At 42.3% G+C, this 57671-nt stretch carries 59 protein-coding genes and 2 tRNA genes (2 of these 61 only partly in view); 36 read left to right on the top strand and 25 right to left on the bottom strand.

Annotation, left to right across the window (positions count from 1 at the left end):
- A protein-coding gene (locus BMW98_RS00335) for an SDR family oxidoreductase (RefSeq protein WP_090256379.1) crosses the window boundary here: on the top strand, positions 1-115 show its 3' end. It extends 548 nt beyond the left edge of the window; the window shows 115 of its 663 coding nt (coding positions 549-663); the start codon falls outside the window, past its left edge; its stop codon occupies positions 113-115.
- A gap of 50 nt (positions 116-165) precedes the next feature.
- Here BMW98_RS00335 and BMW98_RS00330 read toward each other — a convergent pair whose 3' ends face one another.
- From BMW98_RS00330 to BMW98_RS00305, 6 genes are all read right to left on the bottom strand, one after another.
- Complete coding sequence (locus tag BMW98_RS00330; RefSeq protein ID WP_090256378.1) at positions 166-486, bottom strand: 2Fe-2S iron-sulfur cluster-binding protein; 321 nt, start codon at positions 484-486, stop codon at positions 166-168.
- A 12-nt stretch (positions 487-498) separates the two neighbouring features.
- Positions 499-1506: an NAD(P)/FAD-dependent oxidoreductase gene (locus tag BMW98_RS00325; protein WP_090256377.1), complete on the bottom strand. Its 1008-nt coding sequence runs from the start codon at positions 1504-1506 to the stop codon at positions 499-501.
- A gap of 369 nt (positions 1507-1875) precedes the next feature.
- Positions 1876-3384, bottom strand: coding sequence for a family 43 glycosylhydrolase (locus BMW98_RS00320; RefSeq protein ID WP_090258160.1), 1509 nt, complete (start codon positions 3382-3384; stop codon positions 1876-1878).
- Between the two features lie 91 nt (positions 3385-3475).
- Entirely contained in the window at positions 3476-4627 is a 1152-nt protein-coding gene (locus BMW98_RS00315; protein WP_090256376.1) for an alpha-hydroxy acid oxidase, read from the bottom strand.
- 155 nt (positions 4628-4782) lie between these two features.
- Complete coding sequence (locus BMW98_RS00310; RefSeq protein WP_090256375.1) at positions 4783-7773, bottom strand: glycosyltransferase family 117 protein; 2991 nt, start codon at positions 7771-7773, stop codon at positions 4783-4785.
- 88 nt (positions 7774-7861) lie between these two features.
- On the bottom strand, positions 7862-8506 hold the full coding sequence (locus BMW98_RS00305) for a hypothetical protein (protein WP_090256374.1): 645 nt from the start codon (positions 8504-8506) through the stop codon (positions 7862-7864).
- A gap of 159 nt (positions 8507-8665) precedes the next feature.
- On the opposite strand from BMW98_RS00305, the gene BMW98_RS00300 reads away from it, so the two are divergent.
- The 11 genes from BMW98_RS00300 to BMW98_RS00250 all read left to right on the top strand — a co-directional run bounded on the left by BMW98_RS00300 (position 8666) and on the right by BMW98_RS00250 (position 17408).
- Positions 8666-9844 (top strand): tetratricopeptide repeat protein, encoded by a 1179-nt coding sequence (locus BMW98_RS00300; protein ID WP_139177320.1) that lies wholly within the window; start codon positions 8666-8668, stop codon positions 9842-9844.
- Positions 9845-9923: 79 nt separating this feature from the next.
- Positions 9924-10400: an Lrp/AsnC family transcriptional regulator gene (locus tag BMW98_RS00295; protein ID WP_090256372.1), complete on the top strand. Its 477-nt coding sequence runs from the start codon at positions 9924-9926 to the stop codon at positions 10398-10400.
- A gap of 3 nt (positions 10401-10403) precedes the next feature.
- Positions 10404-10907, top strand: a complete 504-nt coding sequence (locus tag BMW98_RS00290; RefSeq protein ID WP_090256371.1) for a phosphoribosyltransferase family protein — start codon at positions 10404-10406, stop codon at positions 10905-10907.
- Between the two features lie 30 nt (positions 10908-10937).
- Positions 10938-11756 carry a mechanosensitive ion channel family protein gene (locus tag BMW98_RS00285; protein ID WP_090256370.1) on the top strand — a complete coding sequence of 273 codons (819 nt, stop codon included), beginning with the start codon at positions 10938-10940 and terminating at the stop codon, positions 11754-11756.
- A gap of 124 nt (positions 11757-11880) precedes the next feature.
- On the top strand, positions 11881-12699 hold the full coding sequence (gene panB / locus BMW98_RS00280) for a 3-methyl-2-oxobutanoate hydroxymethyltransferase (protein WP_090256369.1): 819 nt from the start codon (positions 11881-11883) through the stop codon (positions 12697-12699).
- 120 nt (positions 12700-12819) lie between these two features.
- Entirely contained in the window at positions 12820-14046 is a 1227-nt protein-coding gene (icd, locus tag BMW98_RS00275; RefSeq protein ID WP_090256368.1) for an NADP-dependent isocitrate dehydrogenase, read from the top strand.
- A gap of 45 nt (positions 14047-14091) precedes the next feature.
- A complete protein-coding gene (locus tag BMW98_RS00270; protein ID WP_162844626.1) occupies positions 14092-14724 on the top strand; it encodes an LON peptidase substrate-binding domain-containing protein in 633 nt (210 codons plus the stop codon).
- Between the two features lie 2 nt (positions 14725-14726).
- Complete coding sequence (locus BMW98_RS00265; RefSeq protein WP_090256366.1) at positions 14727-15194, top strand: NADH-quinone oxidoreductase subunit A; 468 nt, start codon at positions 14727-14729, stop codon at positions 15192-15194.
- Positions 15194-15709: an NADH-quinone oxidoreductase subunit NuoB gene (gene nuoB, locus BMW98_RS00260; RefSeq protein ID WP_090256365.1), complete on the top strand. Its 516-nt coding sequence runs from the start codon at positions 15194-15196 to the stop codon at positions 15707-15709. The genes BMW98_RS00265 and nuoB overlap by 1 nt, the downstream gene beginning before the upstream one ends.
- Positions 15706-16191 (top strand): NADH-quinone oxidoreductase subunit C, encoded by a 486-nt coding sequence (locus BMW98_RS00255; protein ID WP_090256364.1) that lies wholly within the window; start codon positions 15706-15708, stop codon positions 16189-16191. The genes nuoB and BMW98_RS00255 overlap by 4 nt, the downstream gene beginning before the upstream one ends.
- Entirely contained in the window at positions 16191-17408 is a 1218-nt protein-coding gene (locus tag BMW98_RS00250) for an NADH-quinone oxidoreductase subunit D (RefSeq protein ID WP_090256363.1), read from the top strand. Before BMW98_RS00255 ends, BMW98_RS00250 begins: the two co-directional genes overlap by 1 nt.
- 52 nt (positions 17409-17460) lie before the next feature.
- Here BMW98_RS00250 and BMW98_RS00245 read toward each other — a convergent pair whose 3' ends face one another.
- Positions 17461-18087 carry an SH3 domain-containing protein gene (locus tag BMW98_RS00245; RefSeq protein ID WP_162844625.1) on the bottom strand — a complete coding sequence of 209 codons (627 nt, stop codon included), beginning with the start codon at positions 18085-18087 and terminating at the stop codon, positions 17461-17463.
- 183 nt (positions 18088-18270) lie between these two features.
- Between BMW98_RS00245 and BMW98_RS00240 the strand changes: the two genes are divergently transcribed.
- Both BMW98_RS00240 and murI read left to right on the top strand, forming a co-directional pair.
- Positions 18271-18343, top strand: a tRNA-Lys gene (locus tag BMW98_RS00240).
- A 196-nt stretch (positions 18344-18539) separates the two neighbouring features.
- Positions 18540-19346, top strand: coding sequence for a glutamate racemase (gene murI, locus BMW98_RS00235; protein WP_090256361.1), 807 nt, complete (start codon positions 18540-18542; stop codon positions 19344-19346).
- 6 nt (positions 19347-19352) lie between these two features.
- On the opposite strand, the gene BMW98_RS00230 is transcribed toward murI, so the two are convergent.
- Entirely contained in the window at positions 19353-19829 is a 477-nt protein-coding gene (locus BMW98_RS00230) for a hypothetical protein (RefSeq protein ID WP_090256360.1), read from the bottom strand.
- A gap of 192 nt (positions 19830-20021) precedes the next feature.
- On the opposite strand from BMW98_RS00230, the gene BMW98_RS00225 reads away from it, so the two are divergent.
- The 9 genes from BMW98_RS00225 (at position 20022) to BMW98_RS00185 (ending at position 30749) form a co-directional block, all read left to right on the top strand.
- Positions 20022-21119, top strand: a complete 1098-nt coding sequence (locus tag BMW98_RS00225; RefSeq protein WP_090256359.1) for a complex I subunit 1/NuoH family protein — start codon at positions 20022-20024, stop codon at positions 21117-21119.
- Between the two features lie 67 nt (positions 21120-21186).
- Complete coding sequence (locus BMW98_RS00220) at positions 21187-21540, top strand: four helix bundle protein (protein WP_090256358.1); 354 nt, start codon at positions 21187-21189, stop codon at positions 21538-21540.
- A gap of 52 nt (positions 21541-21592) precedes the next feature.
- Positions 21593-22684: a 4Fe-4S dicluster domain-containing protein gene (locus tag BMW98_RS00215; protein WP_090256357.1), complete on the top strand. Its 1092-nt coding sequence runs from the start codon at positions 21593-21595 to the stop codon at positions 22682-22684.
- Positions 22681-23208, top strand: a complete 528-nt coding sequence (locus tag BMW98_RS00210; RefSeq protein WP_090256356.1) for an NADH-quinone oxidoreductase subunit J family protein — start codon at positions 22681-22683, stop codon at positions 23206-23208. The genes BMW98_RS00215 and BMW98_RS00210 overlap by 4 nt, the downstream gene beginning before the upstream one ends.
- Positions 23198-23500, top strand: coding sequence for an NADH-quinone oxidoreductase subunit NuoK (gene nuoK, locus BMW98_RS00205; protein ID WP_090256355.1), 303 nt, complete (start codon positions 23198-23200; stop codon positions 23498-23500). Before BMW98_RS00210 ends, nuoK begins: the two co-directional genes overlap by 11 nt.
- Positions 23497-25632 (top strand): NADH-quinone oxidoreductase subunit 5 family protein, encoded by a 2136-nt coding sequence (locus BMW98_RS00200; protein WP_090256354.1) that lies wholly within the window; start codon positions 23497-23499, stop codon positions 25630-25632. The genes nuoK and BMW98_RS00200 overlap by 4 nt, the downstream gene beginning before the upstream one ends.
- A 3-nt stretch (positions 25633-25635) precedes the next feature.
- The gene (locus tag BMW98_RS00195; protein ID WP_090256353.1) at positions 25636-27345 is read left to right on the top strand and encodes a complex I subunit 4 family protein; all 1710 of its coding nucleotides are present in this window, start codon (positions 25636-25638) and stop codon (positions 27343-27345) included.
- Complete coding sequence (locus BMW98_RS00190; RefSeq protein ID WP_090256352.1) at positions 27345-28853, top strand: NADH-quinone oxidoreductase subunit N; 1509 nt, start codon at positions 27345-27347, stop codon at positions 28851-28853. Before BMW98_RS00195 ends, BMW98_RS00190 begins: the two co-directional genes overlap by 1 nt.
- A 9-nt stretch (positions 28854-28862) precedes the next feature.
- Positions 28863-30749 (top strand): amidophosphoribosyltransferase, encoded by a 1887-nt coding sequence (locus BMW98_RS00185; RefSeq protein WP_090256351.1) that lies wholly within the window; start codon positions 28863-28865, stop codon positions 30747-30749.
- A 184-nt stretch (positions 30750-30933) separates the two neighbouring features.
- On the opposite strand, the gene BMW98_RS00180 is transcribed toward BMW98_RS00185, so the two are convergent.
- Positions 30934-31260 carry a HesB/IscA family protein gene (locus BMW98_RS00180; RefSeq protein ID WP_090256350.1) on the bottom strand — a complete coding sequence of 109 codons (327 nt, stop codon included), beginning with the start codon at positions 31258-31260 and terminating at the stop codon, positions 30934-30936.
- A complete protein-coding gene (locus BMW98_RS00175; RefSeq protein WP_245733439.1) occupies positions 31260-31676 on the bottom strand; it encodes a hypothetical protein in 417 nt (138 codons plus the stop codon). The genes BMW98_RS00180 and BMW98_RS00175 overlap by 1 nt, the downstream gene beginning before the upstream one ends.
- Positions 31677-31802: 126 nt before the next feature.
- Here BMW98_RS00175 and mce point away from each other — a divergent pair, with 126 nt between their 5' ends.
- Entirely contained in the window at positions 31803-32204 is a 402-nt protein-coding gene (gene mce, locus BMW98_RS00170) for a methylmalonyl-CoA epimerase (protein WP_090256348.1), read from the top strand.
- A 107-nt stretch (positions 32205-32311) separates the two neighbouring features.
- Positions 32312-33352, top strand: a complete 1041-nt coding sequence (gene thiL, locus BMW98_RS00165) for a thiamine-phosphate kinase (RefSeq protein ID WP_090256347.1) — start codon at positions 32312-32314, stop codon at positions 33350-33352.
- On the opposite strand, the gene BMW98_RS00160 is transcribed toward thiL, so the two are convergent.
- Positions 33338-34135 carry a J domain-containing protein gene (locus BMW98_RS00160; protein WP_090256346.1) on the bottom strand — a complete coding sequence of 266 codons (798 nt, stop codon included), beginning with the start codon at positions 34133-34135 and terminating at the stop codon, positions 33338-33340. The genes thiL and BMW98_RS00160 overlap by 15 nt on opposite strands.
- A gap of 41 nt (positions 34136-34176) precedes the next feature.
- Here BMW98_RS00160 and BMW98_RS00155 point away from each other — a divergent pair, with 41 nt between their 5' ends.
- Positions 34177-35016 (top strand): aminotransferase class IV, encoded by an 840-nt coding sequence (locus BMW98_RS00155; protein ID WP_090256345.1) that lies wholly within the window; start codon positions 34177-34179, stop codon positions 35014-35016.
- Here BMW98_RS00155 and BMW98_RS00150 read toward each other — a convergent pair.
- The 4 genes from BMW98_RS00150 to BMW98_RS00135 form a co-directional block, all read right to left on the bottom strand.
- Positions 35013-35306: a hypothetical protein gene (locus BMW98_RS00150; RefSeq protein ID WP_090256344.1), complete on the bottom strand. Its 294-nt coding sequence runs from the start codon at positions 35304-35306 to the stop codon at positions 35013-35015. The two genes, BMW98_RS00155 and BMW98_RS00150, sit on opposite strands and share 4 nt — an antisense overlap.
- 52 nt (positions 35307-35358) lie before the next feature.
- A complete protein-coding gene (locus BMW98_RS00145) occupies positions 35359-35730 on the bottom strand; it encodes a hypothetical protein (protein ID WP_090256343.1) in 372 nt (123 codons plus the stop codon).
- 198 nt (positions 35731-35928) lie between these two features.
- Positions 35929-38505 (bottom strand): ABC transporter permease, encoded by a 2577-nt coding sequence (locus BMW98_RS00140; protein WP_090256342.1) that lies wholly within the window; start codon positions 38503-38505, stop codon positions 35929-35931.
- Positions 38492-38827, bottom strand: coding sequence for a PadR family transcriptional regulator (locus BMW98_RS00135; RefSeq protein ID WP_090256341.1), 336 nt, complete (start codon positions 38825-38827; stop codon positions 38492-38494). The genes BMW98_RS00140 and BMW98_RS00135 overlap by 14 nt, the downstream gene beginning before the upstream one ends.
- A 145-nt stretch (positions 38828-38972) precedes the next feature.
- Between BMW98_RS00135 and BMW98_RS00130 the strand changes: the two genes are divergently transcribed.
- Positions 38973-39890, top strand: a complete 918-nt coding sequence (locus BMW98_RS00130; protein WP_222843587.1) for an alpha/beta hydrolase — start codon at positions 38973-38975, stop codon at positions 39888-39890.
- Between the two features lie 38 nt (positions 39891-39928).
- On the opposite strand, the gene BMW98_RS00125 is transcribed toward BMW98_RS00130, so the two are convergent.
- Positions 39929-41182 (bottom strand): cystathionine gamma-synthase family protein, encoded by a 1254-nt coding sequence (locus tag BMW98_RS00125; protein ID WP_420820071.1) that lies wholly within the window; start codon positions 41180-41182, stop codon positions 39929-39931.
- Between the two features lie 139 nt (positions 41183-41321).
- Here BMW98_RS00125 and BMW98_RS00120 point away from each other — a divergent pair, with 139 nt between their 5' ends.
- Positions 41322-41774 (top strand): Lrp/AsnC family transcriptional regulator, encoded by a 453-nt coding sequence (locus BMW98_RS00120; RefSeq protein WP_090256338.1) that lies wholly within the window; start codon positions 41322-41324, stop codon positions 41772-41774.
- 65 nt (positions 41775-41839) lie between these two features.
- Positions 41840-42535 (top strand): hypothetical protein, encoded by a 696-nt coding sequence (locus BMW98_RS00115; protein ID WP_090256337.1) that lies wholly within the window; start codon positions 41840-41842, stop codon positions 42533-42535.
- Here BMW98_RS00115 and BMW98_RS00110 read toward each other — a convergent pair.
- From BMW98_RS00110 to fabG, 4 genes are all read right to left on the bottom strand, one after another.
- Positions 42532-42942, bottom strand: coding sequence for a DoxX family protein (locus BMW98_RS00110; RefSeq protein ID WP_090256336.1), 411 nt, complete (start codon positions 42940-42942; stop codon positions 42532-42534). The genes BMW98_RS00115 and BMW98_RS00110 overlap by 4 nt on opposite strands.
- 40 nt (positions 42943-42982) lie before the next feature.
- On the bottom strand, positions 42983-43795 hold the full coding sequence (locus BMW98_RS00105; protein ID WP_090256335.1) for a tetratricopeptide repeat protein: 813 nt from the start codon (positions 43793-43795) through the stop codon (positions 42983-42985).
- 51 nt (positions 43796-43846) lie between these two features.
- Complete coding sequence (locus tag BMW98_RS00100) at positions 43847-45934, bottom strand: vWA domain-containing protein (RefSeq protein WP_090256334.1); 2088 nt, start codon at positions 45932-45934, stop codon at positions 43847-43849.
- 107 nt (positions 45935-46041) lie between these two features.
- Entirely contained in the window at positions 46042-46788 is a 747-nt protein-coding gene (gene fabG, locus BMW98_RS00095) for a 3-oxoacyl-[acyl-carrier-protein] reductase (RefSeq protein ID WP_090256333.1), read from the bottom strand.
- A gap of 165 nt (positions 46789-46953) precedes the next feature.
- On the opposite strand from fabG, the gene lpdA reads away from it, so the two are divergent.
- The 3 genes from lpdA to BMW98_RS00080 are packed head-to-tail and all read left to right on the top strand — an operon-like array spanning position 46954 to position 49715.
- Positions 46954-48348 (top strand): dihydrolipoyl dehydrogenase, encoded by a 1395-nt coding sequence (gene lpdA, locus BMW98_RS00090; RefSeq protein WP_090256332.1) that lies wholly within the window; start codon positions 46954-46956, stop codon positions 48346-48348.
- Positions 48349-48403: 55 nt separating this feature from the next.
- Positions 48404-48907, top strand: a complete 504-nt coding sequence (locus BMW98_RS00085; protein ID WP_245733437.1) for an RNA polymerase sigma factor — start codon at positions 48404-48406, stop codon at positions 48905-48907.
- A 1-nt stretch (position 48908) separates the two neighbouring features.
- The gene (locus tag BMW98_RS00080; RefSeq protein WP_090256330.1) at positions 48909-49715 is read left to right on the top strand and encodes an anti-sigma factor; all 807 of its coding nucleotides are present in this window, start codon (positions 48909-48911) and stop codon (positions 49713-49715) included.
- Between the two features lie 22 nt (positions 49716-49737).
- Here BMW98_RS00080 and rfaD read toward each other — a convergent pair whose 3' ends face one another.
- Positions 49738-50703: an ADP-glyceromanno-heptose 6-epimerase gene (gene rfaD / locus BMW98_RS00075; protein ID WP_090256329.1), complete on the bottom strand. Its 966-nt coding sequence runs from the start codon at positions 50701-50703 to the stop codon at positions 49738-49740.
- 69 nt (positions 50704-50772) lie between these two features.
- On the opposite strand from rfaD, the gene BMW98_RS00070 reads away from it, so the two are divergent.
- A complete protein-coding gene (locus BMW98_RS00070) occupies positions 50773-51189 on the top strand; it encodes a 6-pyruvoyl trahydropterin synthase family protein (RefSeq protein ID WP_090256328.1) in 417 nt (138 codons plus the stop codon).
- Positions 51190-51249: 60 nt separating this feature from the next.
- Here BMW98_RS00070 and clpX read toward each other — a convergent pair whose 3' ends face one another.
- The 4 genes from clpX to BMW98_RS00050 form a co-directional block, all read right to left on the bottom strand.
- Positions 51250-52476 (bottom strand): ATP-dependent Clp protease ATP-binding subunit ClpX, encoded by a 1227-nt coding sequence (gene clpX / locus BMW98_RS00065; RefSeq protein ID WP_090256327.1) that lies wholly within the window; start codon positions 52474-52476, stop codon positions 51250-51252.
- 4 nt (positions 52477-52480) lie between these two features.
- Positions 52481-53149, bottom strand: coding sequence for a ClpP family protease (locus BMW98_RS00060; protein WP_090256326.1), 669 nt, complete (start codon positions 53147-53149; stop codon positions 52481-52483).
- Between the two features lie 84 nt (positions 53150-53233).
- A complete protein-coding gene (tig, locus tag BMW98_RS00055) occupies positions 53234-54559 on the bottom strand; it encodes a trigger factor (protein ID WP_090256325.1) in 1326 nt (441 codons plus the stop codon).
- Between the two features lie 65 nt (positions 54560-54624).
- Positions 54625-54706, bottom strand: a tRNA-Leu gene (locus BMW98_RS00050).
- 108 nt (positions 54707-54814) lie between these two features.
- On the opposite strand from BMW98_RS00050, the gene BMW98_RS00045 reads away from it, so the two are divergent.
- The 3 genes in view from BMW98_RS00045 to BMW98_RS00035 are tightly spaced (at most 40 nt apart) and all read left to right on the top strand, a layout consistent with a single transcriptional unit that may run on beyond the window.
- The gene (locus BMW98_RS00045; RefSeq protein WP_090256324.1) at positions 54815-57034 is read left to right on the top strand and encodes a RelA/SpoT family protein; all 2220 of its coding nucleotides are present in this window, start codon (positions 54815-54817) and stop codon (positions 57032-57034) included.
- 40 nt (positions 57035-57074) lie between these two features.
- Entirely contained in the window at positions 57075-57527 is a 453-nt protein-coding gene (locus BMW98_RS00040) for a Fur family transcriptional regulator (RefSeq protein WP_090256323.1), read from the top strand.
- 5 nt (positions 57528-57532) lie between these two features.
- Positions 57533-57671: the start of an STAS domain-containing protein gene (locus BMW98_RS00035; protein ID WP_090256322.1), read on the top strand. Its footprint extends 206 nt past the window's final position; 139 of the gene's 345 nt are visible here — the first part of the coding sequence; it begins with the start codon at positions 57533-57535; the stop codon falls past the right edge of the window.

Below are 57671 nucleotides of genomic sequence, written 5' to 3'. Positions count from 1 at the left end.
GGCAGAAACCATATTAGAAGTTTTGCGAGACCGAAATACTCATGGCAGAGTAATGGAAATGAGCGAAGGCGACCTAAGTGTTAGAGAGGCGATACATGCTTTTTTACGCGCTTAATTAATAAAGGCTTACTTGCTGCTGACTGCAGCAAGTAAACCTGTTTTATATCAATCTTCTTCGGCCATAAGCCTTACTACCATACCTTCCATTTCATCGGAAATGCGCAACTGACAAGCCAATCGGCTATCTGGCGTTGCATCAGGTAAAGTATCTAACATATCGTATTCCGGGTCGTTTAGTTCAGGCAGTTTGTCAGCGCCCTCGAGCACTTCTACATGACAGGTAGCGCATAGTGCCATGCCACCACAAGTGGCTAAAATATTGTACTCGCTGGCCTTTAGTACTTCCATTAGGCTCAAACCCATATCGGTTGGCAATTCCAAATCTTGCCTTGTGCCGTTTTTGTCTTCTACAGTAATATTTACCATTGTTTTAACTGGTTAGAAAGCCTGAACTCCGTTTACTGTAGTGTATTTGAAGCTTAGCTTTTGCTCCGGATACACATACTTAAAGGCACTTTGCGCCATTAGGGCAGCCTCGTGGAATCCACATAAAATTAGCTTCAACTTACCCGGGTAAGTGTTAATGTCACCAATAGCAAAGATACCCGGCACATTGGTAGAATAGTCGAAAGTATCTACCTGAATAGCATTTTTGTCTACATTCAATCCCCAGTTGGCGATTGGTCCAAGCTTAGGGCTTAGCCCGAACAACGGAATTAGGTAGTCTGCTTTGTGAACAGTTTCCTCTTTGTTGTGGTCGGCTATGTTTACTTCTTCCAAAGTAGCATTACCACCAATCTTTACAATATTCGATTTAAGCACGAGGTTGATTTTGCCTTCATTGGCCATGTTAAATACCTGCTCAGCAGAGTCTGGTGCTCCTCTAAAGGTTTCGTTTCGGTGAACCAAGGTAAGCGACTTGGCAATTTCAGCTAGGTGAATGGTCCAGTCCAATGCAGAGTCTCCACCACCGGCAAGAATGATGTCTTTGTCTCTGAACATTTCAGGGTCTTTTACCATGTAAGTAACCCCTTTACCATTTTCGAAATCTTCAAGGTTTTGAATGGCCGGTTTTCTCGGTTCAAAAGATCCAAGGCCACCTGCAATAACTACTACTTTTGATGCTACTTTGGTGCCTTCGTTGGTGGTTGTAATAAAGCTGCCATCTTCCAATTTTTCTACAGCCTCTACTCTTTCGCCCAAAGAATAGGTAGGTGAAAAAGGCTCGATCTGAGTCAATAAGTTGTTTACATGGTCTTGCGCCAATACGCCTGGAGAACCGGGAATATCATAAATAGGTTTTTGTGGGTAAATCTCGGAAAGCTGACCGCCAACCTGTGGCAAAGCATCAATTAAATGACATCTCATTTTGAGAAGTCCAGCTTCGAATACTGCGAATAAACCTACGGGACCAGCCCCAATGATACATATATCAGTTTCTTTCATCGTTTAGTTTTTGAATTAATGGGACATGCAATTGCAGCGTCCATTAGAGATAATGTTCTTAAAAAGTGATGTTGATTTCGCTTTTCAGGTGCGTTAATGAGCGCCTATTAGAAAAGCCGATAGATTAGCGGCATTTTAAACTGCTACAGATAATATGGTTATTTGGCAGGGGGAGGGATTGTTGAAATTGTCATGTGGAGCAAAGTATCTTTGGTGTTTAAACACCCTGCTATTGGTGTTTTGTTCCTCAATAGTCAGCATATTTCAGTTAGGTGCAGATTATTGAGGAACAACGGCTTGAGCAAGCTTTTGAAGGTGAAGAATGATCTCTTTCACGCTTCATAATGAGCATACTACAACGCCCTAACTTTATAGTGGCTTGTATTCAAAATTGCTAAATTTCACTTGCCCATCTCCAATTGAAGTAAGGCCAATTCTGAGGCTCATAAAACCGCTAAGAATATTGTGATGATAAGCTGAAGACTCAAACGAGTTTTCAATTTTGATCCAATCTTGCCCGTCCAAACTATAGTACATATCTACCGTGCTATTCTCATTTTTTAGCTTGAGGTAAACATGCCTGTTGATAACGTTTTCCTCCGTTACAAACTGCCAACCTCGTAGGTTGGCTAGTACATTCGATTTATCAGCTAGTATTCCAGAAAAAGCCACATTATTATAAAAGAGTATTAGTCCTCCTGTTGCGTTTCCTTCAATTTCTAGTTTCACCTCGGCAATGTAATCATGGTCAGAAGGAATGTATAGCATAGGTGAGGAGCCAGCAACAGAGTTACCCTTACCGCTGATGGTAATGCCATCAGTTGTGAGGGTTACTCTATTGGTATCATATCCTCCGAAGAACTTCCATTGTGGATTGAGTTCATCTTTATCAAAAGGGTCTGAAAAAGTCGTATTTCTTCGCTGAGTAGCATTATTTGGCAAGCCTATCGGCTTATCGATGGCTACCCCTTCGGGTATTTTATACCACCCATTTTCCGTCCATTCTATCGGTGTTAGCATGGTTTGTCTACCCATATTGTAGTGATCTTTTTCATAACCATGAAACATCATCCACCAATTGCCTTCGCTATCGTCAAACACGGTTCCGTGGCCTACGGACCACCATTGTTCATCGCTTGACTCAGCTCTTAACAACGGATTATATGGTGAGTTTTCCCATGGGCCGAAGGGAGTTTTAGATCTGGCTGATATTACCATGTGGCCGGTAGCTGGCCCAGCAGTTCCTCCTTCCGCCACAGTGAGGTAATAGTAGTCGCCACGTTTAAAAAGTTTAGGTCCTTCCATACAAAAGCACTCAATGGACCATTCTCTAGGAATCGGCCATCCATCGTAGCTGTGTTGCACTTCTCCAGTAATTAAAAGTCCATCCTTCGATAGCGGCACATAACTTCCACTACTGAAGTAAAGAAAACGGTTACCTTCCTCGTCCACCACATGCCCCGGATCAATCATGGTTACATCAAGTTCAATTGGTTCGCTCCAGGGACCTTCAATGGAGTTAGCCCAAATAACATAGTTGGTGTTGCTAGCGGGAAAGTAGATGTAGTACTTGTTGTCGTACTTCACTAATTCCGGAGCCCAAACTGAGCCTACATACTTGGTGAGTGCATTGGTTACTGGCTTCCAGTTAAGCAAGTCTTTCGAGTGCCAAATCAATAGTCCTGGGTAATATTCAAAAGAAGAATGAACCACATAATAGTCATCTCCATCTCTTAAAATACTCGGGTCGGGGTAGTCGCCAGCAAAAACTGGGTTTGCAAAGGTTGCCGATGATTGAGTGTTTTTTTCTTCAGCCCCGCAGGCGAAAAGTATCAGCACTACGGCCAATGCCCCTATAATTAATTTTGCCTTTTTCATTACCATAAGTTGATGGTAATTTAAAGCAAAAAGCCCCTTTTGAAGGGGCTCAATTGTTGCAATTATAATGCTATAATGTCTAATAAGTAAGTTAGGGCTTTAGCAGATGATTGGGCAGGTCTCTGGTATTGGAACAGCAAACTTGCTGCATAACCTGCAGCAGTTGTTTTTTGAGTATTCCTATGGTATGGCGGCCTCCTTTTTTGCCTAAAGCGCCTACGCCATACATAAACGATCGACCCAGAAATGAAAAGTGTGCTCCCGAAGCCATGGTGTTGGCAATGTCTGGTCCGGTTCGGATTCCACTGTCCATCATTATTGTGGTTTGATCGCCATACTTGGCGGCTATTCGACTCATTGGATGAATTGTTGATTCGCCACAGTCCAACTGTCGGCCACCATGGTTCGAAATAATCATGCCGTCAAATCCATGGGTAATGGCCTTCTCAGCGTCTTCTTCGGTGGCCACTCCTTTTAACACTAAGTTGCCCTGCCATTTATCTCTGAGGATCTTAATGCGTTCTTCGTTCAAACGGCCATTAAAAGTTTTGTTCATAAAAAGCCCTAGGTGCCTTAAACTCATGCCTTCAGGAATGTAGGGCTTTAGTGTTTTGAACTCGGGTTGCCCGTGCATTAGCGTACTCAGCGCCCAATTTGGACGGCTCATAATTTGCGCAATGTTGCTTAAAGACATGCGTGGAGGTATGGCCAAACCGTTTTTAATCTCTTTGGAACGGTAACCAAAAGAAGGAACATCGGCAAGTATAACTAGCGTTTTGATTCCAGCATCTGCAGCGCGTTTTAACAGGTCATCTCTTAAAGACCCTTCTACGGGATGATACAGCTGAAACCAAGCGTTCCCTTCCGTAATTTCGGCTATGCGTTCAATACTGGCGGTTGCTACTGTACTTAGTATAAATGGAATGTTCTCTTCGAAGGCGGCCTGAGCCAATATTTCGGAAGCACCGGGCCAAATCATGCCTTGTAATCCAATAGGAGAAATGCCAAATGGTGCCGAATAAGTTTTGCCAAACAGTTCAGTCTCCAAACTGATTTCAGGGTAGTCTCTTAAGTAGTAGGGTGAGAGTTTTACTTCCCTAATTTCGTCAGTGTTGCGCTTCAGGTTTATCTCGGCATTGCAGCCACCATCTAAATACTCGAATGCAAACCGCGGAATTCTCTTTTTTGCTTTGTCCCTTAGGTAGGGGATGTCAGGGTAGTTTGGGTTAATGTATTCGCTCATTTACAGTCTGGCAATGGATTACGTTTCCCAAGTTTAAATAATTATGGTGTAAGTAGAGGTAGCTGATTGTCTGTAAGGTGTGTACTAAATGTATTAACACAAAAAAACCACCCCAAAAATTGAGGTGGTTATCTATGTTTTAGCTTTTCCGCTTTTTAGAAATTACTTCTGTCTATGTTCAATCTTACGTTTTGTTCTTCCATCATAGAACGTACGGTTTGAGTTTCCTCGTTTTTACCATACTCACCTAAAACAAGGTGCAGGTATTGCAAGCCTCTAAGTTTCGAAGAGAAATCTCTAGAGCCAATACGCTTTTTGTTCTGTAGATAAGTCAACTCTTCGTTGAATTGCTTGGCTATTTCCATGGCAATTCTGGTTCCGGTTTCGGTCTCTCCAATTCTGAAGTAGTTTTCGGCTATTGCAACGGTAGAAACATCGTATGGTACGGCCTCCGCTGGCATTTTCTCCATGCCATAGTCCAATACTTCTTTAGCACGAGCAGTGTCTCCTTCCAAAGCCAAGGCTTCGGCTAGTGTAGCAAACATAGATCTGTGGTTTTGCACAAAGCCACGATAGTCCTCATTAAGGTTTGCCTTAGGGTTATCTAACCCACGGAACCTCATTTCTTCCATCACATTTTTATACATCAGGTCGGTGTCTACTAGCTCGCGCATGCCACCCGGATTACGAACTGGCAACAGACGATAAGCCATTCCTTCCTGAACCAAATAAGGATCTAAGTCGAAGTTTAGAGAAGCTACAGACGTGTAGTTAAAGTAGATTGGTCGCTCCCAATTATTGGTTGCAATTAAATCTAGCAACATCATTTGTCCTTTGTCCAAGATAGTGGATTGCAATTCACCATTCTGATCTTGGTTAAAGTTAAAGAACATACGAGGTGTAACGTAAGGCTTTAGCTTTTCAGGAATAATGTTCTTTTCTAAAACTGCTGCCGTGTCAATGTTAAGCATTAATGATTTAGACGGAATGATCATGTACTCATCTCCAGAAGTGAAGGTGCGCTTAAAGGCATCCACATCTCTTCTCAGAACGTCAAGGTACTGCTCCAAATCAACGGCCTGACCAGCAAACTGTGGCTGTTCACTAATGAATAGAATGTCGTTTTTACCCTGACGGTAGTTCTCTTTTCTTAAAGAGTAAGGGAATGCCTCAGAGTCGTTCATCTTCTGTGCCGTTTGGTCTACGTACCAATCTGTTTGGTAGTAGCTCAATACAACTACTCGTACATCGGTTCTAAAACCTTCTACCTCCTGAATGTACCAAAGCGGGAAGGTGTCATTATCTCCACCGGTAAATAGAATGGCATTTGGTGCACAAGAAGCCAAGAAGTTTCTAGCAGAATCTACAGAGAAGTATCTGTCAGAGCGGTCGTGGTCGTCCCAGTTTTCTGCTGCCAAAATAATTGGCGCAATCATTCCTAAAGCTACCGCGATAGGTGCCAACTGCTTACCTCTTTTTACGAGGGCAGAACCAATGGCCAACACCGAAAGGCCAATCCAAATGGCAAAAACATAATAAGAACCAGCGTAAATGTAGTCGCGCTCTCTTGGCTCAACAGGTGGTGAGTTAAGGTAGATTACTAGCGCCACACCGGTTAGAATGAAGAACATGAACGTTGCAAAGAATCGCTTAGGGTCTTTGTTGAATTGGAAGAAGAAACCAATCAATCCCAGAATCAATGGAATCATAAAGTACTGATTTCTTCCCTTGTTATTTTTAATGGTTTCTGGCAGGTCTTTATTCGATTCGAACGGGCCAATCCAGTCTGCATCTTGAATGTCACTTTCGCGCCCAGCAAAGTTGAACATGAAGTAGCGCAAGTACATATGCCCAATTTGGTGCGTGAACATAAAGTAAAGATTGTCACCAAAACTTGGCCTTTCACCTGGTCTTAAACCTGCGATTTGCATGTATCGCTGAGCGTGTGCAGGCGATGAACTCCACATTCTTGGCATCAAAGTTTGATAAGCCGGATCGTATTCTGCCTCCGTTTTGTAGTCAGCAATTTTGTACTCATCGTCCGCTTTGTAATAAATCGGAGCGCCCTTTGTAATGTCGGTTTGTGGTGCATTAAAGTACTGGCCATAAACCAGCGGACGGCTACCATATTGCTCACGTTTTAGGTAAGAAATAAAGGTCATTACGTCCTCCGGGTTGTTTTGGTCAATTGGCGGGTCGGCCCTAGAACGGATTAGTATTACCGCGTAACAGCTATAACCTAACAATACAAATGCCATTGAAAGGATAAGTGTATTTAGGTTGACCATTTCTTTTTTGGCCGTGTATTTCAAGCCAAAAACAATGGCGGCAATAACCAAAATGAAAAGGAACAACGCACCGGAGCCGAATGGCAGTCCAAAGGTGTTTACAAAGGTTACTTCCAACTTACCGGCAATGGTTGGTAAACCTGGAATAATGAATGAGTTAATGAATAGCACCAAGAAAAGGCTGAATGCCATAGCAATGGCAGCACCCTTCCAGTTTGGGTTTTCGTATTTTTTGAAGTAGTAAAGCAAGCCCAGCGCAGGCAGCGTTACTAAGCCCAATAGGTGAATACCAGTAGAAAGCCCAAGCATGTAAGCAATAAAGAGCAACCATTTGTTACCATGGCTTTCGTCTTCAACCAATTCCCACTTAAGCATTGCCCAAAAAACAATGGCTGTAAAGAAAGAAGACATGGCGTAAACCTCGCCTTCAACTGCCGAGAACCAGAACGAATCGGTAAAGGCAAAAGCTAAGGCACCTACTGCACCTCCACCGGCAAGCATTAGCTTCTGAAAAGAAGTTTCTTCGCCAACTTTGGCACTGATAAGCTTGCGGCCAAGCATTACAATAGACCAGTAAAGGAAAAGCACCGTGAATGCACTGGCAATAACACTTGACATGTTAACCCAATAGGCAACGCGGGTTACATCGCCAAACGACAGAAAGGAGAACAAGCGACCAATAAGCATAAAGAGCGGTGCCCCCGGTGGGTGCGACACCTCTAATTTGTATGCAATAGCAATGAATTCGCCACAGTCCCAAAAGCTGGCGGTGCGTTCTACAGTTAGCACGTAAGCTATCATGGATACTGCAAAAACCGCCCAACCGGTCAGGTTATTCAACTTCTTAAAATCCGTCATCTATTTGAGTATTAAGGCGTGAAAATAGTAAAAATATGGCGGTAAGCAGGTTAAAAAATATTAATCCTGAGACCCAAAGGCTTATGGCTTAGTCGTACACTGCCGCATAGAACCAAAGCCAGAAAATGAAAAGCGGAATGTAAGAGGTTAAAACGATGGCATTGGCAACCGATTTCTTCTTGCGAGCGGCAAAGTCTACCCCATAAGTTAAGGCTACCCAATAGGCTATTTCAAAAATATTTAGAGCCTGAAAAGAATACCAATACCGTTGATCTACCGCTTCATGATTGTAAAAGTTCATAATGGAAAAAGGGTAGAAGGCTTGGAAGTCCCAATAGGTTGGGTCGCCTACAAAAAACAAGAACCAAAGCGTTTTTAGAATTTTGGGCAGAAAGAATATAAGCTCGGCAAACATGGCTATTTGCCAGCTTTTGGCATAGCTAACTTTATAGCCCCACATAAAGCACCCAGTGTATAGAATAAACCCAACCACCGTAAATTTAAGTGCATACATTAGCGGAATGCCCAGTAATTTTAATTTAGCGATTACTTGGAATATCAGCATTTGAGTGCCCTCTAAAAACTGAAAGGCGGCAATTTCTGCTACAATGAAATTTTGCTGAATAAAAACTATTAGAAAGTTGAGCACGCAGATGACAATAAAGAACATGCGCTTGTCGAGGTTAAAGTAACCTCGTGCTTTTAATTCTAACTCGCTAAACTCTCTTGGCATCCTTTAGTATTCTATCAGTCAATGGCTGTTTTGCCGAATGTTTGCTCGGCAATCTTAGCATTTGCTAAACTACAATTAATTGACGCACGTTATAAGAAAAATGTGTCAGCGCATGGTAGAAGTGCTCAACGGAATTACTTTTGCCCCAAATTGAAGTCTTTGAAGAAATACCTTCTGCTTTTTTTCTGTATTACAGCCCTGAATACTGGTCAGGCACAGTCGCCAAACGACAGCACCAAATACTTGTTGCTAGATATGGCTTTGCAATTGCAGATTACCGATGCCATTGACGATATGTACAATTTCGACTTTCATAAGGCCGAGGTTGAATTCAATTGGATGCGCTACAATTATCCCGAGCATCCGCTGCCGTATTTCCTGTTTGGTATAAGCACTTGGTGGCAAATGATGCCCAATTTAGATAAGGAAACTCCGCTGGGCGATGAGTTTTTAGCGTATATGGATCAGGCCATTGAGAAAGCTGAAAATATGCTCGATGTGAATGAAGATAACATGGAGGCTGAGTTTTTTTTGGCTGGAGCTTATGGGTTTGTAGGGCGTTATCATTCCGAGAAGCACAACTGGGGTAAGGCCACTAATGCTGGACGATTGGCGCTTAAATACTTGAATGAAATTAGAGGAAATGAAGATTTCAGTCCCGAGATCCTGTTTGGGGATGGGCTGTTCAATTATTACTCGGTATACATTAAGGAAACCTACCCTTTACTTCGGCCAGTGCTGGCTTTTTTTCCGAAGGGCGATAAAGAGTTAGGAATTGAGCAGTTGGAGAAAGTAACCACCAATGCTTTTTATACCCGCATGGAGGCCATTTACTTTCTTATGCGTATCAAGGCCTTCGATATGAACGAGACTTTTGAGGCGCTGAGACTTTCAGAATACATCTATGAAAAGTACCCTAATAACCCGTATTTCCACCGGTTTTATGCACGCATGCTTTATTCTGCTGGCCAATACAAGGAGGCAGCAGCAGTTTCTCAAGAAATACTAAATAGGGTGGTTGCTAAACAAACCGGCTACGAAGAAATAAGCGGGCGCTATGCAGCCTTTTTCTTGGCGCATGACTACCGCAGTAGCAATAATTGGCCAGCGGCCGAGCGATATTACCAAATGGTAATAGATTATACCGAAAATATTAATGACTCTGAGTCGGGATACTACCTATATTCGCAGCTTTATTTGGCCGAAAGAGAAATTGAAAGAGCCGAATATGAGCCTGCATTGGAACGAATTGATATAATTCGGGACAATACCAAGCGGAAAGAATCGCTAAATGAACGCGCTCGAGAACTCAAAAAAGAGGTGAGGCGTAAAAGATAAAAGTGCAGACATTCTCGCAGAGTTTATTTAAAATATTATTTGAATATATTACCTTTACGCAAAATTATATTTTGTTGCTATGAATAGTAGTTTGAAACTGGATAAAATCGACAGGAAGATTCTAGATATTCTTCAATCGAATGCAAAGATTACAAACGCGCAGCTTTCTAAAGAAATTGGTCTTTCTCCTGCTCCAACCTTGGAGCGTGTAAAAAAGCTCGAAAACTCAGGGATTATCAAAAGTTACCATGCTAAACTCGATACCGATAAAATCGGAATGGGGGTAAGCACTTTTGTATACGTAACCCTAAAAGGACACAACAAGCAGAACATTGACATCTTTATGGATGAGATCAATAAAATCGATGAGGTGATTGAGTGTCATCACGTAACCGGTTCTGGCGATTTTGTGCTTAAGATCATCGCAAAAGATATTTCGTCTTACCAAAAGCTTATGCTCGAAAAAGTGAGCGACATTTCTGTGGTAGACAACTTGCAGTCAATGGTCATCCTTTCTACCTTCAAGGACAGCAAAGTGATGCCTATTCCTGAATAGTTTATGAGCAAGGAAAAAAAACTGATACTTGATAAGTCACAGATTCTACAAATTGTTAGAAGAATGGCTTATCAGGTTTATGAACAAAACCATACTGCTAATCAGATCTTTCTGGTTGGTATAGATTCTAATGGGCTTAAAATTTCTGAACTGATTAAGAAAGAGCTCGAACAAATTTCCGACATACCGGTTCAATTAATCAAAGTGGAAATGGACAAGGCTGCTCGTAGCCAGCCGCATGTTAACCTATCTACATTGCCCGATAAGGAGCATTTACATATTGTAGTGGTTGATGATGTGCTAAACTCTGGCCGAACAATGATTTACGCCCTTGATCCATTCTTGCAGTTGAACATCGAAAAACTTCAGACAGCCGTATTGGTAAATCGTAGTCATAAGCGTTTTCCTATAGCGGTAGACTACAAAGGCCTAGAACTGGCCACTACTATTGAAGAACATATAGAAGTTCAACTTACGGAAGATGATTATTCCGCTTTTTTATATTAAATTCCGCAGAACCTTAAATTTTTACTATTGATGGAAGAAATCAAAAAGCATTGGGATCAGCTCTCTGAGGTGATTCTTGAGTATGGATTGCAAGTTTTGGGTGCTATTGCAGTGCTCATTATTGGTCGAATTATCGTAAAGGCTATTGTAAGTCGTTTTGTTAAAACCCTCAAAAAGCGCGAAGTCGACCCAACTATCATTCCTACACTAAGGGGTGTAGCTAATGTAGCCCTAATGGCAGCATTAATTTTTGCTGTAATTGGCATTGTTGGCATCCCAACTTCTGGTTTTATTGCTGTGTTTGGTGCTGCTGGTTTGGCCATAGGTTTGGCATTGCAGGGCTCGCTATCGAACTTCGCAGGTGGAATTCTTATCCTAACATTAAAACCGTTTAAGGCAGGTGATTTTGTCGAGGTAAATGGTCAGTCGGGTACAGTACACGCAGTTACTATTATAAACACTGTATTAAGAACAGTGGACAATAAGATTATTTATTTAGCCAATGGCGCTGTTGCCGGAGCTAATATTACCAACGTAACCCATGAGCCAAAAAGACGCTGGGATAAAGTGTTTGGTATTGGTTATGAAGATGACTTTGAAAAGGCAAAGAAAATTATTGCCGACATGCTAGATGCCGACCCACGTGTACACAAAGATCCTGCACCATTTGTAAGAGTTGGAAACTTGGGCGATAGCAGTGTGGACATTACAGTTCGTGCTTGGGTAGATACAGCTGAGCTTTGGAACCTAAATTTCGATATGATCGAAAAAGTGAAGAAGGAGTTTGATGCGCAAGGTATTTCTATCCCTTTCCCACAAAGGGACGTACATATTTATAACGAGAAATAGGCGTGCCTAAAATATTAGCATTCAAAGGAGCGATTTTCGCTCCTTTTTTGTTTTAAGGCGCAAATGTGCTGTGCAATATGCATGCATTATATATTGCTTATATTTACCGCCCCAAATCAAGATTATGTCTATTCATAAGTCAGAAATAAAGAAAATTACCACACACCAGATTCAAGCAATGAAAGATCGTGGAGAGAAAATCTCCATGCTTACGGCTTACGATTATTCCATGGCGCAACTAATTGACAGTGCGGGTGTGGATATTATTCTGGTAGGTGATTCGGCATCTAATGTAATGGCTGGTCACGAAACCACTTTGCCTATTACTTTGGATCAAATGATATACCATGCCAGTTCGGTAATTAGAGCTGTAAATAGAGCGTTTGTGGTGGTAGATGTGCCGTTCGGTTCTTACCAAGGCAATTCTTCCGAAGCCTTGCGTTCTGCCATCAGAATAATGAAAGAATCTGGTGCGCACTCTGTAAAAATGGAAGGCGGTGCCGAGATCAAAGAATCTATTATACGCGTACTGAGCGCAGGAGTGCCTGTAATGGGACATTTGGGGCTTACACCGCAGTCAATTTACAAGTTTGGCACTTATTCCGTTAGGGCGAAAGAAGAAGAGGAGGCTGAAAAGCTGGTGTCTGATGCTAAAGTACTGGAAGAATGCGGCTGTTTCGGAATTGTGTTGGAGAAGATTCCGGCAGATTTGGCCAAGCGAGTGGCTGAAGAGGTGAGCATTCCTGTAATAGGCATTGGTGCGGGGCCGCACGTAGATGGCCAGGTGCTAGTTATGCACGACATGCTCGGCATTACCAAGGAGTTTAAGCCGCGCTTTTTGCGCCAATATGCCGATGTTGGTAGCATGATTACCGAGGCAGTGGGGAGTTATGTGAAGGATGTAAAGTCGAAGGACTTCCCGAACGAAAAAGAAAGCTATTAAAAACGCCTGCGTTAATAAACCTTTAAATCGGGTGGAAATCTATTCCCTATCAATTTTATAGAGAAAAGATTTTGTTAGATTGCGCAGCTTTATTCACTAAAAACCAAAAAGACACGAATAATGAGTGAACAAAAAATAACCATAAACAACGGAGTATTAAATGTTCCTGATAACCCGACTATCCCATTTATTGAGGGTGACGGAACAGGTGTAGATATTTGGCCAGCTTCTAAGCTAGTGTTCGACAGTGCTGTTGAAAAGGCTTATGGAGGCGCAAAAAAGATAAATTGGAAAGAAGTTTTAGCTGGAGAGAAAGCCTTTAACGAAACAGGCGAATGGATGCCAGCCGCTACTTTGGAGGCTTTTAGAGAATATTTGGTGGGAATTAAAGGCCCATTGACCACGCCTGTTGGTGGTGGTATTCGTTCCTTAAATGTGGCGCTTCGTCAGGAGTTAGACCTTTATGCTTGCGTGCGTCCTGTGCGTTGGTTCCAAGGAACTCCTTCTCCGGTAAAGCAACCTGAGCTTTGCGACATGGTGATTTTCCGTGAAAACACAGAAGATATTTACGCAGGTATAGAATTCGAAAAAGGCACTGCAGATGCGGATAAGTTTGCTGGCCTTTTGAAGGAAAACTTCCCAGATAGATTTAAGAAAGTTCGTTTCCCTGATACTGCCGGATACGGTATTAAGCCAGTTTCTGAAGAAGGAACGCACCGTTTGGTAAAAGGGGCAATTGATTATGCTTTCGACCAAAAGAAGGATTCTGTTACGCTTGTACACAAGGGTAACATCATGAAGTTTACCGAAGGTGCTTTCAAAGCTTGGGGTTATGAGCTGGCCAAAGACCAATACGGTGCAACTGACTATGAAGGTGGGCCTTGGCAAATCATTGAGAAGGATGGTCACAAAGTAATTGTGAAAGATGTGATTGCAGATGCCTTCTTGCAACAAATTCTTTTAAGACCTGCTGAGTACTCTGTAATTGCTACTTTGAATTTGAATGGTGACTACGTGTCTGATGCGCTAGCAGCTATTGTTGGTGGTATCGGTATCGCACCGGGTGCTAATATCAACTACATTTCTGGTAATGCTATTTTTGAAGCTACTCATGGTACTGCACCTAAGTACGCTGGTCAAGATAAAGTAAACCCAGGTTCTGTTATTCTTTCAGGCGCCATGATGCTCGAATACATGGGCTGGCAAGAAGCTGCGGACTTGATTTATGCAGGTCTTGAAAAGGCAATTGCTTCTAAGAGAGTAACCTACGACTTCGAAAGATTAATGGAAGGGGCCACGCTCCTCAAATGTTCCGAGTTCGGAGAAGAAATTGTGAAAAACATGTAAACAAAAAGCCCCGTTTGGGGCTTTTTTTATATGACACGTTTTTTTATGCACACGGATTATTTGCCATTCTTTCCTTTAAAGCTGGTCGCCTTTCCGGGCGAACAACTCAACCTGCACATTTTTGAACCACGTTATAAGCAGCTTATCAATGAGTGTGTGGTGGAAGAGAAGACTTTTGGTATTCCTGTGTTTCACGAAAAAATACTGGATTACGGTTCTGAAATGGAAGTTGTAGAGGTTGTAAAACAGTACTCAGGAGGCGAGATGGACATATTCACCAAATGTGTCGGTGCTTTTAAAATGAAAAACTTTGATGAGAAGGCGCCAGGGAAACTGTATGCAGGTGGTCAAATTGAGCGTCTTGCCAATGTGGTGGATCATACTGATGGGCAATGGACGGAGCTGAGAACGCTGGCAAAGGAGCTGGTGCAGTTAATTCATATGGAAAAGGAGCTTGACATAGATTTGATGACCGATTCTTTTCAATTAGCTCACAAATTAGGCCTATCTTTGGAACAGGAGTACGACATGCTGCAAATGCCCAGCGAAGCGCAACGCCAGCAGTATATGATCAACCATATGAGGCTGGCCATCCCGATCATCAAAGAAATGGAGGGAGCCAAAGAGCGTATAAGAATGAACGGTCATTTTCAGCATCACGATCCGCTGAATTTTTAGTAATGATTGAACCCTCAGTAACAGAGTTTAGTACCATTTTACTTTTTATAATTGGCGCTATCGTTTTTGTAACGGTGGGGCTTTTTGCTGCACGAATCATTCGACCAAGCAAACCCAATTACGAAAAACTAACAACCTACGAATCGGGCGAAGATACTATTGGCAATGCATGGGGGCAGTTCAATATGCGCTTTTATGTGGTGGCTTTGATTTTTCTCCTTTTCGAGGTGGAGATAATTTACCTCTTTCCGTGGAGTGTAGTATTTGGTGATAAAAACTTGGTTGAAGGAACAGATGGTGCTTGGGGTTGGTTTGCCATTACAGAAATGTTCGTGTTTATTGTGGTTTTGGCACTTGGTTTGGCTTATGCATGGGCAAAAGGCTATTTAGACTGGGTTAGACCACAACAAAAGCAAACCGATTTCAAATCCAAAATTCCGGCAAGCGCCTATAACAAATACAAATCATAGTGGGGCTACTAGATCAAAAAATTGCACAAGGCGGTATCATCATTACCCGTATTGACGACCTGATTAACTGGGCACGTCTCTCCTCCATGTGGCCAATGGGTTTTGGTACAGCATGTTGTGCTATTGAATTTATGAGTGCTCAGTCGAGTCCTTATGACTTGGATCGAATGGGGATCATTCCGCGTTCTAGTCCGCGCCAATCAGATGTAATGATTGTGGCCGGAACGGTTACTTTTAAAATGGCCGACCGGGTTCGCAGGCTTTATGAGCAAATGGCTGAGCCGCGATATGTGGTTTCAATGGGTTCTTGCTCTAATTGCGGTGGCCCTTATTGGGAGCATGGTTACCATGTGGTAAAGGGGGTGGATAGAATTATTCCGGTAGATGTTTATGTGCCTGGTTGTCCACCTAGGCCAGAGGCACTGATTGGTGGCTTAATGAAGCTTCAAGAAAAAATTAAAGGTGAAACCATTGTGGCGCCTAAAGCGGTGGAAAAATTATTGGCAGAAGAATGACTTTCCAAGAGATCGTTGAACATATCAAGCAGTCGCTTGCCGAGGAGTTTGTGCTGTCGGTAAACGAGCAAGCAAGTCCAAAGTGCATTGAGGTGCCAGCAGAAAAACTCGTTGAGTTAATGGCTTTTTTGCAAAGTGATGATAAACTCTATTTCGATTCGCTTTCGTGCATTACTGGCTTAGATAATGGGCCAGAAGCGGGAACTATGGAAGTGATTTATAATCTATACTCCATTCCTTTCAACCTGCACTTAATGGTAAAGGTGACGTTGGGCAGAGAAAAGCCAGTGATCGATTCGCTTTGCCCACTTTGGAAAACAGCCGATTGGCATGAGCGCGAAGCCTACGATATGTATGGCATTCACTTTAATGGGCATCCTGATTTGCGCAGAATTTTAATGCCAGCCGATTGGGAGGGTTACCCACTTCGTAAAGACTACGAAGAGCAAAAATATTATCACGGAGTAACAGTAAAATACTAGTGGCCAATCAAGTTCAATACATATTTGACGACAAGAATTTACGCGTTTCAGAGCCTTCTGTATTTGAAGGAAGAGATTTGAAACGCGAGGAAATGATTGTCAATATTGGGCCTCAGCACCCGTCTACACACGGGGTTTTGCGCTTAGAGGTAATTCTTGATGGTGAAGAAATTGTGGAGGTTGCTCCGCATATTGGCTATTTGCACCGCTGCTTCGAAAAGCATGCAGAGAATTTGCCTTACAACCAAATACTGCCTTTTACCGACCGGATGGACTACCTAGCGGCCATGAATAATGAGCATGCCTTTGCCATGGGGGTAGAGCGGATGCTAGGTATTGAAAACGATATTCCGAAGCGTGTTGAATACATTCGAGTGGTGGTGGCTGAGTTGAATCGCCTAGCCTCTCACTTTGTTGCGCTGGGCAGTTACGGAATGGATATAGGTGCTGTTACTGCCTTTTTCTGGACCATGCGCGATCGCGAACATATACTCAGACTATTGGAGTGGGTGAGCGGTGCTAGAATGCTATATAACTACGTTTGGGTTGGTGGCTTGTTTTATGACTTGCCTGTAGGTTTTGAAGAGCGCTGCTTGGAATTTACTCAGTACCTGAAGCCAAAATTGGCTGAGCTTGAAAGAGTAGTGATCGAAAACAAAATATTTGTAGATAGAACGGCTAATGTAGGAGTACTTGATCCTGGTTTGGCCATTAACTACGGTATTACTGGGCCAATGTTGAGAGGTTCGGGCTTGAAGTACGATTTGCGAAAGGTAGATGGTTACTCTGTTTATCCTGAAATTGATTTCGATGTTCCTGTAGGCGAGGGCAAAATGGGAACGCTAGGCGATTGTTGGGATAGAACCTGGGTGCGTGTACAAGAATGCTACGAATCTGTTAAAATAATTGAGCAGGCTTTAGCCAAATTAACGGGTGAGCATAAAAGGACTAGAGATTTTGATCCACGCGCTATGGTGCCGAAAAAGATCCGTCCGAAAGCACAGGATTTCTATGTAAGGGCCGAAAACCCAAAAGGTGAGTTAGGCTTCTTCTTCCGTGCCGATGGTCGCTCCGATATTCCTTTCCGTTGCAAGTCAAGAGGGCCGAGCTTTGTCAATCTTTCTATTATTAACGAGCTAGCCAAAGGCGGCTTAATCGCTGACCTAATTGCTGTTATTGGCTCAATTGATATTGTGCTGGGCGAGGTGGATCGCTAGTGTTTCCTGTGCTAGGCTATTCCTCTTCGCTAAAACGAAGAACTATTACAGGTTAGAGCAGTGATTGGATATTAGATTGGCGGATATAGGCTTTTTGACCTTTCCACTTTACTTCAACCCAAACATCTTTGCTGCCGATAATTTCCACTTTGTGACCTTGGCTGGCTACCTCAATGAGTTCCGCTGCTGCAGATGGTCCTGACATAATAAACGCATTGTCGTTTAAAATTATGCCTCGGTCTTTTACTTGAGTAAAGTTGAGCACATAAACACCCAGCGCCATTACAAGTGCTAGGCTAATGGCTAGGCTTGGTGATTTTTCGTTATGTTTTTTGAGCTTTCTAAGCATCATAAAAATAATGATACCCCCAACGGCAACTAGGGCTAGAAATATCCAGTACTGTTGATCGTAAAGAAACTTCTGCACTTTCATAAACTCTGTCGACTCGTAGCCTTCTAGTCCATTTACAGAAGCCAGTTCGTCCATTTTCTTTACCACAGATTCGTCTCCGGTAAAACGATAATAGTCGTGGAGATAAACCAGTGCTTTGCTCAAATTCCCCATAGCCTCCTGACTATAAGCCATTTTCAAAAGCATGGCCGGTGTTGCGGCTTCTTCCTGATTGTAAAGTTCTTCGTACAACTTAAGCGATTGTGTGTATCGCTTTGCTTGGAACAAAGAATCTGCAATAAAAAGTTGTGAGTCAACTGACTGTGAAACAGCTGGTTGAGAAATAAATAAAAATAAGATGAAGAGAAATTTAAGATTTTTCAAATGTCTGTTTTGCATTTTGTTTTTAACCGCTTACCTTTGCACTCGCAATTAAGGGAAACGCCTTTAGAAAGCAAACAAAAAATTCATGATCTGGTAGCTCAGTTGGTAGAGCATCTCCCTTTTAAGGAGAGGGTCCTGGGTTCGAGCCCCAGCCAGATCACATCTCAAAAGCTTCAGACAATTCTGAGGCTTTTTTTGTTTACAAGCATTTCAATTTTGTTATTCCTCATTCCCATTTGGGAACGTGAATTACAAGTCGCAAAATCTAAGTTAGTGCTTTTCTTTACTCGATAAATATTCTTCCTGCCGAGCGGTATCGTTTTGACAATTTTTAACCATAACTTCGTTTTTCGATTATGAGCGATCAGCGACCAATTGGTGTTTTCGATAGTGGAATGGGTGGGCTAACTGTAGCGCATGCAGTAAGTGAGTTGTTGCCGCAAGAGCAACTGGTGTATTTTGGCGATTCGGCTCACTTGCCTTACGGTGATAAGTCGGCCGCAACCATTCAGGCTTATTCAATTAAAATTTGCGATATACTGCTGCAGAAAAACTGTAAGGTGATTTTGATTGCATGCAACTCCGCTTCGGCTGCGGCCTACGAGCTAATAAAGGCTTATGTGGGCAGCAAGGCTTTGGTGTTAAATGTGATTGATCCTGTGGTGGAGTATGTGGTGAATTCGCTTTCAGGTAAAAAGGTTGGTTTAATCGGGACCAAGCAGACAGTAGGTTCTGGGGTTTACGATTATAAGATTCAGGTAAAAGATCCGACTATTAAGTTTGGTGGATTGGCTACGCCCTTGCTTGTGCCAATGATTGAGGAGCACTTTTACAAGAATGAAATATCTGAGGCTATCATCAAAGAGTATCTCTCGCATGAAAGCCTAAATGGAATTGACGCGTTAATTCTTGGTTGTACGCACTACCCGCTTATCAAAAAGGAAATTGAGGCTTTTTATCAAGGACAGACAGAGGTTATAGATTCTTCTGTTATAGTGGCGGAGGCTTTGCAGAGCTTGTTAATGGCTAACAGTCTACTTTCTGAAAAGAGGGAACTCGCCAATGAGTTTTTGGTCTCGGATATTACGCCATCATTCGAGAAGGCTTCCGAACAATTCTTTCATGCTAAGGTTCCGCTTACAAAGCATATGCTTTGGGAGTAAGTGGTGCTATAAGCCTGCGGCATTTTTGTGTGCTTCAGTGATTTTATATCTGAATTCATATTCGTCACTGTCTATTTTCACAGTTGTCCACAGTGATTCATCTCCGAGATTATTAAAAGGGTTCAATTGACTTTCGTCATCCGCTAAAAATGAAATGTGTTTTTCATTAACGAAAGAAATCGAGATTAAATCAGCGCTTGATACATTAAAAAACTTAAAGAAGGCAAAGTATGCAGATGGAGGGCTGTCTGATGCTGGTTCTTTGTACAGAAGTAAGGTTTCTTTTGGTTTTAAAGTGTACTTATCTTGGTTGGCAGGAAAGTTACTTAGCGGAGGGGGGATGTAGAATACCTCTATTTCCACCCTTTCATTGAGTTCGTTTTCCAAAACCCATGTAATATCATAGTCTGGAGATTTTGGCGGGCAGCCAGTTGCTGTTAAAATTAGAAGGATAAGAATACCGAGGTTTTGTGTGTTTTTCAAGACTATTTTTTTCTAAGGTAGGTGTTTTTTGATTAGGTCTGTGTTAAAAAAGAGCTGATTTTACTGAGCTTAAGGGTGCTAAAACCTCTGTTTCAATCCCTTAAAATAAAAGCCTACTTGTTTAGTAGGGTATTGAATGGTTGTTAACGAAATATATGCTTTCTTTGCAGCAGCTAAAGTGGAGAAACTAACGTGTACGCATTTCTTTTCTTTCTGAATTTTGTCCTTATCTACACTGTTTTTGCGGTGTATGCCGAACGTAAGATTTCAGCTTTCATTCAAGACCGCTATGGCCCGATGGAAACAGGCTACTATGGCCTTTTGCAAACAGTGGCCGACTTACTAAAGCTTATTCAAAAAGAAGACATTGTTCCGCTGCGTGCTGATAAGAAACTATTCAAGCCAGCTCCGCTAATTATTTTCACTTCAGTATTTGCAGGTTTTTCTGTGTTGCCGCTAACCTCTGGCTTTGGCGGTTCCGAAACCGATCTTGGTATCTTCTTTTTGCTGGCCATCGTATCGCTCGATATTTTTGGAATGCTTCTGGCCGGATGGGGTTCAAATAGCAAATACGCCTTGTTTGGTGCTATGCGCTCTATTTCTCAAATTATTTCGTACGAAATCCCGCTTGGTTTAATGGTGGTTTGCGTGGTGATGATTTCACAAACACTAAGTCTTCAAGAAATTGTTTACCAACAAGGTGTTTGGTGGACAAGCATTCAGCCCGATGCTGTTAATTACCTTTTTGGGGTTAAAAGCTTAGGGGTTGACGTGACCGACATTGGTGGTTTGCTTACTTGGAACATAATACGTGTGCCGTTGCTTATTCCTGCATTCCTAATCTTTTACATTGCTTCATTGGCAGAAGCCAATCGTGCCCCGTTTGATATTCCAGAGGCTGAATCGGAGTTGGTTGCAGGTTTTCAGGTGGAATATTCTGGTTTCCGTTGGGCTATGATCATGCTTTCGGAATATGGTTTAATGCTCTTGGTTTCTTTCCTTATGGCTATTCTTTTCTTGGGTGGTTGGAATACCCCTTTGCCAAATATTGGCGGAGTAGAACTGGCCAAGTGGACAAGTGGAGAACCGGGAACCATTGCTGGGCATTTATGGGGGGCTTTCTGGATGATTAGTAAAGCGCTGCTCCTTGTGGCTTCGCAAATGTGGGTGAGGTGGACGTTCCCTCGCTTAAGGCTAGATCAGTTAATGAACTTGAGTTGGAAATATTTAACTCCAGCCTCCATTCTGTTGGTTTTGTTAAGTGCACTTTATAGAATGCTAATGATTTAAGGGTTGGACGTGATGAAGTGACGAGGTTATGGAGTGAATAAGATTAATCAACTTAAATAAAGACGTTATGAATGGACCACACAAAAGACTAGAGTTATGGAAAGAAGCAATGAATCTATGTAAGCTTATTTATAGAGTTTCGAAAGGCTTGCCAGAAGATGAGAAATTTGGAATGATTAGCCAGCTAAAAAGAGCGGCTGTTTCTGTTCCTGCGAATGTTGCTGAAGGGGCAGCGAGACAAACGAAAAAGGAATTTAAGCAGTTTTTATTTATTGCTAGAGGTTCTTTAAGTGAGTTGGATACGTTACTGGAATTGTCGAGAGAATTGGGCTTTGAAATAGAAAATTATTATCAAGAGACTGTTGAAAAACTAAATAAGGTAAATGCATTGTTGAATGGGCTTTTGAAGTCGATTGGGTAGGCGAAAATTACTTATTCACTTCATCACTATTTACTGAATTGCAAACTGCAGAATGAGTAGAGGTATTCACGGATATTGGCGAAACATAAAGACAGCAACTAGCACCTTAAAGACAGGACTTAAGGTGACTTTTGAGCATATGCTGGACGCGAGGAATCAGCGTGCGCCACTGCCTCCTTCTGACGATAACTATTTCGAAAAGAAGAATGCACTTTTCACAGTGCAATATCCTCGTGAAGTATTGCCGGTGCCAGAACACGGGCGCTACAAACTGCACAACGAAATAGACGATTGCATTGTATGTGATAAGTGTGCCAAGGTTTGCCCAGTGAATTGTATCGATATAGAGCCTGTTCGTGGAACTGGTGAAATTGGCAAGACCTCAGATGGTACCTCTAAAAGAATTTATGCGGCCAAATTCGATATCGATATGGCCAAGTGCTGCTTCTGTGGTTTGTGTACCACCGTTTGCCCAACGGAGTGCCTCACCATGACGAGTGACTATGACTTTAGCGCTTTTGACTTTGCAGAGCACAACGTGCCTTTCGCTACCATGACACCCATGGAGATTCTGGAGAAGAAAAAGGAGCTGGAAGAGTTTAACGCTAAAAAAGAAGCAGAAAAAGCCGCTAAGGCTACACCAACCACAGGTGCAAAACCTGCAATGAAACCGCGAGTTGGTGCCCCTAAACCTGCAGTTGGTGCAAAGCCAGCCGTTAAGCCAAGCATAAAGCCAAAGGTAGGTGGCGCGGCTAAACCTGTAATAAAGCCAAAGGTGCCTTCGAAAAACACTGAAGAGGCAGCCGAAAATAAACCAGCTAGGCCAGTCATTAAGCCTAAGGTTCCGGGTGCTTCGGCCAAACCTAAACCCGTAATTAAGCCTAAGATTCCTGTTAAAAAGGCGAGTACCGATGAGGAGAAAAAGCCTCAGGTAAAGCCTGTGGTTCGGCCAAAGATTCCGGTAAAGAAACAGCAGGCGGAGAGTGATGAAGCAAAGAAACCTCAAGTTAGGCCAGTAATAAAGCCGAAAGTTCAGGCTAAAAAAGAAGGAAGTGAGGATGCTAAACCGGCTCAGCCAAGACCAAAAGTGCCAATGAGGCCGAAAATACCACCAAGAAAGCAGGAAGGAGGAAACGAAGAATGAGTTTACCTCTAATCATATTCTATTTCTTCGGAATACTTTCCGCTGCTGCGGCCATTTACATAGCGCTGACGAAGAATATAATTTATGTGGCCTTTTCGCTGATTCTGTGTTTTATAGGCTTGGCCGGTGTGTTTGTGTTTTTGGGGGCTGAATTCATTGCTGTAACCCAGATTTTGGTTTATGTAGGTGGAATTCTCGTGCTGCTAATTTTTGGTGTAATGCTCACCAATAGGTTGAAAGGCGAAAAACTAGTGTCGCAATCGCGGCAAAAACTGCTCGGATTTTTAGTATCGGGTATGCTTTTTTATGTGCTCTTACAGGGGATATTGGCAGCAAACTTCTCTGCACTAGAGTGGATGTCGGCCGAGTCTGGTTCGCAAACGGGCCTAAAAACGCTAGGCATGAACCTGATGACCGAGTATGTGCTGGCCTTCGAACTCATTGGCTTATTGTTGTTAATTGCCCTGATTGGCGCGGTTTACATTGCCGGAAACAAGAGAAAGGAGGATAAGCATGCCGCTTAATTTTGTGCTGTTTTTAGGTGCATTACTATTTTGTGCAGGCCTGTATACGGTAATCACCAAAAAGAACACCATCATGGTTTTAGTTGGTGTAGAGCTAATGCTTAACGCGGCCAATGTTAATTTGGTAGCCTTTAGCCGGTTCGATGCCGTGGGGATTCAAGGGCAAGTGTTTGCCCTGTTTGTAATTACTGTGGCTGCTGCCGAGGCCGCCATAGGTTTGGCTTTGGTTGTAAAAGTGTATCAGCACTTTCAAACTGCCAATATCGATGAAATTAATGAGCTGAAGGGATGATCGATTTGCATGAGATATTGACCTTCAATAGTTCGCCATTTATGTATTTGGTGCTGGCTTTAATGGCCGTGCCGCTTTTCTCTTTCTTTACCACAGGTTTGTTCGGAAAGAAGGCGCCACTTTGGGCAAGCTTTCTTTTACTTTTGAATACCGGCTTGGCGGTTTACCTATTGCTGACGAATATTCATGCTGAGCTACAGAACTTCCGGGGTCAGTGGTTCCAACTAGGTAACATCTCCATTACCCTCAACATTATGGTCGATGAGCTAATGCTCATTATGTCCGTAATCGTCAATTTTATTTCGTTGTTGGTGCACGTGTTCTCCATGGAGTATATGAAGCACGACAAGCGCCTGAGTTTGTACTACCGTTATTTGGGGCTCTTTACTTTCTCCATGATGGGCATTGTGCTGTTCTATGATTTGCTGCTCATGTTCGTTTTTTGGGAGTTGGTTGGGCTTTCATCGTTCTTGCTTATTGGTTTTTGGTTCGAAAAGAAGTCTGCTTCTTTGGCTGCCAACAAGGCATTTATAATGAACCGAATTGGTGATGCAGGTTTCATTACAGGCTTGATGATCTTGTTTACGCAGTTTCAGTCTTTCGACTTAGAGGCTATTAAAACCTTAATGCTGCTAAGCGAAATTGAAGATGGAAACTGGATCGTTCATTTTATGAATAATGGCGAGCAGGTATTCAATTCCATTGACGGTCGTTGGTTGAGTGCTGCAGGCATCGCACTGTTTTGTGGAGCTGTGGGCAAGTCGGCTCAGTTTCCCTTACAAATTTGGCTGCCCGATGCCATGGAGGGGCCAACACCAGTTTCTGCATTGATTCACGCGGCTACTATGGTGGCGGCTGGCGTATTTATGTTGGCAAGAATTTTTGTGATACTAGATGCTCAGGCATTGGAGGTGGTTGCCATTGTGGGAGCAGTTACGGCATTTATGGCCGCTATTGCAGCACTTTCTCAGTTCGATATTAAAAAAGTGTTGGCTTACAGTACCATTTCCCAATTGGGTTACATGGTTTTAGCGATGGGAATTGGCGCTTATTCTGCCGGATTATTCCACCTAATTACGCATGCGTTTTTTAAGGCGGGACTTTTCTTGAGTGCCGGAATCATCATCCACCAATTACATGCCTTGGAAGATAAAGATGTGTCTTTCGACCCACAAGATATGCGTGTAATGGGTGGGCTTAGAAAGCACATGCCAAAGACTTTCTTTGCATTTTTGTTCTGTGCGCTGGCTTTGGCAGGTTTGCCGGGTTTTTCGGGCTTTCTTTCAAAAGATGCCATTCTGCTAAACCTTTCAGCCTGGACAGACCATAAGGGTGGAGGGTTTTATATTCCAGAGGTGTTGGCCTTTGCTACCGTCATTTTCACCGCTTTCTACACGTTCAGAATGATCTTCTTGGTGTTCTTTGGCGAGTTTAGATTGCCAAGCCTTATTCAAGATGCTAAGCTTAAGGCTTTGCCGAAAGATGGAAATGCCAAGCTGATGGTGCCAGCCTTATTGCTCGGAGCATTGTCACTTAGTTTGTGGTTTGGTTTTACACTTGAAGCAGAAGGTAGTTGGCTGTATCACCTGATTGAAACACCAGTGTTTTTGGTGCCTGTGAGTTATGCCGCTACAAGTTTAATTGATATTCCTGAAAGGTATTTTGAGGCACTGCATACCATTATTCCCGCAGTTTCTATTGGTTTTGCTTTTATAGGTTTTGTGTTGGCTTATTTGGCTTATAAGCCTGGTGCCAAATTAGAAAAGGCCTTTGTAAACCGCAGGGAGCCTGTAGGGCCTTTAGGCCAAATTTCGTTCTATCACTGGTATCAAGATTCGCTCTATACCAAAATCATACTACCATTCATTTTGCTATTGTCGCGTTGTTTGGCGTGGTTCGATGCCCAAATAATAGACCGGTTTTTAGATGGTTTAGCCAAACTGGCAGTGGTTTTGGGGCATGTTACAAAGTGGTTCGATAAGTACTTTGTTGATGGTTTGGTGAACCTAACTGCTACAACTAGTGGCAAGGTTGGTCAGCTTACGCGCTCTATTCAATCGGGTAAAGTACAGACCTTTGTGGTCATGAGTTTTGTTTTTCTTCTGTTAATATTGCTGTTGTTGATGTTCTAGTCTATGGCTCACTTACTATCATTTATTGTCTTTATTCCTTTGGTTGGTGGACTTTTGGTGTTGCTAACGCCAAAGACTTACGAGTATCTGTATAAGGTGGTAACCCTTTCGAGCCTTGGCTTAACCTTGCTGCTCAGTATTTATCTGGTTGCTGGTTTTGACACCGGTTTGCAAGAGGCGATAAACACCGAGCAGCAATTGCAGTTTGCCGAAAAAGCAGATTGGTTCTCCTTCTCTTTAGGCAGTTTGGGTGAAATCTCAGTCGATTATTTCTTAGGTGTAGATGGAATAAACGTGACCATGCTGGTATTGGCGGCCTTGGTTTTGTTTATCGGGGCAATTTCTAGCTGGAACATTAAAAAGCATCAGAAAGGTTATTTTGGCTTGTACTTGCTGCTTTCAACTTCTGTTTTGGGTTGTTTTGTAGCCCTCGACTTCTTCTTGTTCTACCTTTTCTTCGAGTTTATGCTATTGCCAATGTATTTTCTCATTGGTATTTGGGGTGGGCCAAGAAAGGAGTACGCAGCCATTAAATTCTTCCTGTACACATTGGTGGGTTCGGTCTTCATTCTGATTGTAATGATAGGCCTTTACAACTCTGTTTACGATCCATTGAAAACTGCTGAGGCGGCAAATCTTTCAGTTTCAGGAATGAATACTGAACAGATTATTGAAGCCGTGCAACAGCAAGTTGAAAGTGGCGCTATTGCCAAAGAGGATTTGGTAAAGTCTTTCAATATGTTGCACATGGCCAATGATGCTAATTATATTCCTGGTTCATTTTTAGATAAAGCTGGTTTGTCCACCGTGTTTGGCCAACCAGCACGCTGGATTGCCTTTTTAGCTCTGCTTATTGGCTTTGCTATTAAGCTGCCGAGTTTTCCATTCCACACATGGTTGCCCGATGCGCACGTGGAGGCACCAACACCTATCTCGGTTGTTTTGGCAGGAATTCTCTTGAAAATTGGTGGCTACGGAATTATCAGAACGGCCTATGCGATGTTCCCAGATGGTGCATATCATTATGCCTGGCTCATTGGCTTTGTCGGCATTTTCTCCATTATTTATGGTGCCATGAATGCCTTGGCACAAAAAGATTTAAAGAAATTAATTGCCTATAGTTCCGTGTCGCATATGGGCTTCGTGTTGCTTGGCCTTTCAGCCATGACGGTTGAAGGAATTTCAGGCGCCATGTATCAAATGTTTTCGCACGGATTGATTTCTGCCATGTTGTTCTTGCTCGTTGGGGTGCTTTACGATAGAACACACGATAGAATGATTGAAAACTATGGTGGCTTGGCGAGTCAATTGCCAAAGTTCACCGTGTTTGTAACCATTGCATTTTTTGCTTCGCTTGGATTGCCGGGCTTCTCGGGTTTTGTGGCGGAACTGACGGTGTTCATCGGTGCATTTAAATCTGAGGCGACTAACGGTGCAATTCCATTCTGGATGCCGATTGTTGGTACGTTAGGATTGATTTTAGGAGCTGGATACTACCTGTGGACATTGCAACGCATGTTTATGGGTAAGTTTTGGGTGAAGGACAAGCACTGGCTTAGCACATTAAAAGACCTTGAGCTACGCGAGTATATAATGCTTGTGCCATTGGTTGCGCTTACGCTGCTTTTCGGTATTTACCCAGCATTGCTTTTCGACCTAATCAATGCATCGGTAATTTCATTTGTTGATCACATTTCTCCTTTAGCGAAGTAATGCGAGCAGTTTTAGCACAGCAAAATATTTCACTTACCAATTTCCTAAATCAGGTTGCGGAGGGATTGGGCTATTTGCAGCCAGAAATTACCTTGGTAGCAACACTAATTCTACTGCTGCTTTTCGATTTAATCTTTAAAAAGAATAAGGCATTTGGCTTTACAGCAATTGCTAGTATTGGTTTTGCTTTAGTAGGTGTATTGGCTCTTTTACAGTGGAGTTCAGAAACCGTTTCGCTGTTTGGTGGAATGCTAAGCCTTACCAATTTTTCGCTCTTGCTTAAGGTAGCATTTAGCTTTGGTGGGCTTGTTACGCTATTAATTGCTTGGAGGGGAAAGGATGAAATTAAAGCGGAATTTTTCAAAAGCGGAGAAACTTTGATTATGCTAGCAGCACTGCTGCTCGGGGCTTTTTTTATGACAATGACCATGAATCTACTGTTGGTTTATGTGTCCATTGAGTTGGTTTCTATTGCATCTTACATTCTTACAGGGCTTACTGGCGATCGCAAGCGCTCTGAAGCCGGAATAAAGTATTTGATCTTTGGTGCGGCTAGTTCGGCCATTATGCTTTATGGAATGAGCTGGCTCTATGGTTTTACCGGAACACTGCAGCTCGATTCGGATAGTTTTTATGCTGGCCTAACTGCGGTACCGATGTTGCCATTGATTATTGCAATGGTACTTACTTTGGCTGGTTTTCTTTTCAAGCTGGGAGCTTTCCCTTTGCATATTTGGAGTCCCGATGTTTACGAGGCTACCCCTACGCCAACTGTGGCTATGTTTTCGGCCATTCCTAAGTTGGCTGCTTTAACCATTGTTTTCCGTTTGGTTCAGCTAACTCCTGACACCTTCGATTGGGTGCCAATACTTACGATTGTGGCTATTGCTAGTATGACGGTTGGTAACTTTTCCGCCTTGTGGCAAAAAGACGCAAAAAGAATGTTGGCCTACTCATCAATTGCGCATGCAGGCTTTCTCTTGGTGGGAATTATTACCCACAGCGAGACGGGCAACGAGGCCATGCTCTTTTACGGATTGGTTTATTTAATCATGAATTTTGCGGCTTTTTTCCTCATCAACCAATTCGAAAGCATCACTGGTTCTACTAAAATAGATAGCCTCAAAGGCTTGGGTAGAAGCATGCCTTTTGCCGGGGTATTAATGGTGTTGGTAATGGTGTCGCTCACTGGTTTGCCACCAACGGCCGGTTTCAATGCCAAACTGTACATTTTCTCTGCGCTATGGGAAGCCTTCGGCCAGCAAGAAAATTCATGGTTGTTATGGCTTTTTATTTTTGGGCTTTTCAATACAGTGGTTTCTCTATTCTATTATTTGAAAATTCCTTACATGTTGTTTTTCAAAGAATTGCAGCCAAATGGAATTCAAACAAAAGGTCGTTCAGCTGATTATATAATTGGCACTCTTTTGGTGCTTCCGCTGTTACTGTTGTTCTTTAGGTCCGATTGGTTTGTGGACCTAATGAATACTATTAATTTTGTGTTTTGATTACTTAACATGAGTGAGCCTATCAAACATGAATGTGGCATAGCCCACATTCGCTTGAGGAAACCCCTTCAGTACTACATAGACAAGTACGGAACAGCCAAATATGCGGTCAGCAAGCTGTATGTAATGATGCAGAAGCAGTCGAACCGCGGGCAAGACGGGGTAGGAGTTGCCAATATTAAAATTGGCGTGGAGCCGGGGAAGCGATACATTAGCCGCTACAGAACGATCAACCAGCAGCCTGTTGACGAAATCTTTGGAAAAATTGCCAAGAAATTCGAAAAGGCTAAGAAAAAATCTGGATACAATAAGAAGGATGCAGATTGGTTGAAGAATAACATGGGATTTACCGGTGAAGTTTGGTTGGGACACCTTCGCTACGGAACGCACGGTAAAAACAGCATTGAAAGCTGCCACCCATTTTTGAGACAAAATAACTGGCGTAGTAGAAACCTCGTAATGGCGGGGAACTTCAACATGACTAACGTAGACGAACTCTTCGATCTACTGCTTAAGCTAGGCCAGCACCCCAAGGAAAAAACAGATACAGTGACGGTAATGGAAAAGATCGGTCACTTTATCGATGAAGAAAATCAGCGCATTTTCGACAAATACAATAACAAGAAAGAGAACAGCGAAATTACCGAGCTCATTGAAGATGAGATGGATTTGCAGCGTGTGCTTAAGCGCTCGTTCAAAGACTTTGACGGTGGTTACGCAATGGTAGGGCTGCTCGGCCATGGTGCATCTTTTGTGGTGCGCGACCCGAACGGAATTCGCCCAGCCTACAAATACATTGACGATGAGGTGATTGTAGTAGCATCAGAAAAGCAGGCGATTAAAGCTGCTTTCAATGTGAACTACGATGAGATTGACGAGATCAATCCCGGTAATGCCCTTATTGTACACAAAAACGGTAATTACGAAGAAGTAGTGGTGCGTAAGGCCAAGGAGTTGAAAGCATGCTCTTTCGAGCGTATCTATTTCTCTCGTGGTAACGACCCAGAAATTTACCAAGAGCGTAAAATGCTTGGTAAGTTGCTAGTGCCTCAGATATTGAAGGCCATCAATTTCGACCTTAAGAATACGGTTTTCTCATATATTCCTAACTCGGCAGAGGTATCTTTTCTTGGCATGATGCAAGGCTTAGATGAGTATTTGATGAAAAAGCAGAAGGAGGTAATTATTGATAAAAAACCTTCTTTGGATGATATCGATCAAATGTTGAGTTTCCGCCCTAGGGTAGAAAAGCTGGTGATAAAAGATGCTAAGCTCCGTACTTTCATTGCAGACGATAGTAGTCGCGATGATTTGGTGGCCAACGTGTACGACACTACTTATGAGGTGATCAAAAAAGGTGTAGATACGCTGGTAGTAATTGACGATTCGATTGTGCGTGGTACTACGCTAGAGAAGAGTATTCTTAAAATGCTCGATAAGCTAGAGCCTAAGAAAATAGTAGTAGTGTCTTCTGCACCGCAAATTCGCTACCCTGACTGTTACGGAATCGACATGTCGAAAATCCGTGAGTTTGTGGCCTTCAGAGCTATGCTTTCGCTAATGAAGGAGCGATTTAAGGAAAACAAGCTAGATGAAGCCTATCATCAGGTATTGGCTAATGTAGACTCTAAGGATCAGCCGAACTACGTACAGCAGCTGTATAACGAGTTTACTTATGACGAAGTGTCTAGTAAGATCACAGAAATTGTTCGTCCGGATGGATTGAAAGCAGAACTGGAAGTGATTTACCAAACGGTAGAGAACTTGCATGAAGCTTGTCCGAAAAACCTTGGTGACTGGTACTTTACCGGAGACTACCCAACCCCTGGCGGTATGCGCGTAGTTAATAAGGCCTTTGTAAACTTTATGGAAGGCAAAGAGGTAAGGGCGTACTAGTATAGCGTATTGGGTACAAAGTTTTTGAGACTTTAGTACCAACAGAATAGATAAATAAAGGCTTCCGAGAGGAGGCTTTTTTGTTTTAAGCAGTCTTTCCTGCAAGAAGTCATTAACCGATGACCAACAAAAAAGCCACTCATTGAGTGGCCTTTATTAACAATTAAAAATTCATCATTCAACCTTATACAGAGAAGCTTTCTCCGCAACCACAAGTGCGCGAGGCATTCGGGTTTACAAACTGAAAGCCTTTACCATTCAGGCCATCAGAAAAGTCTAAAGTTGTACCCAAAAGGTAAAGCAGGCTTTTGCGGTCTACCAAAATCTTAATGCCCTTGTCTTCAAAAATTTCGTCTTTTTCTCTCACTTCAGAATCGAACTCAAGGTCATACATAAGTCCTGAGCAACCACCGCCTTGCACGGCTACGCGAATGTTGTGATTGTCCGTCTTTCCTTCTTTCGCTCTTAGCTCAAAGATTTTCTCTTTCGCTATATCAGTCACATTTATCATTAGGCCACTGGATTTAATACTACACTAAATACGGTTATGGTGTTGATGTCTCTGCTGTAGTACAGCTTATCGAGCGCATCGTACATGTTGCTGGCAGAAAAGTATGAGGTATGCAATTCGGTTTCGCCTTTGGCTATCCATTGCACGGTGTAAGAGTTGTATTTGTCTTTGTAAGATTTCACATACTCCAACATCTTGCGCAATGCATCCAGTTTGTCAATGCCATATTCCGACTGGAAAAGGAAGGACTGATTGTGCCTCGGGTTAATGGTTATTAAATCGAGCTTTACTTTGCCTTCGGTAGAAGTAAACTCAAAGCTTAGCTCGCTGCCTTTAATGCCCAAGTGGCTTTCGATCTTTTTTTGAAGTCGAAGGCTCTCCACATGGATGTCCGTACTTGCGCCTGTCATATTCATTTTGTGCCAGTTTAAGCCCCAAATCCCTATATTGAGGCGATTATTGTAACAGGTGAATGAACCGTTAAGTTCAGTCCTGACTGCAAAGATAACCAATGAATGTGAAACCAAGGTAACCATTAGTAAATGAGGAAAATAGAACATATCGGCATAGCAGTAAAAAGTTTGGAGTCATCGAACGAATTGTTCGGGAAACTCTTTGGTGAAGCACACTACAAAGTGGAAGAAGTGGCTAGCGAAGGTGTAAACACCAGCTTTTTTCAAGTAGGGCCAAATAAGATTGAACTTTTGGAAGCCACAAAGCCTGATAGCCCCATCGCTAAATTTATTGAAAAGAAGGGCGAAGGAATTCATCACATAGCCTATGATGTGGAAGATATTCGTGCCGAAATGAAACGATTGGCCGCAGAGGGATTTACCTTACTGAATGAAGAGCCTAAAAAAGGGGCAGATAATAAGTTGGTTTGTTTTCTTCATCCAAAGACTACCAATGGTGTGCTGATAGAGCTCTGTCAAGAGATTGGTTAGTTGAGGGGTTAAATAGAGTTCATTGTTCATGGTTCAAAGAGAAACTTAGAACCTTAAACCTTGAACCTCAAACTGAAACATTATCTTTGCAGCCAGAATTACAAACTATGGCAGAGCAAAGAACAGAATTATCATCGTTAGGAGAGTTTGGGCTAATCGATAAATTGTCCGAAGGGTTGGAGTTGGTGAACGAAAGTTCGCAGCTAGGAATTGGCGATGATGCGGCTGTAATCAGTGCTGATGATGACAATTTCGGGCTTCTGTCTTCCGATATGCTTTTGGAAGGCGTTCACTTCGATCTTTCCTATGTGCCATTGCAACATTTGGGCTACAAGTCCATTGCAGTGAATGTATCGGATATTGCCGCCATGAATGGCAAGCCAGAGCAAATCACCGTTTCGTTGGGCTTAAGTAATCGCTTTTCTATTGAGGCTGTTGAGGCCATTTACAAAGGAATGAAAGCTGCTGCCAAGGACTATCAGGTGGATATTGTGGGCGGAGATACTACTACCTCGCATAGCGGTTTGGTTATTTCTATCTCCGTTTATGGCAAAGTAGCCAAAGAGAAAGTCGCGTACCGAAAAGGTGCCAAAGAAAAAGATATTCTTTGTGCTACGGGCGATTTGGGTGCTGCCTTTCTGGGCCTTCAGGTGCTGGAGCGCGAAAAGCAGACTTTTTTGGCCAACCCAAATATGCAGCCACAACTTGATAAGTATAAATACATAGTACAGCGCCAGCTAAAGCCCGCTGCTCGAATGGATATTATTCATGAGTTGAACGAAAAGGATGTTGTACCAACTTCAATGATCGATATTTCAGATGGACTCGCTTCTGAGTGCATGCATATTTCAAGAAACTCTGGGTTGAATGTGGCCATTTATGAAGACAAATTGCCAATTGATAAACAGACTTACGACACTGCTGTTGAATTCAATTTAGACCCGATTACCGCAGTCCTAAATGGCGGAGAAGACTACGAATTACTCTTTACCATTAAGCAAGAAGATCATGCTAAGTTAGATACTCACCCTGATATTCATTTTATTGGATATATGCATAAAGAGCAGGTGGGTAACGTACTTATTACCAAAAACGGTAACCAAGTGCCCCTAAAAGCGCAAGGCTGGGATCACCTAGGGCAGAAATAAGGTTCCGATTAATATTAGGCTGAAAAAAGCACTAATAATTGCTGCATTAAATCGCTGTTCTGGGTTTAGCAACCTAGAAACACCTAAGGCTGCGGCAATAAAAACCACAAATGAGAATAGGTAAGTAACGATAGGGATAGATGCGGTTCTATCCAGTTTGCCTGTCGTGTTGTTTTTGTATTTTAGGTTGCCATAAACCAAGCTCTTTTTTAGGTCTATTGTTTCTCCAGGTTTTGGTAAATCGGGAGTACTATGTTTCCTAAACACCACTTGGTCTGTTTGAATGATGGTCCAATAAATGGGATCACCTCTGTATGGATATTCAACCCGCTCTTCTGTTGCTAGCACGGTGGTACTGCCAAAATCAATAAATATCACCATGTCGACTAAAAAGGTGAGTGAGAGCAGCAGCATGGCGAGGTTTATTTGCCAAGCGCCTCGCTCATTGGCTTTGTAGTCGGTAGGTGCGTAGCGGTTTCGTGGTTCGTAGCCAAATTCAAAGTGTTGGTGCTGTTGCGCCCTTCTTCTTAAAATTTCTTCTAGCTCTTCATCCGTTAGATTGATTTCCTTTTGGGTCGAACGAGGGTTGTCGTAAAGGCTCCTTTTTTGCGGGTCGGAAAGCGTAATGTAAGCCTCGTTCAGCGATTGGAAACGGTCTTGCGCATCGTTAGCAGAATTTACATCGGGGTGCAGGTGTTTGGCTTTTTGCCTGTACGCCAGCCGAATTTCCTCAGTGCTGGCACTTTTTTCTACTCCTAAGATGGCATAATAATCTTTCGACATATATTTGAGTCAAGAGGCCAGACTGAATCCTTTATAAAACTATGGAAGCTATACATTATTTCAACGGGCAGTACCTGAAAAAAAGTGAAATATCCATTTCGCCTAACGATGTTGGCTTTACGCGCGGCTATGCGGTTTTCGAGTTTTTTAAAGTGAAGGGCAAAACGCCCATTTTTTGGGAAGACCACTTAGATAGGCTTGAAAAATCTGCTGCAGCCATTGGGCTGCCAATTCCGCTTAGTAGAGATGAGCTGAAAACGGCAATCTTAAAATTGGTTGAAATAAATGGCTTTGATTACAGCAGCATAAAAGTAATGCTGAGTGGTGGGGTGTCTGCCGATGGTTTTTCTCCTGGTGCTCCTACTTTACTTATTCAAAATAACCCTTTTCAAGATTTTGGAAAGGAGCTTTATGAACAAGGGGCTAGCCTGATGCTTCATGAGTATCAGCGTGATTTCCCACTGGTAAAGTCAACCTATTATGTGCGGGCTGTGGCATTGCAACAACAATGGAAGGCGGCCGGACATTTGGATGTATTGTATCATAAAGAGGGTATGGTTTCCGAAGTTTCTAGAAGCAGTGTTTTCATCATCCTCAATGGTCAGCTAATTACTAACAAGGAGAATGTGCTGCAAGGTGTTACTCAGCGAAACGTAATTCGGGCAGTAAAAAATGATTTCGAAGTAGTAGTGAGGGAGTTCTCTCTGGTAGAACTGTTAAATGCGGAGGAGGTATTTATTACCAGCACAACCAAAAAAGTGGTGCCAATAGTGAAAGTGGGCGATACGGTAATTGGCAATGGAAAACCGGGGATGAAAACGCTTAAAATACTCAGCCTTTTTGAAGCGTATATTGAGGAGTTTGTGTCTGTAGAGGCTTAAGCAGCTTGCATTTCGTAGCCAATTACATCTAAGAGCATATCCATAATTTTAATAGGAATCCGTTTTTCGAGTGCTTTGTAGCGGTAGTTCAGTACTTGGCCGCTTTCTAGCTGAAAGGCAATTCGGCCTGTTTGAAGTTGGTCTTCGTAAATCCGAATCTCCAGTATGGTATTGTGGAGCCCGTCCGTATAGGTGTTGTTGATCTTCCACGTTACGTTGTGGCCAATCTCCACCAACTTGTTCAAAAGGCTACGAACAAGCGCCTTGTTTTCTTCCATTATTGTCCCCATAGGTTTCCGTTATACATATAAGTATAATGAAAACGATTGAGAAGTCATTTGGTTATTCCTCTTCGGGGTAGGGAACAAAAAGAAAGTTTGTAAAATCTGGTTCAACCACAAATAAACAACAAAACTCATCAGGGTTTTTATAGGCTTGTTTGAATGCTTCCTCGTTTTCGATTAACTGGCGTTGCACAAATTCATCAACATAGGTGATGTAGTAGTTCCAGTTAACGGCCATGTCTTCCTTACCAATAAGCTTTTGGCCGATTGGTATCTCGGTTTTGGCAATCGGGAAAATTGGAAATTCAGAAAATCCGCGCTTTTTCACCTGATATGCCGCTTCTTTCAAAGTGTCGGCAACTACCACAAAGTCTTTTGTAATAGTGCCCAAGTATTTACCATTCTGATTTAACTCCGGATCGTTCTGCATGCTGCAAAGATAATAGCCTGTGTTGAAGTTGAGAAGTGATGGGGAGCCGAAGTTGGAAAGTAATAAGGCTAGGGGCTACCGAACTCGAAGAACAAGCACAACATTATAGCTCATTCCCTTGAATGTCTGACTATTGAACTGGTTAGTAATGCTAACCAGCCCCATTCGCTAAAAGTGGAGCTGGCTAGCGTTTAAAAGCTACTCCTCTTTAAGATACTTTACCGGGTTTAGGCCCATTGCCCGATGGAGTTGAGAGTATATGGTAATAGCGGCTACTGCTAGCGTAATTAAAACGGAAGTGATAATTATACCAGCTCCTATACTCACATGTTGAGGGTAATTACTTAGCCAGTTTTGAAGTAAATAAAATGCTGCTGCCAAGCCAATTACAACACCTATGCCTAGTAGTGCAAAATACTTTTTCAGAAACATGGTTAGTATTTCTCTGCTTTCCGCACCAATCACTTTTCTTATACTTACTTCTTTCAGTTTTTGACGAATTTGGGTTCCTACAAATCCCATTAGCCCAATGCACGAAAGGACAATGGCAATGATAGAACCGCCTTGCGTTATACGCTGAATGTTCGACTCCAATTCGTATTGCGCAGCAATATCATCTTCGGCAAAAGTGTAGCTTAACGGGTAGGGTGAGAAAAATTCTCGATGCACATCTTCAATAGCAGCTATCAGCTCTTGATTAATGTCGGCAGCTTTGATCTGCGTGTCGTATGGATTTAAATAACCACCCATATACAATACCAGCGGCTCCACTGGCAAATGTAAAGATTGGAAGTTGAAGTTCTTTACTACCCCAATAATTGTGGGTTTCTCAAATTCACCGTAATTGAAGTTGATCTGTGTCCCTATTGGGTTGTCGAGTCCGCGGTCTTTCACAAAAGCCTCATTTACTATGCAAGCTTTGGTGTAGTCAAGTGCAATTTCTGGATCGAAGTTTCTGCCCGCAACTAGCGTCATGCCCATTGTTGAAATATAGTCTTCATCAATCTTGGCATGCCTTACTTGCACGCGCTCTCCATCATCTTGCACATAGTCGGTGCCGTTAAATCCAGATGCGATGGATACAGACTCAATCCCCGAAATACTCAGCAGCTCATTTTTAAAAGTGGCGTGTATTTGAGGATCATTCATGGGGCGAAAAACACTTATCAGGTTTTCTCCCTCGTAGCCAATGTCATACTTTAAAAGATAGTCGAGTTGCTTATTGAGCGTAAGCAGACCGGTGATTAGAAAAACGGCAATACAAAACTGCAAGGTGACAAGCCCACGAGAGAGGTAGTTTCTTCCGCCCAGCTTCGATTTGCCCTTTAAGCCATTAACCGTTTTGAATCGAGAGAGTAACAAGGCGGGATAAATGCCAGCCAGTAGCGTAGCAGTAATCAGTATGACCACCCCACCTAAAATGGTATTAAGGTTAAATACCGAGCTGAATTCATAACTCTTGTTGGCGTATTCAGAAAAACCTGGTAACAGCAAATAAAGAAGCGCAACAGATAATACCAGTGATATAAATGCTGAAATGAAAGCTTCTGTAATGAACTGTTTGAACACGGCAGACTTTTCGGCACCGAACACCTTTCTAACGGAAACCTCCCTTATACGAACTAAATAATTGCCCACTGCAAAGTTGGCGTAATTCACACATGCAATTAGTAGGCAGAACAAACCAATAACCATTGAAATAACGATCAATTCGTTATCGCCACGGGCATTTATTCCGTTGCCTGTTCCCAGGTTCGGGTCTAGGTGAATTTCGGTTAAAGGTTGTAGCCCCATAGCTACTTCGGTATTTTCAAAATCATCGTTGGCCAGAAGTACCTCTGTCATTTTTGTGCTTATGGTCTCAATGCTGGTGCCTTCTGCCAGTGTAAAGAATGTGTTCATGTTAATATCGAACCAGATGGTGGTCCGGCTTTGGTTGTTTTCTGCCCAATAGCTAAAGGGCATTAAGAACTCGGGGCGAATGGAGGTATTGGTAGGGAAGTCTTCATAAATGCCAGTTACTTGAAAACTGATTTCTTCGCCACCACCAACAAGGGTAACAATGTTTTCACTTAAATCGAGGGGGATGTTGAATCTTAGGGCTGCCGATTCGGATAGTACTATGTTGCTGGGATTGGAGAAGTCGCTTGCCGTGCCAATGAGAAAGCTCACATCGAACATTTCAAAGAAACCCTTGTCGGCATAGTGTGTGGTTTGGTTTATGTATTCTTGACCAACTTTGGCCAAAAAGTAGCCGCTTTTGTAGCGCGAGGCGTATTCAATTTGAGGTATTTGAGCCGGAAACTCTTCACCCATAATGTAGGATGAGCCGGCAAAAGCTTTGCTGGCATCGCCTCGGCTCATAAATGCTTTAATGCGGTAAGTTTGGTCGGCATTGGTGTAGAACGAGTCGTACGAATACTCATCGCTAACAAATATGTACGACATCCAACAAATGGCAATGCCCAGTGCCAGCCCAAGTATGTTGAGGATGGAGTAACCTTTGGTTTTCCAGAGAAATCGGAACCCGGTTTTTAAATAGTTCTGAATTAACATGATATCTGAATTTTGAGTTTTGATCTTGATTCTGAAGTAGCGGAGGCAGCGCATTACTTCCCATATGTATTGCCTTTTGGCGTAAGCCTGACCTTTTTCTTGGCTACGCCATTGGTATGCTTCAAACAAGTCACCTTCCACCTCTTCAATCAGGTCAGGAGGGCAAACTTTCTGTAGCACCTTTAATGCCCAATATGGTGGCTGTTTATATGAGCCCATAGTTGGTACTTGGGTTTGGCACGAACGACCACATTTTGGACCTACGCTCTTGCATTTCTTTGGCTACCTTATAGCCGATGGGTGTTCCTTGATAGAATTTTTTGCGTTTTCCACCACGCTCGGGAGTCGGTTCGCCAAAAGCAGACTTTACCAATCCTTTTTTCTCTAGCCGCTTAAGTACCACATGGATGGCTGGCAACGAAATACTTTGGCCTACATGCGATTCGTAGACTTTGGCTATTTCCACCCCGTAGCTTTCTTCCTTCATTAATACAATAATGAGGATGGTTTCTTCCAGTGTACCTAGTGAATAATCGCTCATTTAATTAACTTTTGTTTAAAATATTCTTCCGAATATAATTAACAGATGTTTAAAAAATCAAAATAGTTTGAATGAACTGTAAGAAAACTGTACCGAAACGAAGTTGTGACCAAAACCATTAAATTGAGCTGCAAATAACCGTACTATGCTAGCACGCCTATTTTTAATGAGTTCTCTGTTGATCTATTCAGTGTCCGTTATGGCCCAAAAGAAGATTCCACTTTGGCCAGACAAGATTCCGAATAGGGTAGATTCTGATGAGAAAGAAGAGTTTACAAACGAGGATATTCTGTGGATTACTAAGATTCAAAAGCCGGAGATAGAAGTGTTTTTACCACCTAACAGAAAGAATAGTGGCGCGGCAGTGCTGATAATGCCAGGTGGTGGTTATGCTGGCCTAGCCTACGATTGGGAAGGAACAGATGTAGCTAAGTACTTCAATTCAATAGGTGTTGCTGCTTTCGTATTGAAGTACAGGGTGCCCTTGTCAAAGTCTGTTGAAAACAAGGAGTGGGTGCCGCTGCAGGATGCGCAACGTGCCATTAGAATAATTAGAGCCCGGGCGGCCGAATTTAAAGTTGATAAAAACAGTATTGGCGTAATGGGTTTTTCAGCCGGTGGGCATTTGGCTTCTACGCTTGGAACCCACTATAACAAGCGGCTTCCGTTTATGGATGATGCAGTGGAGAAAGAAAGTGCTAGGCCAGATTTTCTTATGTTGATGTACCCTGTAATCAGCATGAAAGCGGGCTTAACTCACCAAGGATCTCATGACAATTTAATTGGCAAGGCTGCGGATAAGCAGTTGACAGATATGTTTTCAAATGAATTGCACGTGAATGCGCAAACACCACCAACCTTTTTGCTACACGCCACCGATGATGGGGCTGTTAAAGTAGAAAACAGTTTGGTGTTTTATCAGGCACTAAAGGATAATGGTGTACCTGTAGAAATGCACATTTTTCCTGCAGGTGGTCACGGTTTTGGGCTGGGTACGGGTAACCCTTCTTTAGCACAATGGCCAAGTTTGTTGGCTGAGTGGATTAACGGTTTGAAAAACTAAGCCGAGTAAGCAGTAATTAACTCACTCGGCCGAAGCTTTTATGCTTTATCAAGTGCTTGTTCAATATCCCAAATCAGGTCGTCAGTATTTTCTACACCAATAGAAAGCCTAACTAGTGAGTCTGCAATGCCACATTCGGCCCTGTCGGCTACAGGCACGCCAGCGTGTGTCATAGAGGCAGGGTGTTCGGCAAGGGATTCAGTACTACCTAGGCTTACGGCTAGCTTCATTAACTTAAGGCTGTTCAAAAACTTGAAAGCCTCTTTTTCTCCACCGACAATATCGAAAGATACCATGGCTCCGGTGCCTTCGCATTGTTGATCGAAAATGCGCTTTTGTTCACCGCTTTTCAAGTGGCCTAGGTAATGTACTTTGGCCACCTTTGGGTGATTGAGCAAATAGTCGGCTACTTTTTGAGCGTTTTGTTGTTGCAGATCCATTCTGGCTTTTAGGGTCTCTAAGCTTCGCATAAGCAACCAGCCTGTCCATGGGCCAGCCATATTACCCAAAAAGGTTCGCATGGCTTTTACCTCGCCTATCAAGGCTTTTGAGCCTAAGCAAGCTCCTGCAATTACATCGCTGTGGCCACCAATGTATTTTGTTGCGGAATAGAGCACTAAGTCTGCGCCATGTTTTAGAGGGTGTTGCCATAAAGGCCCCATGTAAGTGTTGTCTACAGCAACCAATACTTGCTTTTCTTCCGTTGAGAAACTGTCGGCCAGGCGTTTGCACATGACAAGGTCTATCAAAGCGTTGGTTGGGTTGGCGGGAGTTTCCACATAAACCATCTTCAACTTGTCGCCATAGCCTTTCGATTCTATTCGTTGTAGAATGTCTGCTTCCGTATCGTTGGCGCCAAAACCAATGATGTTAATACCAAAGCGAGTCAGAATTTCCTCAATAAAGTGGCTTGTTCCACCATAAACAGGTTTGCTATAAAGTAGTACATCACCTGGGCTCAGAAAGCCCAACAAAACTGTGGTAATAGCCGACATGCCGCTTTCAAAAACCGCACAGTCTTCAGCCCTATCCCAAAGTGTTAGCCTGTTTTCAAGAATTTCTAAATCGGGATTGTTCAGCCGGCTATAGATTAGGCCTAGTTCTTCGTTTTCACCTTTTTCGCGTAAGCCATAAGCCACTTCAAAAAAGGACTTGCCTTCTTCGGCAGTTTTAAAAACAAATGTGCTGGTTTGAAATATTGGGCATTTTATGGCGCCTTCTGAAAGCGCTGGTTTGTAGCCGTAAGACATCATCAGACTCTCAGGCTGCATGGTATATTGATCTCTTTCCATTTCCATAGATTTTACGGAAATAGATGTATAATCCTTGAATTATCAATAGTGCCAAAATTATAACTACTGGTAGTAGTTTTGGTAGAAAATATTTTCAAATTGAGTTGTTGCTTCGAGACGAAGTAGAAAAATAATCTTTATGGATAAAGTAGATAGGGAATTGCTCAGGTTACTACAAGAGAATGCCAAGCTTACGAATAAGGAGCTTGCTGCTAAATTGGGGCTTACGATAACACCCGTGCACGAGCGTATTAAAAAGTTGGAGCGGGAAGGGTTTATCTCTCGCTATTCGGCCATTGTAAATAGGCACAAGGTAGATTTGGGGCTTGAGGTATTTTGCAGTGTGTCGCTCAAGGACCATCAGAAGGAGTTTATTGAGCAGTTTGAGCGGGACGTGATGGCGCTTGAAGAGGTAACAGAGTGCTATCATATCGGAGGTCGTTTCGATTACTTGCTCAAAGTGGCTATTAAAAACATGGAGGCCTATCGTGATTTTGTTTCGCAAAAGCTGGCCGAGCTAGACAATATTGGGAATGTTCAGAGCTCGTTTGTGATGTCAGAGATTAAAAAAACCAATGTTCTACCTTTTTAGCTTGAGCTGCCAAAACATAGTTTAGCGTATTTTCACTAGATTAATTGGCAGTTTATAATCGTAAAATGAAAAAGGAAAGCAGATTCGGAAAGCTCCGCTACTTCTTTGCAGAGTTACTCATTCTAATAATCGGTATTACTGCATCTTTCGCGCTCAATGAATATCGGCTTGGCAATCAGGAGCAGCGGCAGGAAGACGAGATGCTTAAGAGTTTCAGTAAAAATCTGGAAGTAGATAGCCTGCGGCTTAGCTCAAGTATAAAGGTGCTCGAAAAGCAGATTGAGTTTGCTGAGAAACTTTTGCTAAGTGAGCAAGGTGTGTATACCGATTCGCTTGTGATTTTTGCCCTTTCTCAGCTTACCTATGCACCTTTCGATTCGAATGATATTACCTATCAGCAGATGAGGAGCACAGGAACATCTCACTTAATCACCAATGATTCGTTGGCAACTGAAATTGTGGGTTTGTATGAAAATGGTTTTGAAATAGTAACGCTGTGGAGCGAAATTGATGGAGAGCATGTAAGGCAAAACCTTATTCCATTTGTGGAGGAGCATTTTCCCTTTGAGAAGAACCTGAATTACACGATTGCCGATGCTGCTACCAGAAAAGCTTTTGTTAAAGCAGCACAATCAGATCAGTTTAGCCACTTGGTACAGTTTGGAGAATCGTACAAGGTAAGTACAAAGGCCTCCTATGAGGAGGTCCTTGAAGACATTCGTTTGGTGCTGGCCATGATTAATGCCCAGCTCGAGAATTAGTTGAAAAGCTTTTGGTCTAGCGAATATTTACCTGGTCCGGTAATAAACAGGGTCACATATGTAAGCAGGTAAAATATAGACTTTTCTTGCGTGCTGAATGGATCGTCACCATGTGCTATTTGCCATGCTACCAACATGGTAACCATTAGCGGAACCAGTGCAAAACGAGTGGTTAAGCCTAGAATAAGCAGAATGGAACATATGAATTCTGCAAAGGCAGCAAGAATAAGTGAGGCTTCAACGCCTATGCCTAATGGGTCGCCAAATTGAAATTCACCATTAAGTACTTTTTGGAATTTAGGAAAGCCGTGTACCATCATCATTACGCTGGCACCCACGCGTAGTAGCAGGAGGCCGAAATTGATGGATGTGGCGTGTTTCCCTGTATGGAGTAGTTTTTTGAGCATCGTTTTTAGTTTAGTTATACTAAAAACGTATGCAGAAATTTTAATTGCAATACTCGCTTACATATTCGGCACCGAGCGGGTCATTTAGTTTAGCGCCCTTCTTAAAATCATCGCACGAGTCTTTAAGCGAATAGCCTTTGTAATTCATTTTGGCCATGCCTCTGCGGGTATAAGCTTCGGCATAATCTTCATTAAGGTCTATGGCTTTGTCAAAGCTATCGATGGCAGCAGAAAAGTGCTCGTGAACGAAGAAAACCATGCCTTTATTAAAGCGAGCCACCGGAAGATTTGGGTTTATGGATATCGCCCTATCAAAATCTTTAATGGCAGCAGGCCCTAGTCCCCCTCGGGCAAGTGCGGCACCTCTGGTGATTAGCGCGTGTAAATTGTTTGGGTCAACCTTTAACACTTTGTCTAGGTCGTGAATAGCATTCCAGCTTTTACCCATTTTCATGTAAGCACGGCCTCTAAGTTCAAGCGCTACCATATTATCGGGTTCGTTTTCAATTAGAAGTTTTAGGTCCATTACAGCTCCAGCATAATTTTCTAATTCAAAGTTGCATCTGGCGCGCCCCATTAGGGCCTTTAAAGAATGCCATTTTAAACTGATTAGTCGCGTGTAATCATCGTAAGCGGCATCATACTCTTCAATATTCTCTAAGGCCGTGGCCCTATTAAATATGGAGTAATTGTCGTCCGGCTCCATTTTAATTACCCGATTGTAGCTGGCTACAGCCGCGGTGTAGTTTCCTTCCTGAAAATAATCGTTGGCTTCTTCTCTTACATTGGACATATCGCAAGAAAACAGCAGAATGCTTAAGGTACTGATGAGTGTTATTGAGTATTGACGCATAATCAAATAAACTAATTAATTAGTTTATTTGAAATACTTTCACCTAAAAAATTAGTAGCTCCCGTTGTATTTACGCAGAAACCATTCGGCTGATAGCAGTATGAGTAGCAGTACTAACCAGATTTGATTGTTAATCAAAGGGTTGAGTCGCTCCGAAGAGCGGGAGATAGGCTTGGCATCAACTGCCAAAATGGTTGCTACCAGTTCGTCTAGCGATTGCTCATTGAAAAATTGCCCGCCTGAATTATTGGCAATATTGCGCAGTAACTGATGGTTGGCGGTAAGGTCAATGTCCTCAAGTGCCATGGTTTCTATTGCAAAACTACCTTCGGCAGTTTCACTTTTTCCGTTCAAACTTACTTGGGCTGAGTACCTATAAACTCCAGTGGTTAATCCGTTAATCTGAAAATTGGTGCCAGGCGTGTTTACATAATTATACTCTTCAGAAGTGCCCTCAGCATCCGTTAAGGTAAGGTCAATGTTGTAGTCGTACACTTTCTCAAAAAGCTGATTGTAAACCTCTGTTTCGAATTCAGCGGGCTCGTTGTCAAAAAACGTTTCCGAAACAGGCGTAACTCTAAAGTTTCGTTTATCGTCTGTTGTGGCCAAGTACTGAATCAGCTTGCCAAAGAGCTCATCAAAGAGTTTTGAGTCTCCATAAATGGCGGCTTCTTGTAGCTTCCATTCCCAAAGGCCAGCACCCGAGAAAGTGGCAGACTTTCTTTCTTCATCACTCCAGTGTGTAAGCAAAGGGCGTGTTGTAGTAAGACTGCCCACCCGCTGATAAAGCATGATGTTGGCATTCTCTTTTAGCTCAAAGGCACCATAGGGTGCTTTTATTGGAGGGTAATTGGAAAACCTTCTCAGCAGATCTTCATCCATTTCAAAAAGGTCGAAGCCCGTGTTTAATGCCGCACTTACGTTATCGGTCTGTCCGAAACTCTGGTAAATAAGTGTTTTGTTCGCCCTGTTTACTCCACTTAATTCACCGCTTCCAGTTATGAAAAGTGTATTGGTGTCGTCAATCCAGTGGCCGATTTGTGCTGGTAAATCGTTGAATCCGGGCAGCTGATGATAAATAACCAAATCGAATGGTCCCTCTGGGAAGTCGGCCTCAAAGCCTTCTATCCAAAGAGCAACTTCAGTGCCTTCTTTGCTTTCAATTACTGTGCGCAAAGCCTTAATGTCGGGATGAGGAGAGGCTGCGGCAATTAATATTTTTTGCTGACTATGTACAGTTTCAATAAATGCCCTGCGAACGTTATTTGCCGTACTGTTTTCATTGGCCTTCGGAACCAGCCTAACCGTGTAACTTTCAATTCCTAAATCTTCAGCATCCAGTATAAATGATGCACTATTGATCTGTTGATCTCCTTGAAGTTGAATAGTTTCAGAATCTACAATCTGATTTCCTTTCAGTACTTCAACTTTAACCGATTCGCCTACAAAGCCATTGTTAAACACATCAACATTAAGCGGAAAGCGTTTGCCTTGATAAACCACTTTGTTGTAATAAAGCCCTTTAATACTCAGGTCTTGAGCAGGAATAGTATCGCCAATCCCCAATGCATAAACGGGGTAATCTAAGGTGAGAAACTGTGGCGAGCTACCGTAATTATGAATACCGTCACTTATGAGCACAGTACCAACCAGGTTCTGTTGCTCAAAGTCTTGCTGAACTTCGCGCAATATCTGGTGGAGGTTGCTCGATTGTTCATTGAAAGTAAGTTCTTCGAAGTTATCGGCATAGCCAGAAAGACCTTTTACCCTTACGGAAAGATTGGAGTTGCCTAGCCGTTGTGCAGCATCAGCAATTTCCTCTTTCAGTACTTCGAAATCTGCCGAATCGTAAGCTGCAGGAATAGATGCAGAATCATCAACACCTAGAATTAAGATTGGCGCCTCATCGGTATAGCTTATTTGGTTAAATAATGGTGCTAAAAGAAAGAATGCCAATAGCGAGACCACCAGAAAGCGCAAGGCTGCTAAAGTGTAGTTAACTTGTTTTGACCAAGGAGCCTTTTTGCTGTAGAGTAAGTAAGCATAGCCAGTACCCAGCACCAGGCATAGCAATATAAACCATGGCGAAAAGTCCGTTTGTAAGGTGAGTTTGGAAAGTGCGGCAATCGAGGTGTTCAATTGGGCTTAGTCTATAAATGAATCGGTTAACGACATATTAACGCATTACAACGAAAAATAGCCATTAACCGATTCGTTTTTTCAAATTGATTTGATGAATGGTGCTATCAGGTTAGCATTCCACCATCAACCACTATGGTTTGACCTGTTACGTAAGACGACATGTCTGAGCCAAGGAAAACGCAGGCGTTCGCTACATCTTCTGGGTTACCACCTCTTTTCAAAGGAATGGCGTCTCTCCAACCCTGAACAGTTTTTTCGTCCAATACGTCAGTCATTTCTGTTTCAATAAAACCTGGGGCTACTGCATTAGATCGCACACCTCTTGAACCAAGCTCGAGGGCTACCGATTTAGTAAAACCGATAATACCTGCTTTAGAAGCAGAGTAGTTCGCTTGGCCGGCATTTCCTTTAATGCCTACTACAGAAGTAATGTTAATGATAGAACCAGCACGCTGCTTCATCATTGTTCTGGTAGCCGCTTTTACAGTGTTAAAGCAAGATTTTAGGTTTACGTTGATTACCTCATCCCACATTTCCTCAGTCATACGCATCAAAAGGTTGTCGCGGGTAATTCCTGCATTGTTCACAATAATGTCTAGCGAGCCAAACTCGCTTACAATACCGTTTACCAGTTCTTCGGCTGCAGCAAATTCGGCAGCGTTAGATCTGTAACCTTTTACTTTTGTGCCAAATGCAGCAAGTTCGCCTTCTAATGCTTGGCCTTTTTCTACGCTCGAAAGGTAGGTGAAAGCCACATTGGCACCTTCTTGTGCAAATTTGGTGGCAATGGCTTTTCCGATTCCTTTAGAAGCACCGGTAATTAGGGCAGTTTTTCCTTCTAATAAACCCATAAATGTATCTGTTAACTATTAATTCAAATCCTCAATAAAGATTCGTTCTCTATTGAACATTCAAATAAAACCAAAAGGATTAACTCCTCCAATTTCGCTGTTTTTTTAAGAAGGGATTTGGATTAACTTTGCCACACCCTAAACGGATTAAAACTAAAGATTGATATGGCAACAAAATACGATTTAATAGTCATTGGAAGTGGACCTGGCGGATATGTAGCTGCAATTAGAGCTTCGCAATTAGGTATGAAAGTAGGCGTTGTAGAGCGTTCTGAATTGGGTGGAATTTGCCTTAACTGGGGCTGTATTCCTACCAAAGCACTTTTAAAAAGTGCACAAGTATTTGAATACGTAAAGCATGCCAGCGATTATGGTGTGAACATCGATAACGCTTCTGTAGATTTTGACGGGATGGTAAAGCGTAGCCGGGATGTTGCCCAAGGAATGAGCAAGGGTATTCAGTTCTTGTTCAAAAAGAATAAAATCGACCATATTTCTGGTTTTGGAAAATTAAAGGCTGGTAAAAAAGTAGAGGTAACCACTGAGGACGGTGCTAAAACTGATTACTCGGCAGATCATATTATTGTTGCTACTGGTGGTCGCTCTCGCGAGTTGCCAAACCTACCTATTGACGGTAAGAAAATTATTGGCTACCGCGAAGCCATGGTAATGGAAAAACAACCTAAGTCTATGGTGGTTGTGGGTTCTGGTGCTATTGGTGTGGAGTTTGCCTATTTCTACAATTCAATCGGAACAGAGGTTACTGTGGTTGAATTTATGGACAAAATTGTTCCTGTTGAGGATGACGATGTATCTAAGCAGTTGGAAAGAAGCTTCAAGAAATCGGGCATTAAAGTGATGACCAGCTCTGAAGTAACCAATGTGGATACTAAAGGAAAAGAGTGCAAGGTAACTGTTAAAACCAAGAAGGGCGAAGAAGTAATTAACTGCGATGTAGTACTTTCTGCAGTTGGAGTTACAACAAATTTGGAAGGAATTGGTTTGGAAGATGTTGGTGTTGCTACTGACAAAGGAAAAGTAATTGTTGACGACTATTACAAAACCAATATTCCGGGTGTTTATGCTATTGGTGACATCGTTCACGGCCCAGCATTGGCACACGTTGCTTCAGCCGAAGGTATTATTTGTGTAGAGAAAATTGCTGGTGAGCATACAGAGCCACTAGACTACGGAAATATCCCAGGTTGTACTTACTGCTCGCCAGAAATTGCTTCAGTAGGTTATACCGAAAAAGCAGCTAAAGAAGCTGGATATGAGATCAAAGTGGGTAAATTCCCATTCTCTGCATCTGGTAAGGCAAAAGCTGGTGGTGCATCAGACGGTTTTGTAAAGGTGATTTTTGACGCTAAATATGGCGAGTGGTTAGGTGCTCACATGATTGGTGCGAATGTTACTGAAATGATTGCCGAAGTTGTAGCAGCAAGAAAATTAGAAACTACTGGTCACGAAATCATTAAGACGGTTCACCCTCACCCAACAATGTCTGAGGCCGTGATGGAAGCAGCAGCAGCCGCTTATGACGAAGTGATTCACTTATAAGAAGATTATTAGTGTTGCGCTAAACCATATCGAAGAGAAAGACCTTGTACTACGGTTGAAAGGCCAAGACAAGGAAGCACTTGCTTATTTATACAATAAGTATGGTGCCGCTTTATATGGTGTAGCGCAACGCATTATTAAAAACGATGATGTAACCAGTGAAGTTATTCAGGATGTTTTCCTGAAAATCTGGAATAAAATACCATCGTACGACTCCAAAAAAGGGCGCCTATTCACTTGGATGCTCAATTTGACCCGCAACGCTGCAATCGACAAAATCCGATCGAAAGAAATTAAGAAGTCTGGTAAAACCGATTCGGTAGAAGACAACGTATATACGATCGACCAGCAAAACAGTGCAGAAATGTCAGTCGATGGCATCGGTGTGAAGGAGTTGATGGGAGACCTCGTGGAAGAACAGCGCTTTATTGTCCAAAAGATTTATTTTGAAGGATATACTCACTCAGAAATTTCTAAAGAGTGTGATATACCTTTGGGTACAGTAAAGTCTCGACTACGGTCGGCCTTATCGCATTTAAGAAAAAGAGTAAGAAAGTAAATTGGATATTAAAGAGTACATATCGTCCGGAATTCTAGAGGCTTACGCGCTCGATGGACTCTCTTCTGAAGAAAGAAGAGGAGTGGAGGATATGCTTGCACAATATCCTGAACTGAGAGCTGAGTTAAATGCCATTGAAGAAGGGCTTGAAGCTTTGGCTTTAGAGACAGCAATTACTCCACCTTCAGATTTAGGAGCCTCAATACTTTCCCAAATTGAAGACAAGGAAGCGCCTGCCGGTGCAACTGCTGAAACAAAAGTAGTGGCCATGCAGCCTAAAACCAGTGTTTGGGCTTATGTAGCTGCGGCTTCAATTGCTTTGGCGGCTATCGCATCTTTCCTTGCGTACGATTATCATACTAAATGGCAAAGTGCTCAAAATGCCTTTGCTCAACTGCAAGCCAATAATGAGTTAATGGCAAGCCAGTACAATCAGGTAAACCAAAAACTTGAGCAGCTTGAGGATGATATTGAGATAATAGGCAATAGCGACTTCCAGCGTGTAAACATGGGGGCTGTTAATGAGGGTGATAATTATACAGCTAGTATATACTGGAATGCAAAAACCGAAGAGGCCTTCTTAAGCATTCAAAACCTGAAACAGCTAAGCGAAGAGCAACAATACCAGCTATGGGCTATTGTTGATGGAAAGCCTGTGGATATGGGGGTATTCGATTTTGATGTTAAAGGCCTGCTGAAAATGAAATCTGTTGCCAATGCCGCAACATTTGCAGTGACCATCGAGCCAAAAGGTGGTAGCGTAAATCCTACATTAGAGGCTATGCAAGTAGCTGGAAATGTGGGGTAATCACTACCCCACAAAACTTGTCTTAGTAATACTTTCCTTCAATCAGGTAATTCTTTACATAATCAGTTACACCTTCTTCCAATGAGGTAAAAGGAGTCTCGTAACCAATCGATTTTAGCTTGCTCATGTCGGCTTCAGTAAAGTACTGATACTTGTCTCTGATATCGGCCGGAGTATCAATAAAAGAGATTTGTTCTTCTTTATCCATGGCTTTGAATGTAGCACGAACTAGGTCTAGGAAAGTTCTCGCCTTACCACTTCCAAGGTTATAAATCGCGGAGTCTTTTCTGTGGTTCATTAAAAACATGCAAACATTCACCACATCCTTTACATATACAAAGTCGCGCATTTGCTCGCCATCTTTAAACTCAGGGTTGTGCGACCTGAAGAGCTTCATGCCATCAGTTGCTTTTATTTGGTTAAAAGCGTGCATAATTACCGAAGCCATTCTGCCTTTGTGGTATTCGTTTGGTCCGTAAACATTAAAGAATTTGAGACCCGCCCAGAAGAAAGGTGTTTCTTCCTGCTTTAGCGCCCACTTGTCAAATTCATTCTTTGAGTCTCCATAAGGGTTAAGCGGGATAAGGTGCTCAATCTTGCTATGATCATCCACATAGCCATATTCACCTAAACCATAAGTAGCAGCCGAAGAGGCGTACACCAATGGAATCTGATAAGCAATACATTTTTGCCATACCGCTTTGGTGTAGTCGGTATTAAGCTTGGCTAGCAATTCCGCATCAAACTCTGCGGTATTTGTTCTAGCGCCTAAATGAAAGATAAACTCCACCTTGTCCTGCACCTCGTCAAGCCAATCGATAAAGTTGTCGCGGTCTACTCTTTCCTTAATCGACTTGCCAACTAGGTTTTTATTTTTCTCTTCGTTGTCGAAATGATCAACAACCACTATGTCTTTGTAGCCTTCATCGTTCAGCTTGCTTACCAAACAACTTCCTATAAATCCTGCTGCACCTGTTACTACTATCATGATGTTCTTTGTTGAATGCCAAAGTTAAAGATTTAGCCATTATATTTGCACCCAAATTTAAGGTCAGTTATGGTCTATGTAAGTCGAAAAGAGCATTTTAACGCTGCTCATAAATTGTATAACCCGAATTGGAGCTTGGAGAAGAATGTAGAGGTGTTCGGGCCTTGTGCAAATGCCAACTGGCATGGGCATAATTTCGAGCTTATAACTACTGTAAAAGGGGAACCAAACCCTGAAACTGGGTTCGTTATTGACCTCAAGCAACTTTCTACACTAATCCGCAGAGAGGTAATCGATAAGCTTGACCACAAAAACCTGAACATGGATGTTGACTTCCTTGAAGGGAAAATGGCAAGCTGTGAGATTTTGGTGATGGAGATATGGAAAATCTTAGCGCCTAAAATCAAAAAAATATCAGAAACTGGCGAACTACACTCGCTTAAGCTTTACGAAACCCCACGAAACTACGTAGAGTATTTTGGGTAAGGCATAAAAAAAGACGGAGAGAAATGAATCTATCCGTCTTTCATTTTAAGTCTTTCTGGTCTACGCCACCTTCAGCTTCTTAAACTTCGATTTCTCGAATTTCTCTTTCGCATAGTTGTAATCTATGCTCAAGGTCTTAGTGTTCGCATCAGATGGAAGCTCGAACATTGCGTCTGTCATAATCGCTTCGCAAATCGATCTCAATCCACGAGCACCAAGCTTAAACTCCAGGGCCTTTTCTACAATGTACTGAAGCGCATCATCTTCAAAGCTCAGCTCTATGTCTTCCATATCGAAAAGCTTTTGATACTGCTTAGTAAGTGCATTTTTAGGTTTGGTAAGAATGCTCTTAAGAATTTCTGCGTTAAGCGGGTTTAGGTGAGTTACAACCGGTAAACGACCAATTAGTTCTGGAATCAAACCGAAGTTTTTCAAATCCTGAGCATTTACGTATTGGTGCAGATTGTCTCTGTCAATTTCCTCTACGGTGTCTTTGGTTGCAGCAAAACCTAGTGGTTGTGTGTTCAGTCGGTTGGCAATGTTTCTGGCAATGCCATCGAAAGCGCCACCACATACAAACAGAATGTTCTGCGTGTTTACAGAAATCATTTTCTGGTCAGGGTGCTTTCTTCCGCCTTGTGGAGGAACATTTACAGATGTGCCTTCCAATAGTTTAAGTAATGCCTGCTGAACACCTTCACCACTCACGTCACGTGTAATGGATGGGTTGTCCGATTTGCGGGCAATTTTATCGATTTCGTCAATGTAGATAATGCCACGTTCTGCAGCCTCTACATCGTAATTGGCCGCCTGCAATAGGCGAGTAAGTATACTTTCTACATCTTCACCCACATAGCCTGCCTCGGTAAGTACTGTGGCATCGGCAATGCAGAAAGGAACCTGCAAGATCTTAGCTAGCGTACGTGCTATATAAGTCTTACCGGTTCCTGTCTCACCAATCATAATGATGTTCGATTTCTCAATCACAATGTCATCATCGGTCGATTTTTGGATCAAACGCTTGTAGTGATTGTAAACCGAAACGGAGATTACCTTTTTCGCTTCATCTTGCCCAACTACATATTGGTCAAGATACTTTTTCATTTCTATCGGTTTTATCAAGTTGAATTTAGGAGCATCTTCCGATGTCTTAGTTTTCATTTCTTCCGATAGAATTTGATTGGCCTGTGTAATACAATGATTACAGATATGCGCATGAATTCCTGATATCATCAGGTCTACATCCTTTTTATTTCGGCCGCAAAATGAACAGGTAACCTCTGCCATAGTTTTATTTTCTTATCAAGACCTCGTCAATAAGGCCGTATGCTTTTGCTTCTTCAGCTCTCATCCAGTAGTCCCTATCACTGTCCTTTTCGATCTTATTATAGGTTTGTCCTGAATGTTTCGATAGTATATTATACAAATCTTTTTTCACTTCTAGCGTCTGCTTCAAAGATATCTCCATATCAGAAGCCTGACCCTGCATGCCACTCATCGGTTGGTGGATCATGATTCTAGAGTGTTGTAGTGCACTTCTTTTATTTTCAGCACCGCCAGCAAGTAGTACAGCGCCCATAGATGCTGCCAAACCAGTACAAATTGTAGCCACATCTGGCTTAACAAAATGCATGGTGTCGTACATGCCTAAACCCGCGTAAACAGACCCGCCTGGGCTGTTAATGTACATTACAATGTCTCTGTTCGGGTCAACCGACTCTAAGAACAACAACTGCGCTGTAATGATGTTCGCAATATTATCATCAACCCCCATCCCTAAAAAGATGATACGGTCCATAATAAGTCTTGAGAATACATCAATCTCTGCAAATCGAGTAGGACGCTCTTCAATTACCGAGCGCGTCATGTTTTCGATATACGATGCGTATTTGTCTACTGATGTTCCGCTAACTCCTTGATTGTGAATAGCGTATTTTCTGAATTCGTCTTTATTAATCATTCGTTTCTGACAACTTTAGCCTAACAAAATTAAAAAAAAAGCCCTTCTGCCAAAGGACTTCTTTTTAACATCTTGTATGGTTGATTAGTTCTCAACGATTTCTTTGAATTTATCGAGGCTCACTTTCTTAGATTTGATCTCGATTTTCTCTTTTACAAACTCAAGTACTTTTTCAACTTGAACCTGCTCTGCCATCTTCATGTAGTTCTGGCCATTTTCACCTTGTAGGTAGTTGTCTACAAATGCATCCATTTGATCAACAAACTGGCCCATGCCAGAGCCCATAAACTGCGCTTCGATCATTTTGCGAGTTGCCTCTTTAATGTCTTCGTGCTCAGGCTTAATTTCGTTTTCCTTAGCAATTTCGTTCGAGATAAGGTTCCATCTAAGCTGGTCAGCATAAATGTCGTATTCCTTCTCAATGTCAGCATCAGTTACTTTGCCTTCGCCAGAAAGCTTTAACCATTCTTTCAAGAATTCGTCCGGAAGAGAAATTTCAGTGTTTTTGATTAGCTCATCCTGGATGGTTTTGTTCAACCAAGCATTGGTTTCACGCGCATAGTTTTCACCAATAGTATCAGTGATTTTCGCCATGAATTCTTCTTCAGAAGAAACTACACCTTCGCCAAATGTTTTGTCGAAAAGGGCTTGGTTTACTTCAGCAAGTACTCTTCGGTTTACATTCTTTACTTCAAAAACAAAGTTCATGTCTAGGCCTTCAAGCTCGTCTTCAGTTTTACCTAATTGAGCTGCTTGCTTAGAAGCTTCTTTGTAAAGTTTAGATAGGTCAACCTTAATCTCGTCACCTTTCTTTTTGCCAATAAATTTCTTGGCATTGGTTTTATTAAGGTCGTTTAAGTCTACAGTAGTATCGTGAGTGAAGTCGCCTTGCTTAAATGCGCCAAAGATAATGTCGCCTTCTTCGCTAACTTCTGGGTTTGTCATTTCTCCAAATTGCGTACGAACGTTATCTAAAGTTTCGTCCAATACTTTTTGGTCAGCTTCAATGTTGTAGTTAGTTACTTTAACTTTTTTCGAAAGATCAACTTTGAAGTCGTCTACCAAGCCAATATTGTAGTCAAACTCAAATTCCTTTGCGTTTTCCCAGTCAATATTCTCGAAGCTCTGTTGGTCAGGGATTGGCTCACCTAGAATCTTCAATTCGTTATCTCTAATGTAGTCCTGAAGCTTGTGACCTACCAAGTGGTTGATTTCTTCAACCAAGATAGACTTGCCGTACATTTTTTTGATTACACCTGTAGGGACTTTGCCCGGACGAAATCCTTTGATTTGCGCCTTCTTGCTGTAATCCTTGATTTTTTCGTCTACTTTCGATTGATAATCAGCTTCGTTTAATTTAATTTTAATTGAAGCGACATTCGAATCTTTTTTGTCTAACGTGATATCCACTTTACTAACTGTTTATGATGACATAAATAAAAACCCTCATATCTTACGACTGAGGGTTCAATTTGTGCGGATGGAGGGACTCGAACCCCCATGCCCGGAGGCGCTAGATCCTAAGTCTAGTGCGTCTACCAATTTCGCCACATCCGCTCATGTGTTTGAAATGGACTGCAAAGGTATATGAATAAGTTTTCTAAACAATACACTTTGCAAGAAATTTTTCTGAAACTTGAAAAAATTTCTACCTAATTTTAAGAAATGATAGCAGTCGATTTAGAAGAAGAAAGAAAAGAGATCATTAGGAGGTATCGGAAACTGCTCAGAAAAGCCAAACCCTTCCTTAAAGGTGATGATGCCAAACAAATAAAAAAGGCATTTAACACCTCGCTCGAAGCGCATAAAGAAATGCGTAGAAAGTCGGGCGAACCATATATCTACCATCCTATAGCTGTTGCCGAAATTTGTGTTGATGAAATCGGACTCGGTACAACATCAATAGTAGCAGCCCTTTTGCATGATGTTGTGGAAGATACCGAAATCGAGCTTGAGGAAATTGAACAAGATTTTGGTCCCAAGGTGGCCAAAATTATAGATGGGCTTACCAAGATCTCTGGTGTGTTCGAACATGGTAGTTCGCAACAGGCTGAAAACTTTCGAAAAATGCTCCTTACCCTGTCAGACGATGTAAGGGTAATATTGATTAAGCTAGCTGATAGACTGCACAACATGCGAACCCTCGGTTCGATGCCTCGGCACAAGCAGCTTAAAATTATTTCGGAAACAATTTATTTGTATGCGCCACTTGCGCACCGTTTGGGTTTGTATGCCATTAAATCTGAATTGGAGGATTTGTGGTTGAAGTATACGGAGCCAGAAACCTACGCTGATATTGTTGCTAAAATTGCCGAGAGTAAATCTTCGCGAGCCCGCTTTATTAAGAGCTTCATGAATCCGATTTTAGAAGAAATCAATAAGTCGGGTTTACGTTACGAGGTAAAGGGCAGGCCAAAGTCCATTTATTCTATATGGAATAAAATGCGCAAACAGGACATTCCTTTTGAACAGGTTTACGATTTGTTCGCAGTAAGAATAATTATTGATACAGACTACGACCATGAAAAGGCGGCTTGCTGGCAAGTTTATTCTATAGTGACCGATTTCTATACGCCAAACCCCGATAGGCTAAGAGATTGGGTGAGTACACCAAAGGCCAATGGTTACGAATCGTTGCATACTACCGTAATGAGCCGGAAGGGGAAATGGGTAGAGGTGCAAATCCGTACCAAGCGTATGGACGATATTGCGGAGAAAGGCTATGCAGCTCACTGGAAATACAAGGATGGAATGACTCCAACGCAAGAGTCGGGCCTAGAGGTTTGGATCCAGAAAGTGCGGGATATGCTGGAGCAAAACGACACTACGGCCATAGAGTTTGTGGATGACTTCCGCGCTAATCTATTTAATGAAGAGGTTTTTGTATTTACGCCAAAAGGCGATTTGAAGATTTTGCCCGTAGGAGCGACTTCTTTAGACTTTGCATTTGATATACATACAGAGGTAGGAGCAAAGTGCTTAGGCGCCAAAGTGAATAATAGGCTGGTTCCTCTCAATTATAAATTAAGAAATGGCGATCAGGTAGAGATTTTAACTTCCAACAAACAAAAACCAAATGAAGATTGGTTGCGCTTGGTGGTTACATCTAAGGCCAAGTCGAAAATTAAAGACACACTCAAAGAAGCTAAAAAGCAGGCGGCTGCCGATGGAAAGGAAATTGTGCAGCGAAAGCTAAAACAAATGAAGGTGCCTTTCGATAGCGATGTGGCAAATCAACTGCGTGCTTTCTTCGAGGAGAAAACGGTTACAGACTTTTATTACAAGGTAGGTAAAGGTGTAATCGATTCAACAGAGATTAAGAAGTACAAAGACTTCAAAACCAAAAAGAGTAAAACCGTAAAACCAGCAGCTAACAGCACAGCTTTTTCTGATGACTTTAGTAAAATTAAGGAGACAGGAAAGGATATTCTGCTCATTGGAGAGAATATGGATGTGATTGATTATCGGTACGCCCGTTGCTGCAATCCAATTCCTGGCGATGATGTTTTTGGCTTTGTAACCATTAATGAAGGAATAAAAATTCACCGAACTACTTGTCCAAATGCACCGGAGTTACTTTCTAATCATGGTAATCGTATTGTAAAGGCTAAATGGCTTTCAAAACAACAGAATGCATTTTTGGCTGGCCTTAGAATTATTGGTACCGATAGAGTAGGTTTAATGCGCGATGTTACCAGCATTATATCTAATGAGCTTAAGGTGAATATGCAGTCTATTAGTATTGATACCGAAACGGGAATTTTTGACGGTCAGATTAAGTTGTACATTAACAATACTAAGCACCTTGATGAGCTCATAGCGCAGCTCGAAAAGGTAACCGGGGTAATGCGTGTTACACGCTTTGAATCTCGCGATGACTCTTAGTATCAACAAAGTATTATATTTGCAACCTAATTGATTGAGCATGCCACTAAACGCAGGTGTTTTTGAGGAAGTAAAAAAGATTTTCACGGCTTATTTGGAAAACAAGGCGCTGAGGAAAACCCCCGAACGCTTTGCGATCTTAGAGGAGATCTACACACGCGATGGTCATTTTGATGTAGAATCGCTCTACATCAGCATGAAGAACAAAAACTATCGTGTTTCTCGTGCAACAGTATATAATACACTCGATCTATTAGTGGAATGCGATTTGGTTACCAAGCACCAGTTTGGTAAAAACATCGCACAATACGAAAAGTCATACGGCTTTAAACAACACGACCACATTCTTATGGTCGACTCTTCCGAAGTAAAAGAATTCTGTGACCCTCGGATTCAGAATATAAAAAACACTTTGGAAGAGATGTTCGATATAGAAATTATGCACCACACACTTTACTTCTTTGCAAAAAAGAAGGGCGAGTCCTCAAAGTAACCCCTATGGAATTCAAGTCGACAGTAACAGAAGGAATACTTACGCTTTCCTTAGATGGAAATTTAATTGGGGAGGATGTTGGTGCTAGCCTATTAGAAGCTGCCACCAATGCCATAGATAAAGGTGTGCTTTTGTGTGCTATTG

The organism is Roseivirga pacifica (assembly GCF_900111145.1).
In the GTDB taxonomy this organism is placed as follows: Bacteria; Bacteroidota; Bacteroidia; order Cytophagales; family Cyclobacteriaceae; genus Roseivirga; species Roseivirga pacifica.
The sequence above is the reverse complement of the archived record's forward strand: the minus strand, read 5'-3'. Positions and strand labels throughout refer to the sequence as shown.

Coding starts and splice junctions, on each gene's coding strand:
- BMW98_RS00130 (WP_222843587.1), top strand. CDS start 38,973: ATGCTAGCACGCCTATTTTTAATGAGTTCTCTGTTGATCTATTCAGTG.
- BMW98_RS00155 (WP_090256345.1), top strand. CDS start 34,177: ATGGAAGCTATACATTATTTCAACGGGCAGTACCTGAAAAAAAGTGAA.
- BMW98_RS00115 (WP_090256337.1), top strand. CDS start 41,840: ATGAAAAAGGAAAGCAGATTCGGAAAGCTCCGCTACTTCTTTGCAGAG.
- BMW98_RS00135 (WP_090256341.1), bottom strand. CDS start 38,827: ATGAGCGATTATTCACTAGGTACACTGGAAGAAACCATCCTCATTATT.
- BMW98_RS00110 (WP_090256336.1), bottom strand. CDS start 42,942: ATGCTCAAAAAACTACTCCATACAGGGAAACACGCCACATCCATCAAT.
- BMW98_RS00215 (WP_090256357.1), top strand. CDS start 21,593: ATGAGTAGAGGTATTCACGGATATTGGCGAAACATAAAGACAGCAACT.
- clpX (WP_090256327.1), bottom strand. CDS start 52,476: ATGGCAGAGGTTACCTGTTCATTTTGCGGCCGAAATAAAAAGGATGTA.
- BMW98_RS00220 (WP_090256358.1), top strand. CDS start 21,187: ATGAATGGACCACACAAAAGACTAGAGTTATGGAAAGAAGCAATGAAT.
- BMW98_RS00210 (WP_090256356.1), top strand. CDS start 22,681: ATGAGTTTACCTCTAATCATATTCTATTTCTTCGGAATACTTTCCGCT.
- panB (WP_090256369.1), top strand. CDS start 11,881: ATGTCTATTCATAAGTCAGAAATAAAGAAAATTACCACACACCAGATT.
- mce (WP_090256348.1), top strand. CDS start 31,803: ATGAGGAAAATAGAACATATCGGCATAGCAGTAAAAAGTTTGGAGTCA.
- icd (WP_090256368.1), top strand. CDS start 12,820: ATGAGTGAACAAAAAATAACCATAAACAACGGAGTATTAAATGTTCCT.
- BMW98_RS00160 (WP_090256346.1), bottom strand. CDS start 34,135: ATGTCGAAAGATTATTATGCCATCTTAGGAGTAGAAAAAAGTGCCAGC.
- BMW98_RS00190 (WP_090256352.1), top strand. CDS start 27,345: ATGCGAGCAGTTTTAGCACAGCAAAATATTTCACTTACCAATTTCCTA.
- BMW98_RS00180 (WP_090256350.1), bottom strand. CDS start 31,260: ATGATAAATGTGACTGATATAGCGAAAGAGAAAATCTTTGAGCTAAGA.
- BMW98_RS00265 (WP_090256366.1), top strand. CDS start 14,727: ATGATTGAACCCTCAGTAACAGAGTTTAGTACCATTTTACTTTTTATA.
- BMW98_RS00175 (WP_245733439.1), bottom strand. CDS start 31,676: ATGAATATGACAGGCGCAAGTACGGACATCCATGTGGAGAGCCTTCGA.
- BMW98_RS00070 (WP_090256328.1), top strand. CDS start 50,773: ATGGTCTATGTAAGTCGAAAAGAGCATTTTAACGCTGCTCATAAATTG.
- BMW98_RS00150 (WP_090256344.1), bottom strand. CDS start 35,306: ATGGGGACAATAATGGAAGAAAACAAGGCGCTTGTTCGTAGCCTTTTG.
- BMW98_RS00285 (WP_090256370.1), top strand. CDS start 10,938: ATGGAAGAAATCAAAAAGCATTGGGATCAGCTCTCTGAGGTGATTCTT.
- BMW98_RS00305 (WP_090256374.1), bottom strand. CDS start 8,506: ATGCCAAGAGAGTTTAGCGAGTTAGAATTAAAAGCACGAGGTTACTTT.
- BMW98_RS00195 (WP_090256353.1), top strand. CDS start 25,636: ATGGCTCACTTACTATCATTTATTGTCTTTATTCCTTTGGTTGGTGGA.
- BMW98_RS00145 (WP_090256343.1), bottom strand. CDS start 35,730: ATGCAGAACGATCCGGAGTTAAATCAGAATGGTAAATACTTGGGCACT.
- lpdA (WP_090256332.1), top strand. CDS start 46,954: ATGGCAACAAAATACGATTTAATAGTCATTGGAAGTGGACCTGGCGGA.
- nuoK (WP_090256355.1), top strand. CDS start 23,198: ATGCCGCTTAATTTTGTGCTGTTTTTAGGTGCATTACTATTTTGTGCA.
- BMW98_RS00060 (WP_090256326.1), bottom strand. CDS start 53,149: ATGATTAATAAAGACGAATTCAGAAAATACGCTATTCACAATCAAGGA.
- fabG (WP_090256333.1), bottom strand. CDS start 46,788: ATGGGTTTATTAGAAGGAAAAACTGCCCTAATTACCGGTGCTTCTAAA.
- BMW98_RS00125 (WP_420820071.1), bottom strand. CDS start 41,182: ATGGAAAGAGATCAATATACCATGCAGCCTGAGAGTCTGATGATGTCT.
- BMW98_RS00140 (WP_090256342.1), bottom strand. CDS start 38,505: ATGGGCTCATATAAACAGCCACCATATTGGGCATTAAAGGTGCTACAG.
- BMW98_RS00045 (WP_090256324.1), top strand. CDS start 54,815: ATGATAGCAGTCGATTTAGAAGAAGAAAGAAAAGAGATCATTAGGAGG.
- BMW98_RS00325 (WP_090256377.1), bottom strand. CDS start 1,506: ATGAAAGAAACTGATATATGTATCATTGGGGCTGGTCCCGTAGGTTTA.
- BMW98_RS00120 (WP_090256338.1), top strand. CDS start 41,322: ATGGATAAAGTAGATAGGGAATTGCTCAGGTTACTACAAGAGAATGCC.
- BMW98_RS00315 (WP_090256376.1), bottom strand. CDS start 4,627: ATGAGCGAATACATTAACCCAAACTACCCTGACATCCCCTACCTAAGG.
- BMW98_RS00295 (WP_090256372.1), top strand. CDS start 9,924: ATGAATAGTAGTTTGAAACTGGATAAAATCGACAGGAAGATTCTAGAT.
- BMW98_RS00270 (WP_162844626.1), top strand. CDS start 14,092: ATGCACACGGATTATTTGCCATTCTTTCCTTTAAAGCTGGTCGCCTTT.
- BMW98_RS00040 (WP_090256323.1), top strand. CDS start 57,075: ATGCCACTAAACGCAGGTGTTTTTGAGGAAGTAAAAAAGATTTTCACG.
- rfaD (WP_090256329.1), bottom strand. CDS start 50,703: ATGATAGTAGTAACAGGTGCAGCAGGATTTATAGGAAGTTGTTTGGTA.
- murI (WP_090256361.1), top strand. CDS start 18,540: ATGAGCGATCAGCGACCAATTGGTGTTTTCGATAGTGGAATGGGTGGG.
- BMW98_RS00185 (WP_090256351.1), top strand. CDS start 28,863: ATGAGTGAGCCTATCAAACATGAATGTGGCATAGCCCACATTCGCTTG.
- BMW98_RS00105 (WP_090256335.1), bottom strand. CDS start 43,795: ATGCGTCAATACTCAATAACACTCATCAGTACCTTAAGCATTCTGCTG.
- BMW98_RS00200 (WP_090256354.1), top strand. CDS start 23,497: ATGATCGATTTGCATGAGATATTGACCTTCAATAGTTCGCCATTTATG.
- BMW98_RS00310 (WP_090256375.1), bottom strand. CDS start 7,773: ATGACGGATTTTAAGAAGTTGAATAACCTGACCGGTTGGGCGGTTTTT.
- BMW98_RS00255 (WP_090256364.1), top strand. CDS start 15,706: ATGACTTTCCAAGAGATCGTTGAACATATCAAGCAGTCGCTTGCCGAG.
- BMW98_RS00320 (WP_090258160.1), bottom strand. CDS start 3,384: ATGAAAAAGGCAAAATTAATTATAGGGGCATTGGCCGTAGTGCTGATA.
- BMW98_RS00290 (WP_090256371.1), top strand. CDS start 10,404: ATGAGCAAGGAAAAAAAACTGATACTTGATAAGTCACAGATTCTACAA.
- thiL (WP_090256347.1), top strand. CDS start 32,312: ATGGCAGAGCAAAGAACAGAATTATCATCGTTAGGAGAGTTTGGGCTA.
- BMW98_RS00330 (WP_090256378.1), bottom strand. CDS start 486: ATGGTAAATATTACTGTAGAAGACAAAAACGGCACAAGGCAAGATTTG.